Source organism: Campylobacter sp. FU_497, from assembly GCF_025772425.1.
GTDB classification, from domain to species: domain Bacteria; phylum Campylobacterota; class Campylobacteria; order Campylobacterales; family Campylobacteraceae; genus Campylobacter_D; species Campylobacter_D lari_C.
The window spans coordinates 1-57671 of record NZ_JAKMSC010000004.1 but is presented as its reverse complement, the minus strand read 5'-3'; the positions used below and the strand labels follow the sequence as shown (position 1 = coordinate 57671).

Annotated in this window: 61 protein-coding genes and 1 pseudogene (1 of these 62 running past the window's edge); 6 read left to right on the top strand and 56 right to left on the bottom strand. The window is 30.1% G+C overall.

Translation table 11 applies throughout. From position 1 onward, the window contains the following. The 9 genes from L8W68_RS03055 to L8W68_RS03015 all read right to left on the bottom strand — a co-directional run. Positions 1-759: the 5' portion of a catalase gene (locus L8W68_RS03055; RefSeq protein ID WP_263674967.1), read on the bottom strand. Its footprint begins 213 nt before the window's first position; 759 of the gene's 972 nt are visible here — the first part of the coding sequence; the start codon lies at positions 757-759; its stop codon lies off the left edge, out of view. A gap of 86 nt (positions 760-845) precedes the next feature. Next, entirely contained in the window at positions 846-1589 is a 744-nt protein-coding gene (mreC, locus tag L8W68_RS03050) for a rod shape-determining protein MreC (protein ID WP_263674966.1), read from the bottom strand. Then, on the bottom strand, positions 1579-2616 hold the full coding sequence (locus L8W68_RS03045; RefSeq protein WP_012662095.1) for a rod shape-determining protein: 1038 nt from the start codon (positions 2614-2616) through the stop codon (positions 1579-1581). Before L8W68_RS03045 ends, mreC begins: the two co-directional genes overlap by 11 nt. 2 nt (positions 2617-2618) lie before the next feature. Next, positions 2619-3848, bottom strand: a complete 1230-nt coding sequence (gene clpX / locus L8W68_RS03040) for an ATP-dependent Clp protease ATP-binding subunit ClpX (protein ID WP_263674965.1) — start codon at positions 3846-3848, stop codon at positions 2619-2621. Further along, the gene (gene lpxA / locus L8W68_RS03035; protein WP_263674988.1) at positions 3841-4632 is read right to left on the bottom strand and encodes an acyl-ACP--UDP-N-acetylglucosamine O-acyltransferase; all 792 of its coding nucleotides are present in this window, start codon (positions 4630-4632) and stop codon (positions 3841-3843) included. The genes clpX and lpxA overlap by 8 nt, the downstream gene beginning before the upstream one ends. Next, on the bottom strand, positions 4632-5072 hold the full coding sequence (fabZ, locus tag L8W68_RS03030; RefSeq protein ID WP_039619275.1) for a 3-hydroxyacyl-ACP dehydratase FabZ: 441 nt from the start codon (positions 5070-5072) through the stop codon (positions 4632-4634). Before fabZ ends, lpxA begins: the two co-directional genes overlap by 1 nt. A gap of 68 nt (positions 5073-5140) precedes the next feature. Next, a complete protein-coding gene (locus L8W68_RS03025) occupies positions 5141-6214 on the bottom strand; it encodes an epoxyqueuosine reductase QueH (protein ID WP_263674964.1) in 1074 nt (357 codons plus the stop codon). Further along, positions 6208-6669 carry a thioredoxin-dependent thiol peroxidase gene (gene bcp / locus L8W68_RS03020; protein ID WP_214118778.1) on the bottom strand — a complete coding sequence of 154 codons (462 nt, stop codon included), beginning with the start codon at positions 6667-6669 and terminating at the stop codon, positions 6208-6210. Before bcp ends, L8W68_RS03025 begins: the two co-directional genes overlap by 7 nt. Continuing rightward, the gene (locus L8W68_RS03015; RefSeq protein WP_039619281.1) at positions 6666-6872 is read right to left on the bottom strand and encodes a tautomerase family protein; all 207 of its coding nucleotides are present in this window, start codon (positions 6870-6872) and stop codon (positions 6666-6668) included. Before L8W68_RS03015 ends, bcp begins: the two co-directional genes overlap by 4 nt. A gap of 97 nt (positions 6873-6969) precedes the next feature. Here L8W68_RS03015 and ilvE point away from each other — a divergent pair, with 97 nt between their 5' ends. Genes ilvE through L8W68_RS02995 form a run of 4 tightly spaced genes read left to right on the top strand, consistent with a single transcriptional unit; the run spans position 6970 to position 10050 of the window. Beyond that, positions 6970-7884 (top strand): branched-chain-amino-acid transaminase, encoded by a 915-nt coding sequence (ilvE, locus tag L8W68_RS03010; RefSeq protein WP_263674963.1) that lies wholly within the window; start codon positions 6970-6972, stop codon positions 7882-7884. 12 nt (positions 7885-7896) lie between these two features. Continuing rightward, on the top strand, positions 7897-8967 hold the full coding sequence (locus L8W68_RS03005; protein ID WP_039619283.1) for a prohibitin family protein: 1071 nt from the start codon (positions 7897-7899) through the stop codon (positions 8965-8967). 15 nt (positions 8968-8982) lie between these two features. Then, positions 8983-9519: a DUF2393 domain-containing protein gene (locus L8W68_RS03000; RefSeq protein ID WP_263674962.1), complete on the top strand. Its 537-nt coding sequence runs from the start codon at positions 8983-8985 to the stop codon at positions 9517-9519. Continuing rightward, positions 9520-10050: a DUF2393 domain-containing protein gene (locus tag L8W68_RS02995; RefSeq protein WP_263674961.1), complete on the top strand. Its 531-nt coding sequence runs from the start codon at positions 9520-9522 to the stop codon at positions 10048-10050. 3 nt (positions 10051-10053) lie between these two features. Here the strand turns inward: L8W68_RS02995 and purF are convergent, their stop codons facing one another. The 22 genes from purF to mqnP form a co-directional block, all read right to left on the bottom strand. Further along, positions 10054-11394: an amidophosphoribosyltransferase gene (gene purF, locus L8W68_RS02990; RefSeq protein ID WP_263674960.1), complete on the bottom strand. Its 1341-nt coding sequence runs from the start codon at positions 11392-11394 to the stop codon at positions 10054-10056. Continuing rightward, a complete protein-coding gene (dapB, locus tag L8W68_RS02985) occupies positions 11395-12123 on the bottom strand; it encodes a 4-hydroxy-tetrahydrodipicolinate reductase (protein WP_263674959.1) in 729 nt (242 codons plus the stop codon). 71 nt (positions 12124-12194) lie between these two features. Then, the gene (locus tag L8W68_RS02980; RefSeq protein WP_263674958.1) at positions 12195-12494 is read right to left on the bottom strand and encodes a PepSY-like domain-containing protein; all 300 of its coding nucleotides are present in this window, start codon (positions 12492-12494) and stop codon (positions 12195-12197) included. Positions 12495-12557: 63 nt separating this feature from the next. Continuing rightward, complete coding sequence (trxB, locus tag L8W68_RS02975) at positions 12558-13496, bottom strand: thioredoxin-disulfide reductase (RefSeq protein WP_263674957.1); 939 nt, start codon at positions 13494-13496, stop codon at positions 12558-12560. Positions 13497-13613: 117 nt separating this feature from the next. Beyond that, positions 13614-13928, bottom strand: a complete 315-nt coding sequence (gene trxA, locus L8W68_RS02970; RefSeq protein WP_039619298.1) for a thioredoxin — start codon at positions 13926-13928, stop codon at positions 13614-13616. Between the two features lie 51 nt (positions 13929-13979). After that, the gene (locus L8W68_RS02965) at positions 13980-14318 is read right to left on the bottom strand and encodes a YraN family protein (protein ID WP_263674956.1); all 339 of its coding nucleotides are present in this window, start codon (positions 14316-14318) and stop codon (positions 13980-13982) included. Then, positions 14318-15571, bottom strand: coding sequence for a homoserine dehydrogenase (locus L8W68_RS02960; protein WP_263674955.1), 1254 nt, complete (start codon positions 15569-15571; stop codon positions 14318-14320). Before L8W68_RS02960 ends, L8W68_RS02965 begins: the two co-directional genes overlap by 1 nt. Position 15572: 1 nt before the next feature. Beyond that, positions 15573-16775 (bottom strand): LL-diaminopimelate aminotransferase, encoded by a 1203-nt coding sequence (locus tag L8W68_RS02955; protein WP_263674954.1) that lies wholly within the window; start codon positions 16773-16775, stop codon positions 15573-15575. Positions 16776-16786: 11 nt separating this feature from the next. Next, positions 16787-17593, bottom strand: a complete 807-nt coding sequence (locus L8W68_RS02950; protein ID WP_263674953.1) for a hypothetical protein — start codon at positions 17591-17593, stop codon at positions 16787-16789. After that, positions 17587-18462: a hypothetical protein gene (locus L8W68_RS02945; protein ID WP_263674952.1), complete on the bottom strand. Its 876-nt coding sequence runs from the start codon at positions 18460-18462 to the stop codon at positions 17587-17589. The genes L8W68_RS02950 and L8W68_RS02945 overlap by 7 nt, the downstream gene beginning before the upstream one ends. Further along, the gene (gene rlmB, locus L8W68_RS02940; protein WP_263674951.1) at positions 18455-19135 is read right to left on the bottom strand and encodes a 23S rRNA (guanosine(2251)-2'-O)-methyltransferase RlmB; all 681 of its coding nucleotides are present in this window, start codon (positions 19133-19135) and stop codon (positions 18455-18457) included. Before rlmB ends, L8W68_RS02945 begins: the two co-directional genes overlap by 8 nt. Positions 19136-19154: 19 nt before the next feature. Beyond that, complete coding sequence (gene rsmI / locus L8W68_RS02935) at positions 19155-19973, bottom strand: 16S rRNA (cytidine(1402)-2'-O)-methyltransferase (RefSeq protein ID WP_263674950.1); 819 nt, start codon at positions 19971-19973, stop codon at positions 19155-19157. Continuing rightward, a complete protein-coding gene (gene rpmE / locus L8W68_RS02930) occupies positions 19973-20173 on the bottom strand; it encodes a 50S ribosomal protein L31 (protein ID WP_012662118.1) in 201 nt (66 codons plus the stop codon). Before rpmE ends, rsmI begins: the two co-directional genes overlap by 1 nt. A gap of 77 nt (positions 20174-20250) precedes the next feature. After that, positions 20251-20913, bottom strand: coding sequence for a 16S rRNA (uracil(1498)-N(3))-methyltransferase (locus tag L8W68_RS02925; protein WP_263674949.1), 663 nt, complete (start codon positions 20911-20913; stop codon positions 20251-20253). Beyond that, positions 20913-21323, bottom strand: coding sequence for a hypothetical protein (locus L8W68_RS02920; protein WP_214099233.1), 411 nt, complete (start codon positions 21321-21323; stop codon positions 20913-20915). The genes L8W68_RS02925 and L8W68_RS02920 overlap by 1 nt, the downstream gene beginning before the upstream one ends. After that, complete coding sequence (locus L8W68_RS02915; RefSeq protein WP_263674948.1) at positions 21323-21523, bottom strand: hypothetical protein; 201 nt, start codon at positions 21521-21523, stop codon at positions 21323-21325. The genes L8W68_RS02920 and L8W68_RS02915 overlap by 1 nt, the downstream gene beginning before the upstream one ends. Beyond that, a complete protein-coding gene (locus tag L8W68_RS02910) occupies positions 21523-22107 on the bottom strand; it encodes a 6-pyruvoyl trahydropterin synthase family protein (protein ID WP_263674947.1) in 585 nt (194 codons plus the stop codon). Before L8W68_RS02910 ends, L8W68_RS02915 begins: the two co-directional genes overlap by 1 nt. Then, positions 22104-22853, bottom strand: a complete 750-nt coding sequence (locus L8W68_RS02905; RefSeq protein ID WP_263674946.1) for a 7-carboxy-7-deazaguanine synthase QueE — start codon at positions 22851-22853, stop codon at positions 22104-22106. The genes L8W68_RS02910 and L8W68_RS02905 overlap by 4 nt, the downstream gene beginning before the upstream one ends. After that, positions 22853-23821, bottom strand: coding sequence for a GTP 3',8-cyclase MoaA (gene moaA / locus L8W68_RS02900; protein ID WP_263674945.1), 969 nt, complete (start codon positions 23819-23821; stop codon positions 22853-22855). The genes L8W68_RS02905 and moaA overlap by 1 nt, the downstream gene beginning before the upstream one ends. Before the next feature lie 9 nt (positions 23822-23830). Continuing rightward, positions 23831-24352: a DUF6115 domain-containing protein gene (locus tag L8W68_RS02895; RefSeq protein WP_133319486.1), complete on the bottom strand. Its 522-nt coding sequence runs from the start codon at positions 24350-24352 to the stop codon at positions 23831-23833. Next, the gene (locus L8W68_RS02890) at positions 24345-24842 is read right to left on the bottom strand and encodes a hypothetical protein (RefSeq protein ID WP_263659526.1); all 498 of its coding nucleotides are present in this window, start codon (positions 24840-24842) and stop codon (positions 24345-24347) included. Before L8W68_RS02890 ends, L8W68_RS02895 begins: the two co-directional genes overlap by 8 nt. Beyond that, entirely contained in the window at positions 24839-25714 is an 876-nt protein-coding gene (gene mqnP, locus L8W68_RS02885; RefSeq protein ID WP_263674944.1) for a menaquinone biosynthesis prenyltransferase MqnP, read from the bottom strand. Before mqnP ends, L8W68_RS02890 begins: the two co-directional genes overlap by 4 nt. A gap of 69 nt (positions 25715-25783) precedes the next feature. On the opposite strand from mqnP, the gene miaA reads away from it, so the two are divergent. Further along, the gene (gene miaA / locus L8W68_RS02880; protein ID WP_263674943.1) at positions 25784-26659 is read left to right on the top strand and encodes a tRNA (adenosine(37)-N6)-dimethylallyltransferase MiaA; all 876 of its coding nucleotides are present in this window, start codon (positions 25784-25786) and stop codon (positions 26657-26659) included. Here miaA and L8W68_RS02875 read toward each other — a convergent pair. From L8W68_RS02875 to L8W68_RS02755, 25 genes and pseudogenes are all read right to left on the bottom strand, one after another. After that, positions 26650-29013, bottom strand: a complete 2364-nt coding sequence (locus tag L8W68_RS02875) for a tetratricopeptide repeat protein (protein WP_263674942.1) — start codon at positions 29011-29013, stop codon at positions 26650-26652. The genes miaA and L8W68_RS02875 overlap by 10 nt on opposite strands. A 24-nt stretch (positions 29014-29037) precedes the next feature. Beyond that, entirely contained in the window at positions 29038-30435 is a 1398-nt protein-coding gene (locus tag L8W68_RS02870) for an NADH-quinone oxidoreductase subunit N (protein ID WP_263674941.1), read from the bottom strand. Continuing rightward, positions 30435-31904, bottom strand: a complete 1470-nt coding sequence (locus L8W68_RS02865; protein WP_263674940.1) for a complex I subunit 4 family protein — start codon at positions 31902-31904, stop codon at positions 30435-30437. The genes L8W68_RS02870 and L8W68_RS02865 overlap by 1 nt, the downstream gene beginning before the upstream one ends. 1 nt (position 31905) lies before the next feature. After that, a complete protein-coding gene (gene nuoL, locus L8W68_RS02860) occupies positions 31906-33708 on the bottom strand; it encodes an NADH-quinone oxidoreductase subunit L (RefSeq protein ID WP_263674939.1) in 1803 nt (600 codons plus the stop codon). Further along, a complete protein-coding gene (gene nuoK / locus L8W68_RS02855) occupies positions 33696-34007 on the bottom strand; it encodes an NADH-quinone oxidoreductase subunit NuoK (RefSeq protein WP_039667768.1) in 312 nt (103 codons plus the stop codon). The genes nuoL and nuoK overlap by 13 nt, the downstream gene beginning before the upstream one ends. Further along, the gene (locus L8W68_RS02850) at positions 34007-34513 is read right to left on the bottom strand and encodes an NADH-quinone oxidoreductase subunit J (protein WP_263674938.1); all 507 of its coding nucleotides are present in this window, start codon (positions 34511-34513) and stop codon (positions 34007-34009) included. Before L8W68_RS02850 ends, nuoK begins: the two co-directional genes overlap by 1 nt. Beyond that, on the bottom strand, positions 34506-35138 hold the full coding sequence (gene nuoI, locus L8W68_RS02845) for an NADH-quinone oxidoreductase subunit NuoI (RefSeq protein ID WP_039629100.1): 633 nt from the start codon (positions 35136-35138) through the stop codon (positions 34506-34508). Before nuoI ends, L8W68_RS02850 begins: the two co-directional genes overlap by 8 nt. Before the next feature lie 8 nt (positions 35139-35146). Then, a complete protein-coding gene (gene nuoH, locus L8W68_RS02840; protein WP_263674937.1) occupies positions 35147-36145 on the bottom strand; it encodes an NADH-quinone oxidoreductase subunit NuoH in 999 nt (332 codons plus the stop codon). Then, the gene (locus L8W68_RS02835; protein ID WP_263674936.1) at positions 36142-38595 is read right to left on the bottom strand and encodes an NADH-quinone oxidoreductase subunit G; all 2454 of its coding nucleotides are present in this window, start codon (positions 38593-38595) and stop codon (positions 36142-36144) included. The genes nuoH and L8W68_RS02835 overlap by 4 nt, the downstream gene beginning before the upstream one ends. Beyond that, positions 38592-39308, bottom strand: coding sequence for a hypothetical protein (locus L8W68_RS02830; RefSeq protein ID WP_263674935.1), 717 nt, complete (start codon positions 39306-39308; stop codon positions 38592-38594). The genes L8W68_RS02835 and L8W68_RS02830 overlap by 4 nt, the downstream gene beginning before the upstream one ends. Then, positions 39305-39532: an NADH-ubiquinone oxidoreductase subunit E family protein gene (locus L8W68_RS02825; protein ID WP_263674934.1), complete on the bottom strand. Its 228-nt coding sequence runs from the start codon at positions 39530-39532 to the stop codon at positions 39305-39307. The genes L8W68_RS02830 and L8W68_RS02825 overlap by 4 nt, the downstream gene beginning before the upstream one ends. Next, complete coding sequence (gene nuoD, locus L8W68_RS02820) at positions 39529-40755, bottom strand: NADH dehydrogenase (quinone) subunit D (protein ID WP_263674933.1); 1227 nt, start codon at positions 40753-40755, stop codon at positions 39529-39531. Before nuoD ends, L8W68_RS02825 begins: the two co-directional genes overlap by 4 nt. 1 nt (position 40756) lies before the next feature. Further along, a complete protein-coding gene (locus tag L8W68_RS02815; RefSeq protein ID WP_263674932.1) occupies positions 40757-41548 on the bottom strand; it encodes an NADH-quinone oxidoreductase subunit C in 792 nt (263 codons plus the stop codon). Next, positions 41548-42045, bottom strand: a complete 498-nt coding sequence (locus L8W68_RS02810; protein WP_263674931.1) for a NuoB/complex I 20 kDa subunit family protein — start codon at positions 42043-42045, stop codon at positions 41548-41550. The genes L8W68_RS02815 and L8W68_RS02810 overlap by 1 nt, the downstream gene beginning before the upstream one ends. After that, positions 42024-42443: an NAD(P)H-quinone oxidoreductase subunit 3 gene (locus L8W68_RS02805; RefSeq protein WP_039627152.1), complete on the bottom strand. Its 420-nt coding sequence runs from the start codon at positions 42441-42443 to the stop codon at positions 42024-42026. Before L8W68_RS02805 ends, L8W68_RS02810 begins: the two co-directional genes overlap by 22 nt. 119 nt (positions 42444-42562) lie before the next feature. Beyond that, complete coding sequence (locus tag L8W68_RS02800) at positions 42563-43231, bottom strand: ATP-binding cassette domain-containing protein (RefSeq protein WP_263674930.1); 669 nt, start codon at positions 43229-43231, stop codon at positions 42563-42565. Next, positions 43215-43988 (bottom strand): ATP-binding cassette domain-containing protein, encoded by a 774-nt coding sequence (locus L8W68_RS02795; protein ID WP_263674929.1) that lies wholly within the window; start codon positions 43986-43988, stop codon positions 43215-43217. Before L8W68_RS02795 ends, L8W68_RS02800 begins: the two co-directional genes overlap by 17 nt. Beyond that, entirely contained in the window at positions 43985-44761 is a 777-nt protein-coding gene (locus tag L8W68_RS02790; protein WP_263674928.1) for an ABC transporter permease, read from the bottom strand. Before L8W68_RS02790 ends, L8W68_RS02795 begins: the two co-directional genes overlap by 4 nt. Continuing rightward, positions 44754-45692 carry an ABC transporter permease gene (locus L8W68_RS02785; protein ID WP_318529699.1) on the bottom strand — a complete coding sequence of 313 codons (939 nt, stop codon included), beginning with the start codon at positions 45690-45692 and terminating at the stop codon, positions 44754-44756. Before L8W68_RS02785 ends, L8W68_RS02790 begins: the two co-directional genes overlap by 8 nt. Before the next feature lie 11 nt (positions 45693-45703). Next, on the bottom strand, positions 45704-47239 hold the full coding sequence (locus L8W68_RS02780) for an ABC transporter substrate-binding protein (RefSeq protein WP_263674926.1): 1536 nt from the start codon (positions 47237-47239) through the stop codon (positions 45704-45706). Positions 47240-47281: 42 nt separating this feature from the next. Continuing rightward, entirely contained in the window at positions 47282-49225 is a 1944-nt protein-coding gene (locus L8W68_RS02775; protein WP_263674925.1) for a BCCT family transporter, read from the bottom strand. Between the two features lie 56 nt (positions 49226-49281). Then, on the bottom strand, positions 49282-49857 hold the full coding sequence (locus tag L8W68_RS02770; RefSeq protein ID WP_263674924.1) for a DUF3226 domain-containing protein: 576 nt from the start codon (positions 49855-49857) through the stop codon (positions 49282-49284). Then, positions 49847-50884 (bottom strand): AAA family ATPase, encoded by a 1038-nt coding sequence (locus L8W68_RS02765; RefSeq protein ID WP_263674923.1) that lies wholly within the window; start codon positions 50882-50884, stop codon positions 49847-49849. Before L8W68_RS02765 ends, L8W68_RS02770 begins: the two co-directional genes overlap by 11 nt. Positions 50885-50990: 106 nt before the next feature. Further along, a complete protein-coding gene (locus tag L8W68_RS02760) occupies positions 50991-52700 on the bottom strand; it encodes a pentapeptide repeat-containing protein (RefSeq protein WP_263674922.1) in 1710 nt (569 codons plus the stop codon). Next, positions 52700-56453: pseudogene (locus L8W68_RS02755) on the bottom strand (Eco57I restriction-modification methylase domain-containing protein). Before L8W68_RS02755 ends, L8W68_RS02760 begins: the two are co-directional and overlap by 1 nt. A 112-nt stretch (positions 56454-56565) precedes the next feature. Here L8W68_RS02755 and L8W68_RS02750 point away from each other — a divergent pair. Then, positions 56566-57666: a DUF262 domain-containing protein gene (locus tag L8W68_RS02750; protein ID WP_263674921.1), complete on the top strand. Its 1101-nt coding sequence runs from the start codon at positions 56566-56568 to the stop codon at positions 57664-57666. Positions 57667-57671 lie beyond the last annotated feature (5 nt).

Below are 57671 nucleotides of genomic sequence, written 5' to 3'. Positions count from 1 at the left end.
TTTATTTGCATATACTAAATACATTTTATACTCAACTGGCTTATTAGCCTTTACACGATTTTGAAAATCTTCTTTTAAAAAATCACTACTTGCACTTTTCATTTGTGCTTCATTTAAATATGCCACACCTTCGCTTGGAACTAATTTCCATCTTGCTGGTAGATAATTTTCTCCATCTGCTTGTTTAAAATAAAAAGTATGGATACTAAAAAATGGAGTATTTGCCACGCTTTTACTGATACCAATTTTATCCGTATATGCAGCAAAATTTCTATAAGAATCAACCTCTTTCATCATCTTGCTTATTTTTTCTTGATCGACTTTACCATTTACAGGAAGTCTCATTTCAAAAAACTGACCAAACTCTTTAGGATTTTTTGCGAAATTTATTTCTGTATTTAGCATAACCATAGTCCAAGAAGCAGAATCTTTAGGATCAATAATTCTAATAGCCATACCTCTTGTTTTGCTTTTATCATCTTTAAAAGCTCCACCCAAAGAATATCTTACTTGGATTGGCAAACTTTTTTGTGTTAACAAAGGCACATCAACTTCTTTATTGATAGACAAAGCTGGCTCAAAAGTTCCCATAGCACAAAAACCTTTTGCATGATTAACTTTTGCTTTTGGATTTTTAGGATCTGCGTTAAGTTGATAAAAAATATCTGCTATTTTTTGCGCATCATATTCTACTTCATTCGCATAAATAGCACTACTTAAACAACAAATAGCCAAACAACTGCTGATATATTTTTTCATTAAAGCTCCTAGTTTTAAACTTAGAAGCTATTGTAATATTTAATTCTAAATAATAATTTATATTAATTAAAATAAATAATTTTTTACTATAAATTTTCTACCATATAAAAATAGCTTGGTACTTTCATCTTAGCATAGGGTTTAATATAAGCATTTTGATAAGCACCTTCTTCTTCTATTTTAAAAATTTCTCCCACTGGAATTCCCGAAAAGAAAATCTCATCTAAGCCACTTGTATAAACCTTATCACCCATTTTAAGCTCAAGCCATTTAGGGATATATTTAACCAAAACATAATCATTTCTTCCATGAGCTATACCTGGTGCTTGTTCTTTGCCTATGTAAACAGAAAAAATGCATTCCTCATCACCTTGCAAAAGCCCCAAAGCTCTACCATTTTTTTCTATGACTATGCCTGCTGTATAGCCATTATAAATCAAGCCTTTGATTTTTCCTTTATAATCAACATCAAGCCAAACCTTATGATAATCACTAATTTGCGCATAAGAAGTTGCCTTAACTAAACTCACATTAGGATAATAAAAACTTGAGTTTTTATCGCTTAAAATATTATTTAGCTCATTAGCAAAGTTTTTCATGTAGATATTATTTTTTTCAAGCTCGGCATTTCTTTCTCTTAAAGTTCTAATTTCTTCAGCTTGATTAAAATGTTCGTTGAATTTGTTTTTTAAAAGATCAATACTTTGAGAAAATTGATTAACAATAGCAATATTTAAATCTAAAACATTTCGTTTTATTATATCTCCATAATAAAACGAAATAAATACTAAAAAAGATAATATTAAAACGCTAAGAATTTTACTCTTCATTCGTTAGCTGGTGTAATAATGAAATTTCTTCTAAAGCTTTACCTGTACCTTTTGCAACTGCTAAAAGCGGCTCATCAGCTACATATACTGGAAGTTTTACAATTTCAGATAAATATTTATCAAGCCCACGTATTAAAGCTCCGCCTCCTGTTAAAACAACACCATTTTCAACAATATCAGCTGCAAGATCAGGCGGCATCATTTCAAGAACGATTTTTAAAGCATCAGCGATTTCTTTTAAATGTTCGCGCATAGCTTCTCTTACATCTTCACTTGTTAGTTCGATTCTATTTAACAAGCCTGTTACTTGATCACGCCCTTTAACCACCATAGAAAGTTCTTTTGGAAGTTGAACTGCTGAACCAATAGCGATTTTAATTTCCTCGCCAGTTCTTTCACCTATGACAAGGTTGTATTTTTCTTTTACATAATTTACTATACTAGTATCAAGTTTATCGCCGGCTGTGCGAATTGATTTGGATATCACAAGTCCACCTAAAGAAGTAACACCAATTTCAGTTGTACCACCACCAATATCTACCACCAAGCTCCCTTGAGGCTCTCTAATAGGTAAATTTGCACCAATAGCTGCTGCCATAGGTTCTTCTATTAAAAATACTTCTCTAGCGCCCGCACTTAAAGCACTTTCTCTAACTGCTTTTCTTTCAACTTGAGTTAAACCATAAGGTACTGAAATGATAATTCTAGGTCTTAAAAAAGATTTTCTTCTATGAGTTTTTTCTATAAAATAACGGATCATTTTTTCAGTCATATCAAAATCAGCAATCACACCATCTTTCATAGGACGGATTGCTTCGATATTACCTGGGGTTTTTCCTACCATTTCCTTAGCTTCTTTTCCAACAGCTAAAATTTTAACCCTACCATATCTTTCACGCTCTACTGCAACAACCGAAGGTTCATCAATCACTATACCTTTATCTTTTACCAAAACTAAAGTATTTGCAGTACCTAAGTCGATCCCCATATCACTTGAAAAAAATCCAATTATTTGATCTAAAATCATTCTCAGCCTTTAACTTTTTTATTTTTTATAAATAAAGGTTTTGCACCTTCTTTGATCACTTCTTTAGTAATTACTATGCTATATCCATTATACTCTGGCAAATCAAACATCAAATCTACCATCATCTCTTCAATAATACTTCTTAAACCCCTAGCTCCCGTTTTACGCTCTAATGAAAGCTTAGCAATTTCTCTTAGTGCCTCATCTTCAAATTTTAATTCCACATTATCAATAGCAAAAAGTTTTTGATATTGTTTAATAATGGCATTTTTTGGCTCAGTTAAAATACGCACCATGCTTTCTTCATCAAGCTCTTCTAAAGAAGCAAGTACATGCAATCTTCCTATAAGTTCAGGGATAAGCCCAAAATGCACCAAATCATCAGGCTCTAATCTTTGAAGCAAGGCTTCTTTTTCATCTTTTTTATCATCAGCAAAAAAGCCCATGACATTATCGCCTAGTTTTCTTTTAATGATATCGCTAACACCATCAAAAGCCCCACCACATACAAATAAAATATTAGTCGTATCTATTTGTATAAAATCTTGATTTGGGTGTTTTCTACCACCTTTTGGTGGGATATTTACCAAGGAACCTTCAATGATTTTAAGTAAAGCTTGTTGCACACCCTCACCACTTACATCTCTTGTAATGGAGCGATTTTCACCCATTCTTGCGATTTTATCTATCTCATCAATAAATATAATCCCTTTTTGTGCTCTTTGCACATCTCCATCAGCAGCTTGTAAAAGACGAGTAAGAATATTTTCAACATCTTCTCCCACATAACCTGCTTCAGTTAAAGAAGTCGCATCACAAATTGCAATAGGCACATCTAAAAATCTTGCTAAAGTCTGCGCTAGTAAAGTTTTTCCACTTCCTGTTGGACCTACTAATAAAATATTTGATTTTGCTAATTCTGTATCATCATCTTCTAAGTCAGATCTAAAAAGTCTTTTGTAGTGATTATACACCCCTACGCTAAAGATTTTTTTAGCTCTATCTTGTCCGATGACATATTTATCTAAATATGCTTTTAATTCTTTAGGGGTTATGTCTTTAAAATTTTCTTTATCAACTTCTTTATTTTTTAGCTCTTTTTCCTCTCCAAAGAAAATATTGCAAGCACTTTCAGCACAATACTCACATATAAAGGCATTATTATAATCATTTACTAAAATTCTTCTTTCGCTTGTTTCTATTTCATTGCAAAAACTACATCTTTTAACCATGGTTTTTTTCCTTATATATAGGAATTCCTCTTTTTGTTTCTAAGATAAAATTACACATTTTTTTCACATTTTCACTAGAAGTATTTTCTAGCAAACTTAAAGCATTATCTTTTAAATTTCCTTGTCTGAATAAAAATTTAAAAGCCTTGCTTAAAACATCCACTTCTTCTTTGTCAAAACGTCTTCTAATGCCTACTAAATTCAAGCTCCTAATGCTTGCGCGATTTCCCTCAGCCAAGCAAAATGGTACCACATCTTGAGAAAGCGCACTAGCACCTGCTATCATACACCCTTCTCCTACTTTTACAAATTGATGTATTGGAGTAAGCCCACCTACTACGGTATAATCTCCAAGTTCTACATGACCTGCTAAAGTAGCATTATTTGCTAAGATGATGTGATCTCCTAAAGTACAATCATGCGCAATATGAGAATAAGCCATGATAAAAGCATTATCACCTATCCTTGTAAAGCCATCGCCTTTAGCTGTACCTGAATTAATAGTAACAAATTCTCTAATAACCGCGTTTTTTCCTATGATAACACCTGAATTTATCTCATCTTTATAAGATATATCTTGCGGGATATCTCCTACTATGGCATAAGAAAACACTTTTGAATTCTCACCTATAGTTACATTAGGTAAAATTCTTGCACCTTGTTTGATGATGGTATTTGCGCCTATGTTAGCATTTTTACCAACATAAGCATAAGCTTCTACTACAACATCATCTGCTATGATAGCTCCATCTTCTATAACTGCACTTGGATGAATTTTACTCATCATTTATCTACTATCATAGCTTTAAGTTCAGCTTCTGCAACTAATTGTCCATCTACAAAAGCTTTTCCTTGGAAAATCCACATATTTCCACGATTTTTCACTACACTCATTTCATAATCAAGTCTATCACCAGGACGCACTGGATTTCTAAATTTTGCATTATCAATACCCGTAAAATATACTACCTTGGTGCTTGGATCTACTTTATCATCCATACTTTCAAATGCTAAAACCCCTCCAGTTTGTGCCATACCTTCTAAAATTAACACACCTGGATAAATTGGATGATCTGGAAAATGCCCCATAAAAACATGATCGCTTATACTAATATTTTTATAACCTCTAACAACTTCTTTGTTTTTTAATTCTACGATTTTATCTACAAGTAAAAATGGATACCTATGCGGTAAAATTTTTTGAATTTGCATTACATCTATCATAAATTTAGCCTTAAAATATATTCAAAATTCAGATTTTACAAAAAAAATATTAATAAATTAATTAAGTTTTATAACTTCACAATCTTTTCTTTACTATCAAAATAAATTTCACTTTTTGCCATAAATTCATAAGCACCTTTAACGATATTTTCAACAATAATTACCGGAGAAAGATCATAAGCACTAAAATGTTTTTGCCTTATTTTGATTTCTTGCTCTATTTTTAAAGGATTTTGTAAAAAATCTTCATAATTTTTAAATCGCATTTTACATAAGCTATTAAAATAATCAAAACTCCATAAATTAATCTCATCCTTTGCACTTTTATAATGCTTTAAATCCTCATCTAAAATACTAAATTTAGTGTAAGAATTTTTAAAATGTGAGTAAAATAAAACATGAGTTTTTATAGCTTGTTTGTTTTGTTTTATCAAAGCCCTTAACAAGCGATAATTTAAAAATTTCTCTCTTTGAATTTCAAATTTAATGCCTTTTTTTTCTAAACTTTTTACTTGGTTGTAAAATTTAATTTTTTCTTCTATACTTGAAGGCAATATTTGTTTATTAATAGGACTCATAAGCTCATCTATAAAGGCTTTTTGGCTTTTTTGTTTAGAAAGCGCATAAATACATCCACAATAATTTTGATGATAAAGCATATCTTGCTTTGCTAGGGCAAATTGTCTTTGTGTGCCTCCATTTTTTCTAAAATCAGGCGCTAAAAACTCTATGCCAAATTTATCACATTCTTTTTGTAATGCTAATTTTAATTGCTCTAAATCTTTTTTAGGAGATGTTAAAAGAGTTGTTGTGAGTTTTTTTTCTCCTATCTTTTGGGCAAATTCAACACTTTTGTGCATTCTAAAATCAAAACAAATTTGACATCTTGCACCTTTTTCAGGCTCATCTTCATAACCCTTTACACTCTCAAGCCATTTTTCATACTCATATTCACCTTTATAAAGTTTAATGCCTAGTTTATCACAACTGCGTTTAACATCTAAAAATCTAAGCTCATGCTCACTATATGGATGAATATTTGGGTCATAAAAATACCCGATGATTTTCTCATCAGGATAAGCTTTGCTTAATTCTTGTATAAAATAATGACTATCCACGCTACAACAAATATGAACTAACATAATTCTTTTAACACCTTAAAAGCATGATCTTTAGCTTTCACATTTTTATAAATTTTTGTGATATTTCCTTCCTCATTAATTACGAAAGTAGATCTTATAAGCCCTTCATACTCTTTTCCATAATTTTTCTTTAAACCCCAAGCGCCATAAAGTTTGCAAATTTCTTTTTCATTATCACTTAATAAAGTGTGTTTTAAATCATATTTTTTTATAAAATTTTCATGTGATTTCACACTATCTGGGCTAATACCTATAATCACAGCATTTTGTCCTAAAAAATCTTCATAATTTTGACTAAATTCGCAAGCTTGTGTAGTACAACCTGGGGTATTATCTTTTGGATAAAAATACAAAATAATTTTTTTACCCAAAAAATCACTTAGAGAAATTTTAACTCCATCTTGATTTAAAAGTTCAAAAACTGGAGCTTTATCGCCAATTTGCAATTCTTTCATTTTTTACCTTTCAATCTTAATTTTTCTACACTTTCACCACCAAAAGCAATATTATAAGGTTCAATATCTTCTAGCATTATGACTATATTTTGCTTTGGTTTATTATATTTTGTATGTAAAAGTTCTGTAATATCTGCTATTAACTCTTCTTTTTGTGCTTTGCTAAATTCTGGTTTAGCAAGTTTGATATTAATAATAGGCATTGTTTTTCCTTGCTTTAAATAAAGAATTTTACTATATTCTAGCAATTATTAGTATATTTTTGATAAAATTAGTTTTATTTTCAATAAAGGCTTACTCATGATTAGGGCAAAAAAAATTTGGATGGATGGAAAAATCATTGATTTTGACGATGCAAAAATTCATGTTTTAACACATTCATTACATTATGCAAATGCAGTTTTTGAAGGAACAAGAGCTTATAAAACACAAAATGGTTTAGCAATTTTTAGATTAAAAGAACATACCAAAAGACTTTTAGAGTCTGCAAAAATCACTTTAATCAACTCACCTTTTTCTCAAGAAGAACTTGAAAATGCGCAAGTTGAACTTTTAAGGGCAAATGATTTTCAAAATAACACTTATTTGCGCCCATTGATCTTTTTGGGCGATGGAACTATGGGAGTTTATCATGCTAAAGCTCCTGTTAGAGTAGCTATTGCTGCTTGGGAATGGGGTGCTTATTTGGGCGAAGAAGGCTTAGAAAAAGGTATTAAGGTTAAAATTTCTTCTTTTGCTAGAAATAGCGTAAAATCTAGCCTAGGTAAAGCCAAAGCAAGTGCAAATTATTTAAATTCTCAAATGGCTAAACATGAAGCTATAGAAGCAGGATATGAAGAAGCTTTAATGCTTGATGAAGAAGGTTTTGTAGCAGAAGGAACAGGCGAGTGCTTTTTTATGGTTAAAGATGGGAAATTAATCACCCCGCCAAATGATTTTTCATTAAAAAGTATCACTCAAGATACTGTTTTAAAAATTGCACATGATTTGGGTATAAGCGTAGTGCGCCAAAGAATTTCAAGAGATGAAGCTTATGTGGCTGATGAAGCATTTTTCACAGGAACTGCAGCAGAAATAACTCCGATAAATAATATTGATGCAAGAATTATAGGAAATGGAAAAAGAGGTGAGCTAACAACAAAGCTCCAAAATGCGTATTTTGATATAGTTTATGGACGCAATGAAAAATACGCTTCTATGCTAACTTATATTTAACAAAGGAACTAAATGCCAGCTGATTTGAATGATTATTTTAACAAAAAAAACAATCAAAACAACAATAAGCAAAATTTAAATTTCAAAGCTCCTGAATTTAACTTCAAAGGTTTTGGAAAATTTTCTCCATTAATTTATAGCGCGATTGCAATTATTTTAGTTTTTGCACTTTTTAAACCTTTTGCAATAGTTAATTCAGGAGAAATGGGGATCAAGTCTACCACGGGTAAATACAGCCCTACTCCACTTGAACCAGGACTTCATTTTTTTATGCCAGTATTACAAAAAATCACTATAGTAGATACTAGAGTAAGACAAATTAATTATGCTTCTATTGAAGGTGTAAATGAAAATTTACAAATAGGCTCAGGAGTTGTAAATAAAAATAGTATCTCTGTGCTTGATTCAAGAGGTTTGCCTGTGTCTATTGATGTAACCGTTCAATATAGATTAAATCCTTTACAAGTTCCTCAAACTATCGCAACATGGGGACTTAATTGGGAAAATAAAATCATTGATCCGGTTGTAAGAGATGTAGTAAGAAATGTGGTAGGTCAATATACTGCAGAAGAGCTTCCAACAAATCGTAACACCATAGCAGTGCAAATTGATCAAGGTATTAGAAAAACTATAGAAAGCCAGCCAAATGAGCCTGCTGAGCTTCAAGCAGTTCAACTTAGAGAGATTATCTTACCTATAAAAGTAAAAGAGCAAATTGAAAGAGTACAAATTGCTAAACAAGAAGCTGAAAGAACAAAATATGAAGTAGAAAGAGCCAACCAAGAAGCACTTAAAAAAGCAGCTTTAGCTGAAGGGGAGGCAAATGCAACCATCATTAGCGCTAAAGGTAGAGCAAGTGCAGTTAAAATAGAAGCTGATGCGCAAGCATATTCAAATAGAGAAATAGCAAAAAGTTTAAATAATCCTTTGCTTGATTTAAAACAAATTGAAACTCAAAAACAGTTTAACGAAGCACTTAAGGTTAACAAAGATGCCAAAATTTTCTTAACACCTGGTGGAGCTGTGCCAAATATTTGGGTTGATAGTAAAGATAGCAAAAGAACAAGCTCGGTAGCAAACTAAAATTAAAGAGTGATAATGAACGCCCAGCACATTCGAGAGCAAATGATTTTTTATACCACTCATTTGCACTTGATTGATTTTTTACTAATGGCCTTGGTTATATTTTTTTTCATTATCACTTTATTTATTGCTTTAATTATTAGAAATAAACCTGCTTTTGCTTTTACAGTTATTTTTTTAGGAATTTTATGTTCAGCTAGTATTGCGTATTTGGGATATTTTTTAATTGACACTAAAGTTAGATCAAGAATAGCTAGTTTAGATAATGCTCAATTTTTTGTATATGACAGCTCACTCAGCGTTGATTATAGCTTAACAAACACTTCTAAAAAAAGTTTTAAATATTGTAAATTAAAAGTAGAAGTCTTTAAAAAAAGTGATGATAATAGTACTTTTAAAAATTTATTACACACTATAAAACCTTTAAGAAGCAAATCTACCATTATAGAAAAAACAATAAACCCCAACCAAACTATTAATTTAAAAACTAAATTTTCCGATTTTAAAGAAGGTCAAAAATTTGACATCGAAATTCATTCAAAGTGTTTTTAAATGGGATATTTTACTTTTTTTCATATTCTAATCATTTTCATTATGCTAGCTTCTACGGGTTTAACTTGGGTTTTACTTTACTTAAAAGTTCAAAATAAAAAATATATGATTATTTTTTGTATAGTAAGTTTTATACTTGCCTTGATTTTAACCATATCATTACTATTAACTATAGATCAATACACCAAAAAAGCAAGTTTGAGTAATTTTTCAACCTATAGACGTTTGGCAACAGAAAGCATTATTATAAAAGGTAGAATTACCAACGATACTAATTTTAAACTTTCAGAATGCTTTTTAGAGCTTAGAATAATTGATGATAATAAAAAACATGAAGTTAGTGGTGAAATTTTTAATCAACAAAATTTTGATAGTATCAAAAGAGCAAGCCAACAACAAAGAGATGCTTCATATAATATAAATATCGCAAAAAACCTGCCAGGGCATACTTATAAAGATTTTTCATTTGAAGTGGGATTGCCACCTCATTTTCAAAGCTATAAAATATTTAAACAATTAAAATGCAAATAAGGATTATTTAATAAAATAATCCCCATCAAAACTAATCAAAGAATACTTTCTTTCATCGCCTATACTTGAAACTAATTCATTGATATCCAAAAAAGTCAAGCTATCTGCACCTGTATATTCTCTAACCTCTTCAACACTTTTATTAGCTGAGATTAGCTCTTCAAAAGTAGGCGTATCTATACCATAAATGTCAGGGAATTTAATTTCTGGGCATGCTATAGCTAAATGGATTTTTCTTGCACCTGCTTGTTTTAAAAGTGCGATGATTTTTTTAGAAGTTGTTCCTCTTACCACACTATCATCAATCACCACTATATCTTTGCCTTCTAAAACTTTTTTCATAGGATTGAGTTTTAATTTTACTTTCAAATTTCTCATTTCTTGAGTTGGTTCTATAAAAGTTCTTCCAACATAATGATTTCTCACTATTGCCATTTCAAGTGGAATTTTTAAATACTGTGCAAAACCTATAGCAGCACTCACGCCACTATCTGGAACTGGCACTACAAAATCTACTTTTTCTTTAAATTTTTTAGCCAAGGCTTCGCCCATTTTTTTACGAACTTCATATACACTTTTACCTTCTATAATACTATCAGGTCTAGCAAAATAAATATATTCAAATGCACAAATTCTTGGATCTATCTTATCAAAAACTTGAATACTTTCAAACTCATCACTACCTTGAGTAAAAACTAGCATTTCACCGGGTTTTACATCGCGGATAAATTCAGCCTCTATCAAATCAAAAGCACAAGTTTCACTTGCTACAATATATCCACCATCTTTTAATCTACCCAAAGATAAAGGTCTAACCCCATAAGGATCTCTTACTACAAAAAGTTGATTTTTGCTAGCAAGCATAAAGCAATACGCTCCCTTGCTTTGAGTTAAACTTTCTATAAATCTATCTTTTAAAGTTTCTTTTTTACTTTTTGCTATTAAATGTACCACATTTTCTGTATCCATATTTGAGTGAAAAATAGCACCATTATCAATTAGCTCTTTTCTAACTTCTTCTTTATTAATCAAATTTCCATTATGCACCAAAGAAATATCTCCCAAAGAACAAGTAGCTGCAACAGGTTGGGCATCATGCAAAGAAGAATTTCCTGCAGTAGAATAACGATTATGTCCTATAGCTATCTCGCCTTTTAATCCTGCTAGAATTTGTGTATTAAAAATTTGTCCTACTTCACCTTTAGCTTTATGAGTTTTGATATTTAAACCATCGCTTACGCTAATCCCACTTGCTTCTTGTCCACGGTGCTGCATTGCAAATAAAGCATAATAAGCCACCGTGCTTGCATTTTTTGAATTAATTACTCCAACTACTGCACACATTTAAATTCCTAAACAATCATCTATATCATATAAGCCGTTTTCTTGAGAAACTAGCCATTTTGCACATTTTATTGCACCTTTTGCAAAAGTAGCTCGTGATGTTGCGGTATGATTTAATTCTATAAATTCACCTTCATTATAAAAACCAACTCTATGTGAACCCACTATATCACCACCTCTTAAACTCATCACTGCAATTTCATCTTTGCTTCTTTGCCCAATAATCCCATCTCTACCGCTTACTCTAACTTTTTCTAAGTCTAAATTTCTAGCCTTAGCAACATTTTGTGCTAAAGTCATCGCAGTACCACTTGGGGCATCTTTTTTCTTATTATGGTGCATTTCAAGTATTTCTATATCAAAATCTCTCAAAGCCTCACTAGCTAAATAAGAAAGTTTTTTTAAAATCGCCACACCCAAAGACATATTAGTTGCATAAAGAATAGGCATAGTAATACTTGCACTTTGCATTAATTCATCTTGCTTAGCATCTAAACCTGTAGTACCTATCACCAAAGGTTTGGGATTACTTCTTGCGTATAAAAGCAAATCCTCACAACCCTTTGGAGTAGAAAAATCAATAATCACATCACATTTATTAAAAAAATCTTCATAATTTGATCCTTGATCAAAAAACGCACTAGCCTTTGCCTGCTCATCATCTTCTAGGCAAAGTCTTATTTGAGTACCCATACGCCCATTACTTCCATGAATTCCAATATTAATCATTTTAAAATCTGCCTTTTTAGAATTTGGAAAATTGTAGCGTTTATTTATTTAAAAGCAAATAACGCTTTTAATTAATCATCCCATTTTTGCCCTAAAAAATTTCCATTTCTATCAAAAAACATTTCCATATTATTACTTAGTTTAATTTCATATCCAAATTCTTCCCAGTCTACATCCACAATAAAAGCTCCAGGAAAAGAACTTTGAATTTTATCCATAATAGGTTTAGAAAGTCCGTAATAATTTTGAGTATAAGGATTATGCTGAGGCATATGAGGCATATTTTGTTGATATGAATTAGTATTTTGCTGTGTAATATTTGCACTAGCCATTAGTACCAAAGTTGTGCTTAGAATTAGTATTTTTTTCATTTTAGATTCTCCTTAATTTTTATAGGAGAATCTTAATTAGTTTTTGTGAAATTTATGTGAAGATTAATGCAAACTTTCAATATAAGCTAAAGCACTAAGTGCTGCAACCGCTCCATCACCTGCTGCACATATTACTTGTTTTGGTGCATCTTTTCTTAAGTCACCTGCTGCAAACAACCCTGCTATATTAGTTTGCATTTTAAGATCCACACTAACTTGACCACCTTCTTCCATGGCACATAAAAACTCACCATTATCTTGTTTTAAGATTTCATTTCTTACATTTAATCCAACAAAGGTAAAGATTCCAGGCACATCAAGTTCTCTTTTAGAGCCGTCATTAAATGCTATTTTAATTTTATTAACACCCATATTATTGCCACAAACCTCATCAACCACTGCATTTGTGATTAATTCTATTTTTTCATTATTTTTTACTTTTTCTACTGTTGAAGGTGCTGCTCTAAACTCATCTCTTCTGTGGATTAAATATACTTTTGAGCAAATATTAGCTAGATACAACGCCTCTTCTAAAGCAGTATCTCCCCCACCTAAAACAGCTACTTCTTTATTTTTATAAAAAAATCCATCACAAGTTGCGCAAGTACTTACACCTTTACCAAAAAATTCATCTTCACCTTTAAAACCAGCACGACGCGGTGTAGAGCCTGTGCATACAATTACAGCTTTTGCTTGCTCGTTTTTACCACCTTCTAATTTTATATTAAAACTTCCATCAGTATTTTTACTAATTTGCTCAACACCTACCATTTCATGTTTTAAACCAAAACGCATACATTGTTCATTCCAAGGAGCCATAAAAGAAATTCCATCTAAAACTTGAGCAACACCAGGGTAATTTTCAATTTCTGAACTTGAAGTAATCTGCCCACCAGGCATACCTTTTTCAAACATTACAACATTTTTTAATCCACCTCTTGTAGCATATAAGCCAGCGCTTAAACCTGCGGGTCCACCACCTATAATAGCTAAATCTAACATAATATTTTCCTTGTAGTTTTATTTATAGGTATTATACAAATTTTTCTTTAATTATAAATAATAAAAATTATTAAATAGTAAAAAATATGAAGAAAAGCCACAAAAAGTGGCTTAAGATTATAAAAGTGAGTTTAGTTTATCTGCTAAAGCTTGTTTTGATTGAGCACCAACTAGTTGATCCACCACTTCACCATCTTTAAAGAAAATGATAGTTGGAATAGATCTTACACCAAATTGTGCAGCTAAATCGCCTTGCTCATCTGTATTTACTTTACAAATTTTAGCCTTACCATCAAAATCATTTGCAAGCTCATCAATAACTGGAGCTAACATTCTACAAGGTCCGCACCATGGAGCCCAAAAATCTACTAAAGCTACACCTTCTTTTGCTTGTGCAAAATTTTCTGTAGTTAAATCAATATATTTTCCCATTTTTTTCTCCTTTATTTTTTCACATTTTATTAAATTAGAATAAATATTCTCTTAATAGCCAATGTTCTCTAAAAGTTTTATATCATCTTTATATACACAAAGTAAATCTATTTGATAATTCTCATCACTTTTATGTTTCATAAAGTAATACTCTATAGCTTTGATGATTTTATTGTATTTTTTATTATCTAATCTATATGCTACTTCATAATCTCCTTGCGTACTTTTAACCTCAACAAAATGTAAAATTTTATCTTTTTTAGCAATGATATCGATTTCTCCAAATTTAGAATGAAAATTCCTTTTTAAAATTTCAAAACCTTGAGTTTTTAAATACTCGCATGCTAAATCCTCTCCTTTTTTACCAAAAAGATACTGCGATAAAGCCATTAATCTTCTATTCTCATCATAAAAACATCATCTTTTACAAATTCTTGTTCTCTAAGTTTTTGAATTAAAATTTGTATATTTTTTTCATAAGTTTGATGAGTGATAAAAAATAAAGTACTATAATCTTGCTTTTCTTTTTTTGGCTTTTGTAAAAAAGTATCGATTGAAATTTGATGTTCGCTCATTAATTGTGTAATTTTTGATAATACCCCTATTTTATCTAATACTTTTAATCTTAGATAATATCTTGTATAAATTTCATCTTTATTTAAAAGCTTATAAGAAGTATCATTTAAATATCCAAAAATAGCACTATTTTTTTCTTTTCTTGCTATATCGATTAAATCAGCTATAACAGCACTTGCGGTTGCCTTGCCACCTGCTCCTGGGCCATAATATAAACTTTCACCCAAAATATCTCCATCAACACTAATAGCATTCATCACTCCATCAACCTTTGCTAGTATTTTATCTTTACTAAGCATAGCAGGATGAACCCTTAGTTCTATTTTTTCATCTTTTATTTTAGCAATACCCAAATGCTTTATGGTGTATTCAAATTCCTTTGCAAAATAAATATCTTCATCGCTTACCTTACTAACACCCTCAATCAAGATATCTTCAGGTTTTACTCTTAATCCATAGGCAATATTTGCTAAAATTAAAAGCTTATGTGCAGCATCAAATCCTTCTATATCAAAAGTAGGATCAGCTTCGGCATATCCTAAATCTTGAGCTTTTTTTAATACTTCTTGAAATTTAGCATTATCTTCAGTCATTTTACTTAAAATATAATTGCTTGTGCCATTTAAAATGCCTTTAATAGAAACAATATTATTAGCACTCAAGCCCTCTTTTAAAATTTTAATAATAGGAATTCCACCTGCCACACTTGCTTCATAACCAAAAGCCGTATCTTGTGCTAATTTTTCAAGCTCATAACGATGATAAGCAAGCAAAGCTTTATTAGCAGTTACTACCGATTTTTTTCTTTTTAAAATCTTTGAAATTATCTCAAAAGGTAAATCAATACCACCCATTAACTCCACAAATACATCAATATCTTCACGCTCTAAAACTTCATCAATATCATTAATCACGGGAATCAATGCATTTGGTTTTGGATTTCTTGCTAAAGCAATCACTGGAATAATTTCTTCATCACATCTTGCTTTGATTAAATCTTGATTTTTTAACAAAGTTTCTACAACGGCACTTCCTACCGTGCCATAGCCTAAAATTGCTATTTTCATTTTATTCTCTTAAATATTTTTTTATATTTCTTGCTGCTTGACGAATACGGTTTTCATTTTCTATTAAAGCTATTCTAACATACTCATTGCCCGCTTCGCCAAAGCCAACTCCAGGGCTTACTGCTACATTTGCTTTTTGCAAAAGCTGTTTCGAAAATTCCATACTACCAAGATGAGCCTTACTTTGAGGGAGTTTTGCCCAAACAAACATACTTGCATTAGGTTTTTTTAGCTCCCATCCTGCTTGAAAAAACGAATCAAGCAAGACTTCTAATCTTCTTGCGTAAGTTGCTTTAATCTCTTCAACACAAGTTTGATCTCCATCTAAAGCTATAGTAGCAGCAACTTGTATAGGAGTATACATACCATAATCAAACCAAGATTTTATCTTTTTCAAAGCAACAATTAAGCGTTTATTGCCCACCACAAAACCCACACGCCAACCTGCCATGTTGTAAGACTTTGAAAGTGTATAAGTCTCTACAGCCACATCTTTAGCACCTTCAACTTCAAAAATAGAAGGAGTTTTATAAGAACCAAAAGTTAAATCTGCATAAGCAATATCAGAAATAATATAAAATCTTTCTTTTTTTGCTATAGTAACTAATCTCTCATAAAAACTTTTTTCCACTGTAACCGTTGTAGGATTATGCGGAAAATTTACTACTACATATTTTGGACGCGGAATGCTTTCATGTAATGTTTTTTGTAAATTTTCAAAAAAAGTATTTTCGTTTAATTCATAATTTTCATTAAAATCAAAATTCATAGTTGCTACATTACCACCTGCTATGATAAAAGCTTGAGTATGTATAGGATAAGCAGGTGTAGGCACAATAGCTACATCTCCTGGATTAATAACAGCTCTTGCTAAATTCACAAAGCCCTCTTTAGAGCCCATCGTTGCAACTACTTCACTTTCAGGATCTAAATCAACATCGTATTTTCTTTTATACCAATTACAAATTGCAAGTCTTAGTTTATAAATTCCACTCGAAGCAGAATACCCTGAAGTTTTGTCTTTGTTTGCACTTTCGCAAAGCTTGTCTATAATATGTTGAGGAGTTTTGCCATCAGGATTTCCCATAGAAAAATCTATTATATCCTCCCCTGCCCTTCTTGCTGCCATTTTAATCGCATTAACTTCAGCAAAAACATAATTTGGAAGTCTTTCTATGGTATTAAAATGAATTTCTTCAAACATCGTCCGTCCTTTTAGCGTCTTAAGTAAATTTTTAAACCCCTTTTTATATTATCAAGGCTAAACATATCCCCTATAATAGCATATTTTGCACCCAATGGTATATTTACATTTACTTCATTTTGCTTATGTGTATTTTCTACACCTTGTATAAAATTTAAATTTTTATCTAAAAACTGAATTTTACAAAACCAAGAATCAAGATTGTGCGCGCTAAGCTCCATACTTTTTGCACCTTGCAAATCAATAATATATTCCCTTAAAGGTTTATTTAATTGAGTAATAGTATTTAGCGGAATTTGAGTATTAACTTTGGGTTTTGCTTTTGAAAAATCTAGCTCATATTCATAATTTAGCTCTGAAATTTTAGAAATGTCTTTAATAAAAACAGAACTTCCTAATAAAGCCTTATAAAAAACTCCCGGATCAAGCATGTATTGAGAATCTACAGCTAATTTATAAGTGATATAATTTTCTCTTAAAATTAACTCAGTTGGTATAAAATACACATAGCCTAACTCGTTTAAAGTATCATTAATCGTTTTAAAAAATAAAACAGAATCAGCTTGAGCTTTAAAACTAAAAGTTAGGGTTTTTGGCTCACTTAGTATGAAATTTGCTAAAGAATTGGTTTTTAAAATTTGAGAAATAGTATAAATATCTACATTTCCGCGTTCATCTTTATAGTCATTCCTTGCAAATAAAAGCTCTAATTTTGCATCTTTAGAATTATCATTAACGATATGCTTAGCAACTTCTAAAGCACTTAGTGCAAAAGCATTAAGAGTAAAAAAAATGGAAAATATTAAAATTCTTACCATAATTTTCCTCTATTTTCTTTTATAAACTCAGCTTTTGTAATTTGTTTGATTTTACCATCTTTAACCATTAAAAACTTAGACACACCATTTTTAAACTCTAAAGTATTGTTATTTTCATCATTCAAACTAAAAGCAGCATGACCTGTAGTAATTAACATATCTTTATCCAAAGATAAAACATAATCGTTTTTAATAGTTAAAGAACTTTTTCTAAAAGTTTTTAAATCCACCATACCAAGCCAAAGCTCTGCGCTTGGTTTTATAATACTTTCTTTAAGCAAAACCATATTTTCTTCAGGCATATTTAAACTAGCATTATCCTCTAATGTTTCTTCTATAGTACTATTACTCTCATCTATTGGCTCTAAAATAGTTGTATTTGCTTCATTATTTTCTATAACATCATCAGCAAAAAAATTAACAACCGGAGTTTCGTTTTCATCAACTTTTTCTTCTAAAACAACCTGCTCTTGATTTAATACGTTAGTAGTATTCTCATCTAGTACAGAACTTTGGAAAAATCTTGAAACACCCCAAGCTAAAGCCACTATCAAAAGCACTACTACTATAATTACAATATACCATACACTCGAACTTTCTTTGGTATATGAGTTCATTCTAGGTGAAATATGCACATGATTTTTTTTCTCAATACCATTTTCCTCTAAATAAGCATGATATTCTTCTAAAAAATTAGAAAAATCAAGCTCATACTCTCTTTGTAAAATTTTAATAAAGCCATTTACATTAAAGCGAGATAAAGACTTAAAATCTTTTTTAATGATATATTCAAGACAAGCTATTTCTATTTGTGTTCTTTTTTGAACTTCTAACAAATTTAAATCTTCTAATTTTTTCCAACTATCCATTTTTCATCCTATCGCAAAGTATTGCAAATGCTGCACTTACATTTAAACTATCAAAATCATTATGCATTTTTATACCTACGCACTCATCGCATTTTTTAAGCACCTTTGGCGCTATGCCAAAACCTTCACTTCCCATAATCAAAACTTTTTTATCTTTGGCCTTGATAGTATGTATATCACTACCTCCGCTTGCACTAGCATAGATATAAAAACCTTTTTGTTTTAATTCATTTATCATGCTTAAAATATCATCATTTAAGACTATTTTCATATCTAAAGCTGCCCCACTGCTTGCACGGATTACTCCATCTATAGCTACACTTTTAGCTACCAAAATAACCCCATCAGCACCCAAAGCATAAGCACTACGCACGATAGCTCCGATATTTCCAACATCACTAATATTATATAAAATAACTATAAAATCTTTTTCTTTTAAACTTTCAAAAGAGCTAAATTCAAACTCATCAATTTCCATTAAAAAACCTTGATGATTTCCACCTCTTGCTAAGCTTTGTGCGGTTTTAAAATCAAGCTTTTTAATTTTTTTTGAAACTTTTGCTATTTTTGAAAAATCAGCTTTTTCACATTCTTTTGCTAAATAAATTTCTTTAATTTTTTCTTTGTGCTTTTCTAAAATATAAAAAAACACTTGCTTACCATAAACTATCATTTTTAAATAATAACCAAATTCAACTTAAAAGCAGTTTTTGATAATTTTCTTTTGGAGATTTTGCATTGATTTTTGAAAGAAGTTTTGCCTTTGTTTTTAAAGGCAAATCAAGTTCATAAATATCTTGTTCACACAAGGTATTTTGGTGAAATTGCTTTTCTTTAGCACTTATGACTACACACCATTCACCGCGCAAATCCATTGTTTTTAATTTTTCTAAAACCTCTAAGGCTCCTGCTCTAAATTTGGTTTCAAATTTCTTTGTTGCTTCTTTTATGATAAAAATTTCTCTTAAAGGATCAATTTTACTAATTTCTTCTACTAAATTAAGTATTCTAGTGGGTGCTTCATAAACTATACTAGGATAAGGATTAAGCATTAAATTTTCAATATCTTTTTGTCTTTGAGGATTTTTATTAGTCAAAAAACCCATAAAAATAAATTCTTTTTTACAAAATGCACTTGAAACTAATGCAAGTAAAGCAGCATTTGACCCTGCTAAGACTTCATAATCAATATTATTTTTAATGACATATTCAATTAAAAATTGCCCCGGATCGCTAATACCTGGCATACCCGCATCACTTAAATATGCAATATCTTGTTCAAAAAAATCACCATCTATTTTTGCTAAAAAATCTTTTTCGTTATGAGTATGCAAGGCTAGATATTTATCAGGTTTTATTTCTAAATTAAATTTTTCATTAAGAAGATGGACTAAAGATTTGCAAACTCTCGTATCTTCACATAAAAAGAGTTTGCATTTTTGTAAAATTTCTAAAGAATGAAAAGAAATATCGTTTAAATTTCCTATGGGTGTAGGAATAAAATATAACATTATTGCATTGCGTATTTTTTCTTAAATTTCTCTACACGACCCGCAGCATCTACGATTTTTTCACTACCTGTAAAAAACGGATGACAACTTGAGCAAATATCAACTTTAATTTCTGGTTTATTTGACTTAGTAGTAAAAGAATTTCCACAAGCACAACTAACTTTGCATTCTACATATTCTGGATGAATTTCTTTTTTCATTGTTTATCCTTTTTCAAAACATTAAGGCGTAATTATATAGATTTTTATATAAAAAATAGCTAAATTTAAGCGTGTTTTTAAATTATGAATTTTGAAGCAACCCCTATTAAAGCTGTTTGCGCTTTGAGTATGAAATTAGCTTGTAATTTTGCTTTTTTTACATTCTCTTCTCTTTCTTTTTGCGAAAATCCACCTTCAGCGCCTATTAAAAACACATGCTCACTAGGTTCAAAACTCGTCAAATCTTCACCTTCAAAATCTATTAAAACAATATTTTCATAAGCTTGTTGAATTTTTTTAAAATCATCAAAACTTTCAAGCTCCATTAAAGAAGCGCGACCGCATTGTTGGGATGATTCTATAAGAATTTTTTCCATTCTTTTAAAATCTAACTTAAAATTTTTTTGTGAGTAATCCATATACACAAAAGAAAGCTTTGCCACTCCAAGCTCGTTTAAAAAAGGCAAGGTTTTTTCTATAATCTTTGGATCAATCACCGCTAAAGCTAAATGCAAATGCATTTTTAATTCTTGTTTTTCTTCTTTTTTATCAAGTAAATTTAATACGCAAGAGCGTCTAGAAAACTCTATACATTCATAAGTATAAGCAAAAAAATCTTTTAAATTTTTTAATATGATTTTATCACCTACTTTAATTCTTCTAGCTTTTAAGTGTAAAAAAGCTTCATTTTCTAGCTCTAAATTTAAAGCACCGCTTTGTGGGTGATATAAAAATCGCATTAAAAATAAAACCTTTGAAGCAAATAAGGCACAAAAAGTAAAAATATTCCCAAACACAAAATAAAAAAGCTTAAAAATCTAAATTTAGCATAACGCTTAAACAATCTTGCTTTTTTAAATAAAACAAATTGATAAATAGCCAAAGCAAAAATCAAAATCCAACAAAACCACATAGAAAGTATATAGAGATTTAGCTCAAAATGCTTTAAAGCCCAAAGCAAACTTCCTGTAAAAAGTGTAATTGCTAAAAATAAATAATAAATTGGCAAAAATAGGCGAATTCTTTTTATAAAAATAAACTCTTGCGAAAAACTACTTTGAGTTAAATACAAATAAAACAACATTAAAAAGCCATTTGCATATAGGCTATACACATGCAATGCTAAAAAAAACTCATAACTTTGATCCATCACTGTCCTTGTGTGCTATTTTCATCTTTGATATCATCATCTACGGGTATAGGAAGCGTTTCATCATCTATAATAACATTAGAATCACTTTGCTCAATTTGAACTTGCTCAGTTTGCACTTCTTTTTTTGTGGTTGTATTTTCTTGGCTTGAACAAGCTATAAAAAGCAATAATGGCACAATCAATAAAACCTTTTTCATCATACCTCCTTTTGATTGACAAAAACAAAATTTGAATCTTGAAGTTTTTTAAAAAAATCTTTATCTTTCCATTCATCGCTTATAGCTTGTGAAAATTCAATATCTGCTAGATTAATCTTTGGTAAAAACTCACTATAAGCATCTTCTCTAAAACCTTGTGCGTAGCCTGTTCTTGTTTCATGCACAATAATACTTTTTAAACTTACACCTTGCTCACCATTGACCATCTTAGTCTTTAAAAGCAAGGTATCAATCAGCACAAAAAATATGCGTACAAAATTTTCTGCACTTACATTCACAGGCAAACTCACCCATCTTTGTGAATGTTTTTTCATATCTTCTAAATAAACTTTATCATCATCTTTAAAAAGTGTAATAGCATGATCAAAACTATCAATAATTTGTTTTATCTCATCTTTTAACAAGCCAAAATCATACACCATTCCAGCATTGTCAAGGTATTTACTCTCAAGTAAAATTTCTACCTTATAAGAATGGCCATGTATGCTTGTTTTACATCGCTTGGAGCTACAAAATCTAACAATATGAGCATTTTCAAATTCAAACATTTTTCTAATAATCATACGCCTTCTTTATCTCCCCAAATTCTAATATGCAATCTATCAGAGTAATTATATCCATTTTTTATACAAAATTCAGCAACACTTAAGGCATTTTTAGAAATTTCTTCTTCATTTGACCCCATAGGCATACAAAACACCTCATTTTCACAAATTTGTAAAATTTCATTGATTTCGCCTAAGGCTTTATTTTCTTGTAAAAAATCCTTATCTAGAACAAATTTGTAAAAGCTATCCTTAGCGTAGTATTTAAAAGCTTTTAAGGCTTTTTCATTAATCCTTTTTTCTTTTTTAACCCCACTATTGCTAAGCTTTACACCTAAAGCAAAATAGCATTTTTTATACAAAGGGTATTTTTCAAAGTCAATTTCAATACTTGCATTTGTTTCAAAATGCACTTTAAAGTCATTTTCTAAAAGTAAATTTATAAAACACAAAAAATCTTTATTTTGATAATTTAACAAAGGCTCACCACCTGTAATGACAACTATAGCTTTGCGTGAATTTGCTAGTTTTAAAACCTCATCAAAAAGCTTTGTTGAAGTATATGTTTTATAACAAGTTTTAAATTCTTTGGTAAAAACAGCTCTTATAGTATCACAGCCCAAAAGTATTTTAGAATCTTTTTCTTTTTTTACCCCAAAGCCTACGCAGTTAAAATTACACCCAGCAAACCTTACAAATATAGCTAAATTTCCGCTGTATTTTCCCTCACCTTGCAAGCTTAAAAAAGTTTCAACAACTTCCATTATCCACCTGTTTGATAAAAGGCTCTTGTAGAACTTTGATTAGCCTCATTTTCTGCCCATCTATTTTTTTCTGATTTGTTTTTTATCACGGTTTTTAAAACTTCACATGCTCCTACTATGTCTTTATTGCGTATAGCCTTTTTAATGCTTAAAGCCTCATCATAATACAAACAAGGTATTAAAAGCCCTTCAGCTGAAAGTCTTATACGGTTACAACTATCACAAAAATCATGGCTATGTGGATCAATAATACCAAACTCATACCCATCTTCAAGCTCATAAATAGTCGCAGGTGCATTTGGACTTTTTTGTCCTTGTTTAAAAGAATATTTTTGAGCAATAATATTTAAAATTTCTGCTGATTTTAAGCCTTTTAAATCTCCATAAGCATGGTAATTTTCCATAAATTCTATAAAGCGAATTTGGCTTTTGCGTGCTTTGGCAAATTCTAAAAGATCGATAAATTCACTATCATTAATCCCTTTAAGAGCTACGGTGTTAAATTTAATATTAAAACCTAATTCTAAAGCCTCATTAATACCATTTAACACATCTTTAAGTATATTTTTTTGGGCTAATTTAAAAGCCACTTCTTCTTTTAAGGTATCTAAAGAAATATTAATTCTTTTTAAGCCTGCTTGTTTTAAGTCTTTTGCTTGTTGTTTTAATAAAGAAGCATTAGTAGTAAGCGCTAAGTCTATATCTTGCTTATACTCACTAATCATAGCAATAAATTTATGCAAATCTTTTCTTACTAAAGGCTCACCACCTGTAATACGAATTTTTTTAACTCCTTCATCAATACAAACCTTAACAAACATAAAAAGTTCTTCAAATGACAAAAGATTTTCCTTAGCACTCCATTCAAATGGAGTTTTTGGCATACAATAAAGGCAACGAAAATTACATCTTTGTGTTACTGAAATTCTTAAATAATCAATCACTCTTCCATAGCTATCTACTAACATCAAAGGCCTTTATAATAATTTATTAAATTTTAAAATAAGCTCAACTCTGCCCATACCTATACGCAAATCTTTGGCAATTTGCTCAATAGATTTTTTTTGATTAAAAAGCTCTATTACCTTTTGCTCTTCATTATCATAACTTGGGCTTAATTTTGTAATACTTTGAGTTTTTTGTTCTAAATTTAATAAACGATTTTTTTGCTCACTTTGAAATTCTTCAATTACTTCTTCCACTTCTTTTAAAGCACTTAAAATAGGAATAATATTTTGATTGATTTTTTGTTCTAGCACCTGCAAAAGCTCTTCTTTTAATTCTTCTCTTATGGCTTCAGTGTCTATTTCTTCTTTTTCTTGCTCTTGCTCATCTAAACTTTCTTTTTTTAAATAATGATATTGTTTATTTAAATCTTCTATCATTTTACCAAGCTCATTAATCTTAACAATACTTTCTTTTTCTTTAATCATCATATAAGCAAACATAGCAAAAATTAATAAAGCTACAACTAGCCACAATAATAAATCACTATCCATTTTCTTGCTCCTTTAAAATTTTAATCATTGCTCTTTGCATATTTGCTACAAAATTATCATACACAAGCTCATCTTCTGCTTTTATTTGCGTGATTTTTGCTTCATTCTCATTTAATGCTTTAAAAAAAATACTAATTTTTTGACCATTTAAATTAAATCTAGCATAATAATCTTCATCTTGCATTAAACACCTATCTTTAAATTGAATATGTGTAAAATTTACCCCAATCACAAAAGATTTATATTTTAAATTAACAAATAATTTTGTTTTATTAATATCATTTTTTATCAAATACAATTCTTGCTTTAAATCCATAAGCAAATCAAAAATCAACTGCTCACCCTCGCTAAATTCTACCCTTGAAGCAAGCTTTTTCCATTTGCTTAAATTGACATAATTATTACTTGAAACATATTCTTGCAAAAACTCTTCATATCTTTCTTTGCTCTCTTCAAATTCTAATTCCAAAGAGCTTTTAAAAAATTTCATCTCCATAAAAGATCAACCCATATAAAAATAAAAAAGACTATACTTAAATACCCATTTAAAGTAAAAAATGCTTTGTCAATTTTTGCAAAATTCTTTCTAACAATGCGGTGCTCAAAAAATAAAATAACAGCACTAACAATCACACCTAAAAATGCAATATTTCCTGTTGGAGCTACCCAAACAAATAAAAACCAAAAAAGCACTGCTAAAACATGACAAAATGCTGAGATGAACAAGGTTGCTTCAAGCCCAAATTTAGCAGGTATAGAGTGCAAGCCTGTCTTTTTATCATACTCCATATCTTGCAAAGCATAAAGTAAATCAAAACCAGCTGTCCAAAAAGTAACACCCAAACACAAAATAACACTATAAATTTCAATACTTCCCAAAACTACAATGCTACCTGCAATAGGAGCAAGTCCTAAGCAAAATCCTAATACTAAATGCGCTAGGGATGAAAATCTTTTAAAGGCTGAATAAATAGCTAAAATAAACAATACCGGCAAAGAAAGAGCAAAGGCTAGTTTGTTGATAAAATAACTTGCCAAAACAAAAATAATAGCATTTAAAATAATAAAAAGTAAAATGCTAGTTTTACCTATACGACCATCGATATTAGGTCTATTTGCACATCTTGGATTGTTTTTATCAATGTCTTCATCCATCAAACGATTGATTGCCATTGCAAAATTTCTTGCACTCACTGCACAAATAATACCCAAAAATAAAGCCTTAAAGCCAAACCAAGTACTATCATTTAAAATAACAGAAGCTACAATCATTGAAGTAAATAAAAAAGGTAGAGCAAAAATAGAATGCTTAAAAACTATCAAATCTAAAATATCTTTTAATTTTTCTTTTAATATAGGCATTTTTTCTCTTTATAATATATTTTTGTTATGATTTTACTAAAATAATTTTAAATTTAGGATATTTTTACGATGTTTTTTGAATTTGCACTCATTGGAACTACTGCAAGTGGCAAAACAGAACTTGCTAATAAACTAGCTTATGAATTTAATGCAAGTATTTTAAGCCTTGATAGTCTTTGCGTGTATAAACAAATCAACATCGCTTCAGCAAAAACAGAGCAAAAAACCCTAGATGAGCTTGATTATTTTGGCATAAATTTATTAAATGTCAATGAGCATTTTAACATCGCTTTGTTTTTTGAAGAATACAAAAAAGCAAAAGCCTTTGCTCAAAAAAACAATCAAATACTTATCATCACAGGCGGAACTAGTTTTTATCTAAAAGCTTTAATGGATGGTTTGAGCGAAAATTTTAAAGAAAGCCAAAGCACGCTAAGCAATGATGAAATTTATCATTTAATGATAAAAATTGATCCACAAGCAAAAATAGAAAAAAATGATACTTATCGTTTGAAAAAATGGCTTGGAATTTATGAGCAAACTAATAAAATTCCAAGTGAAGTTTTAAAAGAAACAAAACAAGAAGCTTTGATTAAAAAACTTGATATTTTTGAAATTTCTTGGCAAAAAGATCTTTTAGAAAAACGCATTATTAAGCGCACTAAAAATATGCTAAATGAGGGCTTAATAGATGAAGCTAAAATGTTATTTGATAATTATGATCATCATTTAAAAGCACTAAATTCCATAGGTTTAAAAGAATGCAAAGAGTTTTTAGATAAAAAAATAAATTTAAATGAGCTTGAAGAGCTCATCATCATCCACACAAGACAACTTGCTAAAAGACAAAGAACTTTTAATAAAAAATTCAATAAAGAAATTTTAGTTTTTCAAAACGCTTATGAAAATCTAAAAGCTTATATTTTAAAAAAATATCAAGGCTGAGTATTTAAGACATTTAATTTATCTTTACATAAATTTTGCCAATTGCTTGTTGCATTAATATCTATACAATTTTGCAAACTTTGCTTTTGATTTTGTACATCTTTTAAATCTTCATAAATATTACTTTGCATATAAAAAGCTCTTGCGCGCTCATCATCTTTTAAAGGATTAGCAAGTAAGTCTTTAAACAAAGTTAAGGCTTGTTGGGCTTGATTGTTTTGTTTTAAGGCTTTGATATAGATAAATTCTAAATCAGGACTAAAAAGATTCACCCCTTTTAAATTTTGATAGTCAATAGCCTTTGGAGCATAAGTTAAAATGCTGGTTAGAAAATTATTTTTTTCACAATAACGCAAAAACTCATAATATAGCTCTACCATACGATAATTCATAGGAAATTGCTCTAATTTTTGTAAAGTTCTTATCATAGCATTATAATCTTGTAATCTAAGCTCAGCAAAAAATTTAATATAATTTGCTTCAAATTTTTCATTATCACTAATAATCGTTCTTGTGTTTAAAATATCGTTAATTGTTTTTATAACAAAGCTATAACGCTTATCTTTAAGAGCTAAATCAGCACTTTGAAGCTTATAAAAGATAATATCATCATTTTCATTTTCCACTATGTATTTTTTAGCTTCTTCTATGCGCGTTGTGCGTTTAAAACATTCAAGCATTTGCTTTTTATTTTGTATTTTACCCCCTACATTATAAGCTTTAAAATCATCATATATTTTCACAGCAGCTAAACATTCATCATTTTTTAATTTTTGCTCTAAAACTAAAACAGCAGCTTGCTCTAAAAGATTTTTAACTTCTTTATTAGAGTATTTTTCAATATCTTTTTGATAACTTACAACTTTTTCATAATTTTTTTCTTGAAAATACAATTTTACATTATCAAACAATGCCTTACTAGAAATTTCTCCAGCGTATTTTTTCATAATTTCTTCATATCTTTGATGTAAAAAACTTGCATTAGCATCTTTTAAATATAAAAAGTTTTTATCTTGCGCTTCTTTGATTAAACTTACATATTCACCCAAAGGAAAATCTTCTGCATAAAGATCTAAATATTTTTGAGCCTTGGTATGCTCATTTGCATTTAATAAGGCCAAAGCAAGATCTTTTAATACTTTTTCATATTCTTTATCTACCTTAGTTAAATGCGTAAAAATATACTCATAAATTTTAGAACTTAAATCATGAACCCTATTATTAGCAAAAGCTTTAGCTAAGGATAAAGAATTTTCTAAATCACTCATGAAAAATTCAGGATTTGATTCTAAAATTTTATTTGCTAATTCTTTGGCTTCTTTTGTATTTTGAGTTTCTAAATAATTTTTTGATAAAAATAAAGCAGCCCTACTGGCTAAATCTGCATTTGGAGTAGAATAATACACATCTTGATAAATATTATTTGCGGTATTTTTCTTACCTAAATGATATAAATAATCTGCATAATCAAGCAAAGCCATTATAGTGTATTTATCGCCTTTATGCTCAGTATTTAAAGTATCTATAATATATTCAACATTTGATCTTTGTGATAAACCCATATAAACTCTCATCATAATATACATCACTTCTGTATAATCTTTATCGTTAATATAAGTTCTTACCCATCTTTTAGCATCATCTAACATTTGTTCTAAAATTACTTGGTCTTTATCAAGTTCATAAGTATAAAGTTTATTTTGTGCTCTTAATTTATAAAGCTCAAATTCATTCATAAATACACTACCTTGATAACGCTTAATAGCATTAACAGTATCTCTTAATACTTGATCATATTTTTTTGCTTCATATTCTTGTTTTATACTAAAATAAGCGTTAAAATCTGCGCTTTTAGAAGTTTCCATAGGGTTAGAATTTAAATCTAAAGCTCCAATAAAGGGCATTAATCCATCATCAAAATAAATATCAAAATCGAGTCCATCGCTAGGTTTGTAATATCTTAAATCTTTAGTAAAAATAAATACAAAATGCTTAGAAGTATCTCCACTTTGACTTTGAATTTCTTTTGCATTAAAAATATCTTGGGAATAATTAAACATCTTAGCTAAAATTTTAGGATAGATTTTGATTGTCAAAAAGGTTTGGTGCTTTTCAAAATAAATTGTAAAATCATCAAACTCTTTATTTTGAAATTGCATATTGCTAACACCCAAAACATTACATTCAAAATGGGTCTTTTCAAATTCAAAAACATTTTTACAGGTAAAATCTTTATTATCTTTTAAATGCAAAAGTGTAAAGGGGCGCTTGTGTTCTTCCCCTTTATTAACAATAATTTCAAAAGAAAATGTATAAGTTATACTTAATAAAAATAAAAATAAAACCCTTATCATAAGCGTGATTATAGCAATATTATTTTACAAAAGCAAAAACACACAAGAAACACTTCCAATCAAACACAAGCATAAAATAATCTTTTGTTTTACATCTAAGTTTGCACTTTCTATAATTTGAGCTTTTTTGAAAAAAACATAAATTAAAATTTTCAAATAAGCATAAAGCATAATCATAGAACTTAAAGCTATGGCAAATACAAGCACATAATAGCCTGAGTTTAAAATAGAAGCTAAAATTAAAATTTTACCCCAAAAAATCCCAAAAGGTGGAATACCTGCTATACATAAAATAAATATAGCTAACATTATAGACAATACCGGTCTTTGATCAAACAAACCCGAAAAACTCTCAAATGAACTTTTTTGAAATAAACTCAATATCAAAAAAATTCCATAATTTGCAAAAGCAAAAGAAATCCAATACACAAACAAAGCAAAAATTGAAAGCAAATAAGAAGTCCCATCTCCTTGAGAACTTACACTCATGCTAGAAACAATAACTGCCAATATAAAAGAAGAATGAGTAATAGAACTATATGCAAGCATTTTTTTTACATCTTTTTGGATTAAAGCTACTATACTTACAGCAAGCATAGAAAAAATCGCTAGCAATGCTACTATATATTCAAATTTTACCCCACCACCCAAAGCAGAAAAAATTCTTAAAACTACTATTATCATAGCTATTTTTGGTACTATAGATATAAATGCTATAAAATTTGTATGCACCCCATAATACACATCTTTTAACCAAAAATGAAAAGGTGCGATAGAAAGCTTTACCCCAACAATAACTAAAAACATTACTCCTGCACAAAGCAAAATAGGATCTGAAATGTATTCAGAATGCAATAAATTATCTAAATCCAAAGACTTAGTTTTTAAATACACAAAAGCACAAGCAAAGACAAAAAACCCAGCCCCCACTGCAGCTAGAGTAAAATACTTTATACTAGAGCTAATAGCATTATGAGTTCCTCTTAAAGCAATAAGAGTATAAAGAGCTAAAGAAGAACCTTCTAATGCTAAGAAAATTACGATTAAATTAGTGCTTGATACCATTAATATCAAAGATGCAACCATAAATAAAAATAAAGAAAAAAACTCTGGCTTTTGCTCATCTTTGTCCATCAATAAATAAAGCATAGAAAAAACTAAAATAACTAATTGAGCAAAAATTGCATAATTATCGCTTACAAATAAACCAAAAAAAGCATGAGAATTATCTAAAACAAAGCCATTATAAAGCAATAAAAAACATAAGGTGCTAAGCAAAGCTATAACACTTGCTCCTATATAAAAATTTCTAGAAAGTTTTTTAAATGCACCCAATAAAAGTAAAGCAATAGCCCAAAAAAGCAATGACAACACAGGAAATAATAATACAAAATTCAATTTTTCTAAACTAAAGCCACTCATTAAAAACCTCTTATATCGTCTATGATTTTTTGATTTTCTATTGCAATATTTCTTGTTTGCATAACTTCAAGAATGCTATTTACATTCAAAGCAATTTGATCAAGCATAGCACTTGGAGCTATCCCTAAATAAATTACCAAAGCACTTAAAATACTCAACACAAAAATTTCGCCTTTTTTTAATACTAATTTCTCCATTTTTTCTGCGTTAGTGGCAAAAAACATATTTCTATAAATATTTAGCATATAAATAGCTCCTAAAATAATCACACCACCTGCAAATAATGCATACCATAAATTTACGCTTGCTATGCCTTGTAAAATTAAAAACTCACCTACAAAAGAAATGGTCAAAGGTAATGAAATAGATGAAAATAATAGTACTGCAAAGAAAAAACTAAATAATGGAGTTGTTTTAGCTAAATTTTTATAAAAGTCTAAATCAAAAGTATGATATCTTTTATAAAGCATATAAGCAGCCAAAAACAAACCACCTGTTACTATACCATGTGCAAACATGTAAAATACAGAACCACTTACCCCATTATAAGTAAAAGTCACAATACCTAAAATCACCACACCCAAATGCGAAATTGAACTATAAGCGATTAATTCTTTTAAATCCTTGGTTTTAAAGGCAATTAAAGCTGCATATAAAATTCCAACTATACATAAAATAGCAAGTAAAGAATAATAATGATTTAAAGTATCAGGTGTTAAAGGCAAGATAAATCTTAAAAATCCAAAAGGAGCCATTTTAAAACTAACAAGCATTACAGATACTAAAGTCGGACTTTTTGCATAAACTTTTGGCGCCCAAGTATGAAAAGGAAACAAAGGGCTTTTAATCGCAAAAGCGATAAAAAATCCTATAAAGATTAAATTTTGCACACTTTCAGGTATGAAAAATTCACTCTGATACCAAGCAAGTAAATCAAAACTCCAATACCCAAAACTTTGATAATACAAAAACCCTATATAAATAATCGCTAAAAGCATGAGCATAGAACCGCAAAATGCATAAATGAAAAATTTAATCCCTGCTTTATAATTATCCGAATATCTACCTATTAAATAAATAAGCGGTATAAGAGAAAACTCCCAAAATACATAAAATAATAAAGCATCTAATGAAGCAAAAAGCCCTATAATACAAAATTGCAATAAAAATATACTTACTACAACACTTTTATCTTGAATATCCAAACATATAAAAGATAAAAAAATCATAATAGAACAAAGCAACATCAAATAAAGCGCTATAGCATCTACACCGATATGAAAATTAACTATTAAAGAATTTAAACTAAACTCATAAGCTATGCCACCATGATAATTAAACAACAAAAAAACATTAAAAACTAAAATCAAAAAACTAACTAAAACAGCAAAAGACTTGCTATCTTCTTTTTGCAAAAACAAAGCTATAAAAGCTGCAAAAAATGGAAATAACATTAATAAACCAAGCATTCTACACCGCCAACGCTAAACAAAATAAACATACAAAAGCCAACACTGTAATTCTCAAAACCAAAGAGTAATCCTTACCTATGCTAAGAGTTCTAGCAAAAGTTTTAAGGAAAAATGCAATACTATCTACCAAAGTATCTAAAATTTCTTTATCAGCTTTTCTTAAAAATTCACAAAATAAAGCATATTTGCTAACAATAAATTGATGATAAAACCTTGGTATATAGTATTCATTAAACAAAAGCTTATAAATGCTTGTTTTAGAAAGTGATGGTTTAAACCAATTTTTCCAATAAGCTATGATAGCTAAAAGCACTCCAAGCACTGCAGCAGCACTTGCAAGCACCATAACTAAAGAATTTTGTCCATCAATAAAAGCTAAGTTTTGACTTACAAACTCCATAAAACTATGCTCAAAAAACCCTGCAATAATAGCAAGTAAAGCCAAAGGACTCATCGCAAGCAAGGCTATTTTACTAGCTTCATGAGGATGTTCTTCATGTCTTTTTGGAGTAAAAAATACAAGCATTAAAAGTCTAAAACTATAAAAAGCTGTCATAAAAGCTGCTATTAAAAGCACTAAGAAAATTCCATGATGATGACTTATAAAAGAAAATCCTAAAATTAAATCTTTAGAGAAAAATCCTGCAAAAGGATAAATTCCTGCTAAAGCTAAAGAACCTATAAGCATTAAAATAGCACTAAAACGCATACTTTTATAAAGTCCACCCATTTTACTAATGTCAAGCTTATCATTCATAGCATGCATAACATTACCTGCACCTAAGAATAATAAAGATTTAAAAAATGCATGAGTTGCTAGATGAAATAAAGCTATAGCATAAGCTCCAAGACCTGCTGCTACAAACATATACCCAAGTTGAGAAAGTGTTGAATAAGCAATAATTCTTTTTAAGTCTTTAGCTACCATAGCCATAGAAGCAGCAAAAAGCGCTACAAAAGCTCCAAGCATAGCGATAAAATACCCTACTTCAGGAACTTGCAAATAAAGCTCTCCTGCGCGAATTACTAAATAAACTCCCGCAGTAACCATAGTCGCAGCATGGATTAGCGCTGAAACTGGTGTAGGTCCTGCCATAGCATCAGCAAGCCAAGTATGGAAAGGAAATTGCGCTGATTTACCCATAGCACCCACAAAAAGTAAAAGCGCTATCAAAATCAAAATCATATCATTTTCATGCCCTAAAGATAAAAGGGTAAAAAACTCATCGTATTTTAAAGAATTGAACTCTATATAAATTAAGAAAATTCCTAAAAGCAAAGCCAAATCTGCAATTCTATTCATGATAAATGCTTCATTAGCAGCAAAGGTGTATTTTTCATTATGATACCAAAAACCTATCAAAAGCCATGAGCAAAGTCCAACGCCCTCCCAACCTATGAAAAGTCCTAAGAAATTATCACTCATAATCAAAAACATCATAGAAAAAACAAAAAGTCCTAAATAACTAAAATAGCGATTAAACCCTTCATCATGCTCCATATAAAATATACTATATAAATGCACAAAAGTAGCAACTATACTTACTACATTCATCATAATTAAAGTAATAGAGTCTATTTTGAAACCAAAACTAACATCTACTAAAGATATCCAAGTGCCAAGTTCAAAATTAAAATGCACCCCATTGCTTAATAAAATAATTGAAGCAAGTGCTGAAAAAGCTATAAATAAAGAAGCCAAATAACCTAAAATAATTTTCTTAGCACTAAAAGCAAAAATACCTAAAACAATAGCTGAAACTAAAGGAGAAAAAAGCGCAATTAAGGCTAAATTTTGCATTTTAATTCTCCTTTTTCAGCTAAAGAGCTAAGCTCTAATGTTCCTGTTTTTCTATACCATAAAACACAAAGTGCTATCCCAACAGCTACTTCACAAGCTGCAACCCCCATTACAAATAAAGCAAAAATTTGTCCTTCTATATCTTTATGGGAAGCCCCTGCTGTAACTAAGGCCAAATTAGCAGCATTTAATAAAATTTCACTTGAAATAAAAAGCATAATTAAATTTTGGCGTTTTATAATACCTATTAGACCAATGATAAACATCAAAATAGCCACAATGTAGTATTTTTCTAACATCATTGCTCATCCTTTTTTATATTTTTTTGAGTAAGTGCTATTGCACAAATTAAAGCTATTAAGAGCAAAATTGCCATAAATTCAAAAGCAAGCATGTATTTTGTAAATAGGGCAAAACCTATTTGCTGAGTTGAATCAAGATCATAAACCTCATTAGCTTCATTTAAGCCAAAGTTATAACCCATAATAATACTAATTAACAAAATAGCACTAAAAACCACAGCAAAAATAAATACTCTTTTACCTTTTAGACTTTCCTTTACTTTTATCGAAGCATCAAAAAACATCATAGCAAAACTATAAAGACCTAAAATAGCCCCACTATAAACGATAATTTGAATTGCTCCAATAAATTCAGCATTAAGTAAAAAATAAAATCCGCTTAAAAAAACCATAGCCGCAGCTAAAGAACTAATAGCATAAAGTACACTAGTACTTAAAACACTAATTAGAAAAAATCCCAATACCAAAACACTTAACAGACAAAAAGCTATCGTTTCAAACATTTTCTTCCTTTGGGGTATCTTGCTGTCTTTGCAAATCTATCTCATAATAATTTGGAGTTTTCTTTACTAAATCATCAGCATCTTTTCTTAAACTACCACTTCCTTCAAATACCACTTGATTTTTAAGCTCATCAATAGGGGTTAAAAAATCTTGCTTTTGACCAAAATAAGATCTTTGTTCTGCTGCATTTTCATACTCTTTACCATGTACAATAGCAAGTTCAGGACAAACATCAGCACAAAAGCCACAATAAATACAACGTCCTAAATTGATGCTATAATTTTCAACCTTTTTACGACCATCTTCGCTTAAACTTGTTTCCATTCTTATGCAATTACTAATACAAATTTTTTCGCACAAGCCACAACCAATACAACATTCATTTTCACTTTCAATAAAACGCATTAAGCGATGAACTGCACGGTAGCGATTATCTAAAGCAACTTTTTCCATAGGATATTTAATCGTTGCGCTATTGTTCTTTTTAAACATTTCTCTTAATACGACAAATAAACCTACAAAAAGTTCTGTATTTAAAGAACGCTTGATTACTTGTATGAATTTTTCATAAGCATTTTGAGGATTTTTACGCTCAAAATCTACTTTAAAATAACCTTTTTTCATTGTTTTTCCTATATCACAAGTACTAAAGCACTAATTAATAAATTTAAAACCGCTAAAGGAATTAAAATCAAATAACACATTCTCATTACTTGATCAGGACGCAGTTGCGGAAAAGCCCCTCTAGCCCAAAAATACCAAAAGAACACAAAAGACACTTTCAAAAGCATCATAATAGCCCCTGGTATAATCCAAAAATCATTAAATCCACCCAAAAATAAAAGCGATATCATAATCGCTCCGGTAATCATGGCTGTATATTCTCCGATAAAAAACATACCCCATCTAAGCCCACTATATTCAGTGCCATAACCTGAAACAAGTTCAGCTTCGTTTTCGCTTAAACAAAGTGGAGTTCTATTAGTTTCTATAAAAATGGCTATTACAAATAAAATAAAAGCTAAAGGCTGTTTAAAAATAAGCCAAGAAAGTATGCCTTCGCTTTGATAGTTATTAATATCTACTAAAGATAAAGAGCCAACAAGCATTACAACACACACCAAAGAAAGTCCTGCAACACTCTCATAAGAGATAATAGAAACAAGCCCTCTTGCCCCACCTAACAATGACCATTTATTATTACTAGCCAAGCCTCCTAAAAAAATCGCATAAAAGCTAACCCCACCCATACCTATAACAAATAACAAGGCCACATTAATATCAGCGATAATAGGACGAATCACTCTACCAAATAAAGTAAATTCAGGAAAAATAGGAATAGCTGCAATTGCTACAAAAGCACAAATTGCTGCAATCAATGGAGCGATTAAAAACACCACTTTTTGAGCATAAGTTGGCACTATATCTTCTTTAGTAAAAAGCTTAATCATATCAGCAACTACTTGAAGCAATCCAAAAGGACCTACCATATCAGGCCCTAAACGACGATGAAATAAAGCCAAAGCCTTTCTTTCAAGATAAGTTGCCAAGCCTGCTAAAGTAGCAAAAATAGCTATAACAAGCACGCATTTGATAATTGTTTCTATAATAAAAAAAGTAATATCGCTCATATTTTAGCTCCTGCTTTTTCAAGCCAAACTTTTGCATATCGAGTATTATTAAACAAAGATTTATAATCAATCTTACTATCATAATCCCCCAAATACGCTCCATTTTCTAAAGATACATCACATTTTACACTTATAGCAATTTGAGTTTTTTCATTTTTTAAAATAACACTATCATCTTGGTTTAAATCAAATTTTTGCATTAAATCAAGCGATAAAAATAAAGCTCCAACCTCATTAAAAGCTCTATTACTAAGCTTTGAAAACTGATGAATGCTATTTGCATAATATAAGGTTAAATTTCCTTCATTTTGCTCTTTGACTTCTTGAGTACTTAATATTTTTTCAAACTCAAAATGAGAAAAATCAAGCTCATAACCTCTATGATTTGCCCCACCATTATCATAATGATTTTCTAACTCATCAAAATCAATTGCCATAAAGCCTTTATTTTGTGGTAAAAATTTAGTATAGTTGATTGTAAATTCCTCATCAAAACCTAAAGCATTTGCTAAATCATTTAAAAAATAACCTTTAAATTCTAAAGCTGCATTTGTAGGAACTAATCTTTTGTCATAATTTACAAAGCTACCTTCTTGTTGATTTAAACTAGAACTTGCAAGATCAAAATGCCCATCATAAGAAAAAGTAAAATCGCCTTTTTCGTTATAACCTAGTGTTTTTCCCGCTTGAAAATCTTGACTTAAATCACAAATCAAACTCACGCCTAAAGTATTGGTGCAAGTTGGATTTAAAAAGACTTTAAAATCAGTATATTTTTGCACCAAAGCACAAAGTTTTGCTAGCTTTGCACTTTGCTCATCATAGTAAAAATCATTTCCTATAATAAGTGTAAATTTTTGCTTTTTAGCTAATAAAGTTTCTAAAATATCCTCATCTATACCAAGATTTTTCGCATAATTTGATCTTTGCACTTCTATGCTTTTTTTAATTTTTTTAGGCACAAGTTTTTTAACTTCTTCTATAATAGTTTCACCATTTTCATTTTGCTTTTCTATCTTTTCAATAACTTCTTCATTAATAGTTTCTTCTATTTCTTTAGTGCCTTGATAATACGCATTTTCTAATGTGTTTTTAAAATCCTGTGGAAACTCTTTAGCAAATTTTTGCAAGATAAACAATAAAATATTTTCATTATCTTTAATATCATGATTAATCTGCAAGAAATTTTTAGAATATTTATCCACACCTTTATCTTTTATAGGATGAAAATATAGTCCCGCACCTTTATTCATCACCAAAGCATTATTAACTTTATATCCTAACGTTGGTGCATCATAGCGTAAAAATGAACCTACGATGATTAAAAAATCACTTTGAGCAATATCGTCTGTATTTGCATTATACATTGCATTTGCATTTTGATAAAAACAAGCTAGGAAATCTTGGAATTTTTTAGCTTCATGGTTTATAAGATTAAGATTAAATTTTTTACTTAAATTTTGTAAGATTAAGGCTTCTTCATTAGTAATAAAACTATTAAATAAAATATTTTTTATTTCATCATTTTTTATCATATTTACTAGTTTTTCAAAAGCTTTTTCATCTTTACCTTGAACTTCATTTTGGATATTAAAACCATATCTTGCAGCTTTATTTAGCGTAGCAAAAGCAAAGTCATTGCTCACTCTATAAATTTTTTCTTTTTGATTATTAATACTAGTTTGTTTAATATCATAATACATCAACTCACAATCACTAGAATGTGGATTACTAGCTGGAATTTTCTTTAATTCCCAAGCATTAGATGTATATTGAAAAGCCGAACCCACCAAGGCTCCTGTTGGGCATACACTTGTACATTCTCCACAAAAAGAACAATCAAGCATATTACCGCTACTTGGCGCAATTAAACTCTTTTGAAATTTAGTCCAAATCGCTAGCGCATCTTTACTCATACTTTCTTTAAAACTTGCATCAGGTGCATTTGCTCCTCTTGGAGTAGTTTTTAAAGCACTTTCACCTATTTTATCTTTACAAACTGTGATACATCTTTCACACACTATACATAAAGCTGGATCATAATTAATCTCGCCCCATTTTTTATGCTCTTTATGGGTATCTTTAATCCAATAATTTTGCATATTTACTCTTGCCTTGTGTGTAAAGTTTTGAAGCTCACATTCGCCAGATTTATCACATACCCCACATTGTAAAGGGTGGTTGATACAATATGCTTGCATGATAGCATTGCGCTCATCCCATAAATTTGGCAAATCACTCTCTACTACCATACCTTCTTTAACTTTAGTATTGCAAGAATAAACCTTTTTACCATCAGCTTCTACCATACACATACGACATGCAAGTGTTGGAGAACAACCATTTAAATAACAAATTGCAGGAATGAAAATATCATTTTTTCTTGCGACATTTAAGATATACTCACCCTCATTTGCCTCACATTCTATACCATTAATGATAACTTTCATTTTATAACCTTAACTTGAGCTTTTGAAAAAGCAAAATCAGCGCTTTCATAATCAAACAAAGCCACCGTGCCTTTTAAATCATGATTGATTTTTACTATAGTTGTAAATTCTTGAGTGTTTATTTTTAAATTAATTTTATCCTCATCCTTAACCTTAGCAATCAAAGCAAAAGATGAAGAACAATGCAAATTTTTATCCCCTAAAGGTGCTTGCATGATGATAGTTCCATCAAAATTATCAAGTTCTAAAAGTTCACTAAAAGAATTTTGTATTGACAAATTTTCTTCATTTTCATTAGAGCAAATTAGCAAAAGATTAAATTTATGACAAAGTTTTTCTAAAAAATACTTAATATTTTCAAAGTCTTTATGTTGGTATAAATTTTCATCAAAAATAATACATTTTGCTTCTTTTAAAAACTCTAAAATCTCTAAAGCCTCTTCTTCGCCAAAGCAAGATTCAGCACTTAAATAACCCTCATCAAGCTCGTTAAATTCAGTATCCAAACTCATCTTACAAAGCAATGCAAGCACGAAAGGTACACTTGCAATCTCACATTTATAAAAACTTGCTTTTAAATTTTTATCTTCTATACAGGAAATATTGTAATTTTTACTTTTGTTAAGCTTAGCACAAAGTGAAGGATTTTTTAAAGAAAGTAAATCCACAAAACACAAAGCATTTAAACCTTCTTGATATTTTGCTAATTTCATTGTCCTACCTTTTTAAAAACTATAGTCCAATCAACTTGATTAAATTTTAAAGAATTTAAAAGTTCACAATTTTGCTCTTTTATGAAAGCAAAACTTTTTTCTACATTAGAAAAATCTCCTATTTCAAACAAAATCACTAAAACTTCACCCATATAAGCATTTTGAATGATTTGCTCTAAATCCTTAAACAAATCTTGACTTTTTCTTAAATCCACGCGTCTCATCGGTCTATCTCACCTAAAACTATATTAATACTTCCTAAAATTGCCACCGCATCGGCCAAATATGATCCAACAAGCATTTCTTCTAAAAATGCACAATGGAAAAAGCTTGGGGTTCTAGCTCTTAATCTATATGGCCTACCGCTACCATCTGAGTGGATAAAAAATCCAAGTTCGCCTTTTGGGCTTTCAGTTGGCACATACACCTCTCCTTTTGGTGGTTTTAGACCTTGGGTTACTAGGACAAAATGTTGCATAAGGGAATAATTTTGCGTCATGATTTGCTCTTTTGAAGCGCTTACATACTCAGGATGATTGCATAAAATTTCAGGCGGAGTGTCTTGATAAAGCTTAGCACATTGAACTAAAATTTTTAAACTTTCTCTAAATTCTTGCATATAAACCTTATATCTTGCATAAGAATCACCCATTTTAGCCACAGGCACGCCAAAATCTACCTCATCATAAAGCAAATAAGGCTCTTCTTTTCTAACATCATAAGCAATCCCGCTTCCTCTTAACATAACCCCACTACAACCCCAACTTAGCGCTTGTTCTTTGCTTACAACTCCTACATTTTCAGTTCTTGCACGCCAAATTCTATTATCATCAAGCAAGGCTTCATAATCTTTTATATCATTTGGAAATTTATTGCAAAATGTTAAAAGTTCTTCTAAAAAACCTTCAGGTAAATCAAGCATTACCCCGCCTATTCTCATAGATGAATGTGTAAGCCTTGCCCCGCAATATTTTTCTATTAGATCAAGCACATATTCACGCTCTCTAAAGCAGTATAAAAATACTGTCATCGCACCAATATCAAGAGCATGTGTAGCAAGCCATAATAAATGCGAAGCAATGCGGTTTAACTCAAGCAAAATCATCCTTATCACACTTGCTCTGCGTGGAATTTCTAAGCCACAAAGTTTTTCCACAGCAGCTACATAGGCATAATTATTTGCACTAGCTGCGATATAATCCATTCTATCAGTAGTTGGGATAAACTCTTGATAAATCATATTTTCAGCCATTTTTTCCATACCGCGATGCATATAGCCTATACAAGGAGCAGCCTTGGTGATTTCTTCTCCATCAAGTTCTAAAATAAGGCGTAAATTTCCATGAGCACTTGGATGCTGGGGACCAAGATTTACTATCATAGTACCATCTTCACGCTCAAAGCTTATATTTTCATAATAAGGTTTTAATTTAGTAGAAATTTGCATTTTATCTTCTCTTATCTAAAATTTTTACTTGCGTTCTTTTGGCTTTTTTCACAAAAGGCACACCACCTTCTTCTTGATATTCTTGTAGATATTTATCTTCTCTTGGGGCTTCGCCTTTACCAACCTCATGATAAATTCTGCTAAAGTTTAGCGTGTCTTTTTCATCTACAAAACCTGGATCTCTATTTTCCCCACCTACTACCTCGCGGTATTCTTTTCCAAAAATTTTATCTATCTCATACCATTTAGCAAATTCATCACCATGTAAAGGATAGCTTTTTAAAAAAGGATGTCCATACCAATCATCAGGCATTAAAAGTCTTTTTAAATTCGGATGATTGATAATGAAAATTCCAAACATATCATATATTTCTCTCTCACACCAATTAGCACCCTTAAAAACACTCATAACACTTTGAAGTCTTTCTTTTAAACCAACGAAAGTTTTTACCCTCACTCTTAAATTTTTCTCCATATTTAAAAGCTGATAATATACTTCAAAACCTTGTTTTTGAGCGACAAAATCAATCGCACTTGCGTCAGTAAAACAACTATAACCTAAATTTTTAAGCTTGTTAAGAATAGCAACATTATCATCTTTATTTATTTCAATTACCCAAAAATCAAGCTCTATAAAAGAATTTTTTAACTCAAATTCTTGGCTTAAAATTTGATGATCACTCTCAAAAGCACTACTCTCTGTGCTTAGTTTTTTAGTTGCAGGTGCATGGTAAAATCTATCTTCATAATAATTTTTTAGCTGAGCATTTTTCTTATTGCTATATTTTCTCATCATATAAGCCTTTTTGGAGCTATTTTTCTGCTTGCTTCTTCTTTACGAATTCTTTTTTGCAAAATCATCAAAGCAAATTGAAAAGTTTCAGGGCGTGGGGCGCAACCTGGTACATAAATATCAACAGGAATGATTCTATCTACCCCTTGAACAGTAGAATAAGTATTAAACATACCACCGGTATTTGCACAAGAACCCATAGAAATAACCCATTTAGGATCAGGCATTTGATCATAAAGTCTTCTTGTAAATTCAGCATGTTTTTTGCTTAAAGTACCCGCTATAATCATTACTTCAGATTGTCTTGGACTTGCTCTAAAAATAGTTCCAAATCTATCAAAATCATATCTTGCACCACCTGCTGCCATCATTTCAATAGCACAACAGGCAAGCCCATAAGATAGCGCCCATAAAGAATTACTCCTACCCCATTGCACTAACTTATCAACCGTAGTTAAAACAACTGGTGCATTGCTCATTTTTTGATACTCTGCCATGCGAATGCTCCTTTTTTATAAGCGTATAAAAAACCTATTGCAAGCAATAAAATAAAAACAAATACTTCCACTAAGGCAAACAAAGATAAGCCATATTTTGAAAGCTCTGCGGTTAAATCTTTAAAAATCACCGCCCAAGGAAACAAAAACACCACTTCAATATCAAGCAAAATAAAAATCAAAGCAAAAACAAAAAATTGAGAATTGATTTTGTTTGCTTGCTTAGAAGCCATAGGCCCACACTCATAAATTCCTAGTCCGAGTTTTTTTCTATTGCAAGAGGCGAGTTTGGATCCTATTTTAGAAGAAATATACACCAAAGTAAAAAATATAACACTTGCAATAACAAGCATTGCAAAGATGCCAAAGTATTGATGCTCTATAGTTGCGTGCGTCATAATAAACCTTTTATTCAAGCATAATTAAAATTTATTTTACTTTAACTTAGCTATATAAAAACTTATTATCAAAAAAATAAATTTTATGATATTTCAAAATGAAACAATTTTTATCTTTATTATAAAAACACTTTTTTATGGCATATATCTTGCAATATTTTTTCTTGATGAGAAATAAATATATAAGTAATATCGTGTATTTTTTGAAAAGTGTGTAAGTGGTTTAAAATTTTATAAGCAGTCACTATATCAAGCGCTGCTGTGATTTCATCTAAAATAAGCAATTTTGGCCTTAAAAGCAAAGCTCTAATCAAACCTAGTCTTTGACTTTGACCACCACTTAGCTTAGAAGGTTTTAAATTTAAAATATCTTTTTCAAGTTCAAAAGCATCAAAAAGTTTAAAAAGCTCTTCAAAATCAGGCTTAATTTTAAAATTTTCATACACATCAAGCAAAAGTCTTTTAGTGCTTTTGTAAGGATTTAAGGCTAGCTTTTGATCTTGGAAAACATATTGAATTTTTTGGCGTAATTTTCTTTGAGTATTAAAATCTAAATTTAATATATTTTCATTTTCAAACAAAATTTCTCCAGTATTTGCGCGTTCAAGCATACAAAGAATTTTAGCTAGAGTGCTTTTGCCACTGCCACTTTCCCCACAAAGCAATAAATTCTCATTTTGATTTAGAGAAAAACTCACATCTTTAAAAACAAAAATTTCTTCTTCTTTTAAATACCAGTGTTTTTTAATTTTATAAGATTTACTTAAATTTTTAACTTCTAAAAACATTTTCATTCTCAAAATAATTCAACAATTCTTTAGCAAAAACACCTTTTGGATTGCTTAAAAACTCTTTTACAGACATTTGATAAAGCAAAGTTTTATCTTCTATGATAGCTACCTCATCACAAAGTTCTTTGGCTAAATTTATATCATGCGTGATGAAAATAAGATTTTTAAATTGTGCTTTTAACTCTTTTAAAATAGCGATGATTTTTTCTTCATTAGTCTTATCAAGTGAGCTTGTAATCTCATCACACAATAAATACTTAGCCTCGCTTAACAAAGCTAGCGCTATTTGAACACGTCTTGCCATACCACCACTTAGCTGATATATAAAAGAATGCCACAAAAGATCATGATTTTTAAGCCCTAAACACTCAAAATAATAAAAGGCCTTTTCTTTAATCTCTTTTGTGCTTAAACTCGTATGAGTTTTTAAAACTATATTAAAATAACTCCCTATATCAACAAGAGGATAAAAACTCCCATAAACATCTTGAAAAAGTAAATTTACCTTAGCTCTTAAGGCATTTAGCTCATTTGCTTTTAAATTTAAAATATCTTTTTGATCTATCTGAAATTTTTGTGCATTAAGCTTATAGTGTTTATCAAAAAGCTTAATCATGCTTTTTAAAAGCAAGCTTTTTCCTGCTCCACTTTTACCCATGATAGCCAAAGCTTTACCATCTTCTAAATTAAGATTTACATCCTTTAGCAAGATTTTATCTTTAAAGTTAAGGTTAAGATTTGCAATTTCTATCATGTTTTAATTTCTTCTTGCAAATCATTACCCAAAGCAAGCAAAGGCAAAATAAGCATAAGTATAAAGGCTACTGGAAAAACTATCATCCACCAAAATCCTAAAAACACAGCCTTGCTTGCTTCATTTAGCATATTTCCTAAACTTGGAGTCCAAAGCTCTACACCCAAGCCAAAAAAACTCAAAGTGGCTTCACTTGTAATAGCATGAGCAATATTTAAAACAAAAAGCACAAAAAGCAAATTCCAACAAGCAGGCAAAAGCTCACTAAATAAAGCTTTCATCTTGCTAGAACCTAAAATGATAGCATTTTGATAAAACTCAAGTTTTTGAAATTTATTAAGCTGAGTATCAAGCACCTTTGCCACAAAAGCAAAATGCCCCAAAGCGATAATAAAAATCATACTCCACAAAGATCCTGCCAAAAAGCTTTGAAAAAACATAATCACAAGCAAAGAAGGTAGTGCCAAAAGCATATCAAGCACTCTAGCGAAAAAAGCATAAGCAAAAAATCTTGTTAAAAACACATAAACACAAGCAAAAAGCACGCTAAAAAATGCTGCCATTACCCCTACAAACAAGGAAACACGCAAGGCATATAAAATACGCGTAAAAACATCTCTGCCAAGTAAATCTGTACCAAAAATATGACTTAAATTTGGGGCTATTTTAGCCTTACTTAAATCCACTAAATTAGGATCATAAGAACTTATTAAAGGTGCAAAAAGTGCTAAAATAAAACTTAACAAAATCATCATCACACAAAACTTACGCATTAGCAAACCTTGGATTAATCATCTTGCAAATTATTTCTACGATCAAATTTACAAGTACCACCACTAAAATGCTAAAAATCACCACAGCTAGCACCACAGGATAGTCTTTAAACAATATGCTTTTAATCACCAAATTTCCCACACCCTCATAAGAAAACACACTTTCTACTATATAAGTTCCCATTAAAAAACTCACAAAAGAAGCACCAAAATACGCAAGTATAGAACCAAAAGCATCTTTTAACACAAAGTGCAAATAAATTCTTGTTTTGCTAAGCCCTCTTGCAAAAGCACTTTCTATAAAGCTTTGATTGAAACTATCAATCAAACTTGTCCTTATAAAACGCACAAAAACAGCTAAATGCGAAAGCACCAAAGCACATACTGGTAAAAACAAATGCCACAAACGATTAAACACATCATCTTCAAAACCAATATCAGCAATAGCCGAACTTGGAAAAAGCTTAAAAAATACAGCAAAAACTAAAATAAGCATTAGCGATAAAGAAAAAGCAGGCAAAGCAAAAAAACTCATCGTTAAAAAGGTGATAAATTTATCTAAAAAACTATCTTTATAAAGAACACAAAAAAGTGCCAAAACCAAAGATAACACAAAAAGTATAAAAAAAGCCAAACTCCCTAGTATGATGGTATAAGGAAGTTTTTCTTTTAAAATTTCACTAACCTTTTCTCCGCTGATTAAAGAGTAGGAAAAGTCGCCTTTTAAGGCATTAAAAAGCCAATTTTCATACTGCTCTAACAAGGGCTTGTCTAAATTTAAATTATGCTCGATTTGCTCTTTTATTTTAATACTAGTTCCTTGAGGCACACTAGCAAAGACCACGCTTCCTTTAGCATGATAAATCATCACAAAGCATAAAAAACTTGCAAAAATCATCAAAAAAAACGCCCATAAAAGGCGTTTAAAAATGAGTTTTAACACTAATTTTTGCTCCACTCATAAGCATTCCAAGTAAAACCTACCCCATGATGACCTAAAATATGAGGTTTTATACCTTGGATATTTTTAGCAAAAACTAAAGGATAATCAATATAAGCTATAAATAAAAACGCAGGATCTTTATATAAAGCATCAATAAATTCTTTATAGTGTTTTTTTCTTTCATTTACATCAAGTGAATTTCTAGCTTTTATCAGAGCTTCATCAACTTTAGCATTTTGATAATGACAAAAATTCCATCCACTTGAGTTTAAAGCACTATCTTGAGAGCTTGCAAAAACTCTAAAAGTGTGAAAATCAGGATCATAAGGACTACCCCAACCCACCAAAAAGCTGTCAATTTTCGTATAATCAAAACTTCCACTTGGCTTAGCTACCGCTTTAGCTTTTATGCCAAGCTTTAAAAACTCACTTTGTAAGATATTTACCAAAGCCACTCTTAGCGGATCTTCACTCATAGCATACATTTCAAAGCTAAATTCTTTGCCATTTTTTTCTAAAATGCCATTTTTGTTTTTCACAAAGCCCGCCTTTGCTAAAAGCTCATTTGCTTTTTTTACATCATAAGCATAGCTTGCAAATTCTTTAGGATTTGCCCATGATTTTTCTAAAGGATGATTTGCTACTTTTCCAAAAGAATGCAAAAGTGAATTTATAATAGCTTGTTTATCGATAGCATAATTTAGCGCTAAACGCACATTTTGATCTTTTAAAAACTCATGATTAAAATTAAACATCAAAGCACGGTAATCAGCCGAAGGTTCTATAAGCATTTTAAAGTTTTTATCATTTGCAAAATTTGAAGCTAGAGCAAAATCAACCAAAGCCACATCAATAGAACCATTTTTAAGCTCAATTGCGCTAATACTTGGATCTTTAATGTGTTTTAGTATGAGTTTTGGTGTTTTTACCTTAGCTAAATGATAATTTTCATTTGCCTCTAAGATCATGTATTGACCTTTTTTCCATTGCTTTAGCTTATATGATCCTGTTCCTATAGGCATTTGATTAAATTTAGTGGTGTTTAAATTTTCTTTTTCAAGTAAATGTTTTGGTAAAATCCCTACACTCAAAGCGTCTAAAAATGCAGGAAAAGGCTTTGAGAGTGTGATAGACAAATGATAATCATCGATGATTTTTACTTCTTTAACTGCGTCAAAATTTACCTTTGAGGGTGAATTTAATTTCTCATCTTTTAAAGCATTTATACTAAATTCCACATCTTTAGCGCTAAATTTAGCCCCATCATGCCACAACACATCATCTCTTAAAGTAAATTCATAAACAAGCCCATCTTTGCTAACTTTCCAAGAGCTAGCAAGATCAGGCGCTAATTTCATATTCTCATCAAAGCGTGTAAGTCCTGAAAACACAAGAGCAATTGCCACATCATGATCTTCACTAAAAAGCGGATTTACACGCTCTGGTTCATTTTCCACTGCTATAACAATCGTATCTTTTGGCGTGATAGCAAAAAGATTTAAAGCACAAAAAAGCATGATAAAAAATCTCAACATAAAAGGCCTTTCTTATAAAATAAAGTGAAATTATAACGCTTTTTAATCATAAGCTTTGGTAAAAATTTCATTTTTATCATCAAATAAAAGTTGCAAATACCTCTCATACTGCTTTAATATATCTACGATGATTTCTTGCTCGTTTAAATACTCTATATTATAACCATTACGCGAATCAGCAAAGAAAGTTTGTGGCTCAAAAATAAATTCTTTAGAATAAGTTGGCATAAATTTATCATCGATTATGCTTTGGCTTGCTTGTTTTTTTACTACTTGCACTCCATAGATAAAATCTTTTGCAAATTCTTTTTTTATAATCAAACTTATACTTGATTTTTCTTGAACAATTTGTGTTTTTAAGCCGTAATTTTTTAGACTTTGGCTGAGTGATTCCATAGCATTTTTGACTTTGGTGTTTAAGAAATTTTGTATGTCTTGTTCTTTGCTTTGTTTTAAAATTCTAGCTAGTCTTTCTTGCCAAAATTCCCCTGAAAAATACACACTACTTTGACTAAGCTTAGTTAAAGAGTAATTCACATCTACGATTAAACCTTTAAGCAGTGAAAAACACATCAAACAAAGCAAAAAGGCAAAAGGTAAAGCCACTATCATAGTGATACTTAAAATCGCTCCCAAACCACCTGAATACAGCAAAGAAGTGGCCAAAAGTGCAAGTACAAAACCCCAAAGGATATTTTGCCATTTATATGGCTCATGAGTCCCACCACCACTTAAAGAATTTAACACAAATATCCCACTATCTGCTGAAGTGATAAAAAACAAAGCTAAAACCAAAAGTGCAAGCAAAGAGCTAAAATAAGAAAAAGAAAAATTTTGTAAAAAATAAAAAAGCAAACTTTCAGGTGCTGAAGTAAAAGGACTTAAAATATCATTGAAATTTAAAGCACTATTGCCAAAAATGCTAAACCAAAGTATATTAAAACTAGTAGGCACCACAAGCACACCAAAGATAAATTCTCTTATCGTTCTACCACGAGAAATTTTAGCAATGAAAAAGCCCACAAAAGGCGCCCAACTAAGCCACCAAGCCCAATAATAAATAGTCCAGTTATTAAACCACTCTATATGTTCTTTTTCATAATAATAAGTCTTAAAACTCAAAGAAATTAAATTTTGCAAATAATTGCCAATATTAGAGCTAAATTGCGAAAGAATTTGAATGGTGTTGGTTGAAAAAAGCACAAAAAGCATTAAACACACTGCAAAAACCAAATTTGCCTCGCTTAAAATTTTTAAGCCCTTTGTCAAGCCACTAATCGATGAAAGCGTAGCTAAAGAAATGATGATGATTATAATCACGCTTTGTTCTAAAAAGCTTTGTTCGTTTAAAATGCCTAAATTTAAAAAGCCAGCATTAAGCTGAGAAGCACTATAACCAAGCGTAGTGCTAATACCAAAAACCGTGACAATCAAAGCTAGCATATCAACTAAATTTCCCCAAAAACCATAAATTTTATCTTTAAGCAAAGGGTAAAAAGCACTACGCAAGCTAAGAGGCATTTTATATCTAAAACCAAAATACGCCATAGCCAAAGCACACACCCCATAAATAGCCCATGGGTGAATTCCCCAGTGAAAGATAGTATGCAGCATAGCTTCTTCATCGCTTGTTTGCAAGGCTTTTTTATGTATGAGAGGTTCAGCCACACCAAAATACATAAGCCCCACACCCATACCCGTAGCAAAAAGCATAGCAAGCCAAGAAGTGAATTTAAAATGAGGTTTTTCATCATCATCGCCGAGCTTGATATCGCCAAATTTTGAAAGAGCGAGTGCTAGCATAAAACACACAAAAAAACTCACGCTTAATATATAAAACCATGAAAAATTTGCAAAAATTCCACTTTTGATACGATTGATAAAATCATTTGTAAGCTTAGGTAAGAAAATACAACTAAGACTTAAGATGATTATAATGCTAATACTTGGGATAAAAACTGATTTTTTAAAACTTGTCTTTAGCATGGTACTCCTTTTTGGATGATTTTCATTATACCATAAGCTAAAAACGAGCAAAAAACCTATTTACAATAACTATTATAATGCTTTATGAGAAAATCTTTCAGAGACTTAAGTGCTATGTGATTAAAATCAAAAATTTCAGCATAAGAATTTTTTCTTGCTTTTTTAGCTTTTTCATCATTTGATGGAGAAAAACCTAATGCTTCAAAATAAGCAAATCTAGCTGATTTTTTATGGATATTTTTACTATATTGTGGATTAAGCTTTTCTATGCATTTTTTATAATTTTCAAAGCACTGACAAATTTGTGCTTCTTTGGCTATGGCAAATAAAAGGGTTTCTAGTTCTCCATTTTCAAAATTATTTGGAAAAAGAAAGATATTTTCATCTTGTAATAAATCTTTACTTTCTTTTTTAATCCTTTCTAATGTTGAGTTAAAATTTTTATCTGTATCAAAAATAAGTAAAATTTTTTCATTATTATCTTTTGCTTCTTCCATTTTAGATATAGCATCTTCATCAAGATGATTTTTTCCACATGGTATTATATTTGCATTTGGAAGTTTTAAAAAATTTAAATATTGTTCTAAAAATTCTTTATCATGCTTTCCTTCTACAAAAATATTAATTTTCATTATTTTCTCCTCTAGGATCTATCCTATCAAGAGTGAAATAAGCTTCGCCATTTTGAGAATACGAATAAGTCTTAATGCCTTTTTCTGTTAAAGCTACTTTAAATATTTTACTCTCATCATTTAAAATTTTTCTTGCTATATCTAAAAATTCAAGACTATGAGTAGTAAAAAAGAATTGAAAATCTAATTTTTTTGATAATTTTAAAATACTTTTTAAAAGTTTTTGCGTGCTAGAAAAATGCAGACCATTTTCAATCTCATCTATACAAACGCAAAAACGCGTATGCCATTGATTTGCTGCTAGCATTAAAGCAAGTATGCAAGTGTATTTTTTAAACCCTTCACCTAAAAAATTAATATCAATCAACTTTTCTATGTTTTTAAGATTAACCAAAACGCTATTTGCTTGTGTTTCTATATCGATAATTCTCTCATCAAAAAGTCTTAAATAACCCAAAAGCTCATCTCTTTTTTTCTCTTTTCTTACAATATCAATAAAATACTTCAAACCCCACTGCTCTATATCACTTGGAAGGTATAAAGCTAAAAGTGGAAGTTGCTCGTCGCTTTTGGTGGAATCTTGTATATCGCCATTAAATTGAACACTAAAATGAGAGTTAAATTCTTTTTTTTCGTGTATTCTTGTAAAATTTAAACCATTGATATTTTTCTCTAGCATAGAACTTTGTTTAAATTTTTCTTGAGAAATGCTTTCACTTTCAGTTTTTGGCTGAATTTGAACTTGGATGTTTTTTTCATCATAGTTTGAGTGTATTTTAACTGGTGTTAAAAAATCAAAATTATAAAAAATACTAGAAAGATTAGTAGGTATTACCATAGTGCGACGAAAATTTTGAATTCTTATCAAAGAATTTGCCTCTTCTTGACTATAACACATAAAAATAGCTTCTAAGATACTCGTTTTACCACAACTATTTTCTCCGACAAAGACATTAAAGCGTTTAAAGTCTTTGATTTCTAAATCTTTCAAGCCTCTAAAATTTGTAATTTTTATAGTTTTAATCATTTAAATTCCTAATAAAATTTGATTTAATACTAGATTATTTTTGATTTTTATTATATATCTTTCAAGCTAAATTTTTACAATAACACAAAATAAAAAAAGCCAAGCTTTAGCTTGGCACTACGGAGTTTTTGCGTGCGGTTTTTTGGAGTGAGAATATCACTAAAGCCACAAGTATAAAATATACCACCGATAAACTAAGTAGTAAAGGATAAGTAGCGTTGCTGTCTTTTTCTAAAAAGCTTCCAAACACAGGAAGCATTAAACTAGGTTTTGCAAGTAGCGTAAAAATACAAACTATATAAGAAACACTTACAAAAAGAAATCTTTCAGGCTTACTATCAAAAACCATTATAAATACAAAAGTACATGCAAATAGCATTATAATCATAAAATGAGCAATAATCGACATAGGAAATTCTACACAATAAACCACCCCTACAAACAAAGGCAAAAGCAAGAACCATAAGTATTGTTTATTCAACAAAGCAACAAAAGTCACTAGCAATACAAAACCGAGAGAAAAATAAATCTCAGTTTTAGATAATAAATTATCCAAGTTTTTAAATTCTTGCTCTATATTCAAGGATAAAAAATTATAAGTCGTTTTATTATGCTCTTTAAAGATATAGCTTTCATTAGTATCTACTTGAACAATGTGGTATTTTGCATGATTTTCTATGCTAGGTTGTTTAAATTTATCAAGTACAAAAGAAAAAACACTAAAAAGCTTGACGATGATAAGTAGATTATGAAACACTTTTAGCAAGTCTGTATGATGATCACAAAGTTTACGATAAAAAACAAGTTGCCATTTGTCTATCCATTCTTTAGAAAATATCTTGGACTTTTTCTCTTCTAGTTCTATCTCTTTACAATAAAGCTCGTATTTATGAAACTTTGAAGCATCTAAAAGATTATTATCTTTTATTAGTATATTTTTAAAAATCCTAAAATAGTCTCTAAAGTCATTCGCTGCTTCATCCTTTAACTTGTTTATATTCTTTATAGCAATATTTAAATTTCTAAAATCAAAATTAGCTTTTATATTTACTAAGTTAACACTCTCTTTAAAAACCACTTGAGAAAAATTTGGTATTTCATCAAATTGCACCCCATAAAAACAAGCTGTCTTTTCAAACTCACACTCGTGAAAATCAACATAATCTTTAAAATGAGAGTTATTAAATAAAGCATTTTCGTTAAAAGCACCTGAAAAATAAACTTTATTGTGAAAATAGCAATTTTCCATAATTAAAAGTTTAAATTTTTTTTGAAATCCAAAATAAACTTCTTTATAAAAATTACAATTTTCAAAACTTAAATTTTCACATTCTAAATAATTCCAAAAAGTATTTTTTATTTCACACTGAAAATCACACCGAATAAAATGCAAAGGAAACTGTGAAAATAATCGTATATCTGCTTTTTTTATAACTAATCTTTCATCTGATTGTTTTTTTATAAGATTTTCTGTATCTTCATCATAGGGGAAGGATTCTTGATGAGAGATTATTATAATATCTGTTCCGACAAAAATATAATTTTCATCGATTTCAAGTTCTTTTGATAGTATTTTTTTGGATGTTATTTCATATGATATTTTTTTTGCTTTTTCTTTTAATATATCTTTATTGATATCTTTTTTCATTCCATATCGTTGATAGCCTTCAAATGCATTCACAACCCTATCATAAATATCTTTTTTTAATATTTCTTTGTTTACTTGAGTGTCTAAAAATATTTCTAATGGTATTTCTTTTTCAATTTGTTGTAATAAAAAATCTTGCATATTTTTATCTAAAACTATCTTACACATCACTTACCTTCAATGATTTTTATTTCTTCTTCGTTTAGGTTGTAAAGTTTATAAACGATAGAGTTTATTTTATCTTCTTGGGTTTTGGTGTTTGCTTTTTTGTCTTGTTCTTTAGCTTTTAAAATCTCATCGACTAAGCTTATAAGCTCGTTTGCTAGTTTTTCATTTTTAGAATTTATTTTTGGTATAGGAAGTTTTTCTAAATTATTTGTTTTCAGTTCACCCTCTATACCACCACCCATATAAAATTTTCTAAGCATTAAGTATATAAAATCAGAATTTAAAAAGGCAATTAAATATTTTAAAATATTTGGCTCAGAAGTTATCGTGTTAGCAGGTGCCATAGCTATAGAATGATTTTTTTCATAAGAGAAACAAGGCTCTTTTGACATTATACACGGATACACTATCTTTTCTTTTTCAAATTCCTCCAAATAAGCACAATTTCTAAGGTTATAAGGTGTTTTTCCTTTGTCAGTTCTTTTTTCTAAAGTTTTATAATACGGCTTTAAATGCTGTTTTAAGCTAGGATATTCATCTATGTTTATCGCTTCTACCTTTTCTCCGCTTTTGCTTTTATAGCCATTATGAGTGTTGATCACCCAAAGCCCTGCCCACTCATAACTATATCTTTTTATATCTCTACCGCGTAGCATTTTGCGTATGAGTTTGGCGGTGCGTTCTTTTTCGGCTTCATCTTTGCATTTAGCTAGAATTTCATCTCTTTTTTCAGTAGTGATGATAAAGGCTTCATTAAGCCCTGTTAAAATTCCACGATATATATTAAGCCCATGCCAGTCTTTAAGCGGTGTGCCGTGCTTTTCTATCTTTGCTTTTAGTGCATTTGTGCTTTCATCATTAAAAGTAAAGCTTTCTTTGCTTAAAGAATTTTGTGCGATTTTATTAAAATTTAAAATGCTTTCTATGTTAAAGTCGTTTTCTTTTAAAAGCTCGGTGTTTGGGGCTAGGTATTTGAAGCTACTATCTTTAGTTTTTGCTTTTTCAAAGCTTAGTATGGAAGTATCTACCGTAGCACTATCAAAGACTTTTATGCCATTTAGATCGATGTATTCTAAAAGTGTGGTATTTTTGAGTAAAAGCTCTCTTAAAGCTTCTCCATAACCTGCCCTTGTGTATTTGTTTGAAGTGATGAAAGACAAAACACCATTTTGCTTTAGCACATTAAACCCAAGCTCATAAAAGTAAGTATAAATGTCGCTTGTGCCTTTATATACCTTATAGTTTTTAGCTAAATTTGGCTTTAGCTCTTTGATATCTTCTTGTCTGATGTAAGGTGGGTTACCGATGATGAGATCAAACCCTTGAAAACTCCCGCCCTCATCAAGCACTTCGCTAAATTCAAAACGCCATTCAAAAGGATTTGCACTTTCTAAGTCAAATATACTCTCATAAAGCTTTTTAAGCTTTTTAAATTCTTTCTTAGCAGCACTTTCATCAAAGTCAAATTCAAACATATTTTTAGAGAAAAATGCTCTAAAATTCTCATCTTTTTCATCTTGTGCTAAAAAATCGCCGTATTTTTTAGAGTATTCATTAGCGCCGTTGGTAAGTTGCTTGATCTCTTTAGCAAATTTGTCTTTTAAGCAGAAATTTTTAAAAGACTCTTTGAGGTTTTTGATCTCTTTTGCGATGAGAGTTTTATCGGTGTAAAAGCCTTCTTTGTAGTCTTTGACTATGCGTTTGTATTTATCCATGCGTTCTTTGATGTTTGGGTAGTGAGAAAGGCTTTTGTGAATTTCAAAATAACTTATAAGCGAATTCCCGCATTTTATGTTGATATCGATGTTTGGTAGGGTTTTAAGATCATGATAGTTTGTATCATCAAAGCTTTCATAAAAGCTGTGTTTTAAAAGCTCTATCCAAAGCCTTAGTTTAGTGATCTCACATGAGTTTGGGTTGATATCTACTCCAAAAAGGTTGTTTTCTATGATGTCTTTTTTACGCTCAAAAAGTTCTTTTTGACAAAGGTGGGTTTTGTCTTTGTCAAAATCAGGGCGTTTATACTCTAAAAACTGACCTTTGTGATTTTGCACTAAAATTTCATCATTTTGCACGCTTAAGTAAAAGTCCTCTTCAAACAAACCAAGCTCATAATGCACCATAAGCATGGCATTTAAAGCTGAAACTAAAAAATGCCCGCTTCCCACCGCAGGATCGCAAATGCGTATGGAATTTAGCAAGGCTAGTTTTTGTTCTTGAGGGATTTTTTCTTGGCGTAGCTGGGTTCTTAGCTCGTTTAGCTTGGTGGCATTTAACTTAAAAGTATGGTTAAACTTATCTAGCACGACTTTTTCTATACTTGCTTTACACATATATGAAGTGATAAAACTTGGGGTATAAAAACTACCTTCTTTGTAGCCATTTAGCTTTTCAAAGACATTTCCCAAAACGCTTGAGTTGATGAGTTCTTTTTGTTTGATGAGTTCTTCGCTTTGCTCATCAGCCCCAAAGTCAAAGCTGTCTAAAAACTCAAACAAATACTCAAGCAAACCTACTTTGCCTTTTTTACTTTTGCCTTTGTCATCTTTTAGTTGTGTGTGCGGGTAGTACTCTAGCAAAGCATCATTTTCTAAAGTGGCGATTTCTAGTGTGGTTTTTTCGATGGCTTGTTTTTCAAAAAGCGATGAATTTAAATAAGGCAAATAGCTAAATTTACTCTGCGCTCTTGTGTGCTTTTCTTTAGCTAAGATATCAAAGAAAAGGTGTGAAAGGGTAGTAAAATTTGGAATTTTTTCATAGTTTAAGAATTTTAGGGTTTTATCATCGTTAAATCTAACCAAATTAGACTCAATAAGCTTTAAAAATAAAATGCGATTTAGCCAAAGTATGATGAATTTTAGCACCTCTTCAAAGTCATGCTTTGAGAGTTTGCTCGCTATGAGATGATAAAGCGTGCCTTGGGCTTGTTTGCTTTGCTCACTTTGTGTGATGATGAATTTAGAAAGCTGTTTGTTCTCGCTTAAACCTAAGATGTATAAAAGCTCTTTGTAAAATGCGTTGTTTAGTGAGTTTGCGTCATTTGGACTAAATTCATTTAACAAAAAGTCTCTATGAAAGGTTTTAAAAATGCTTGCTAGGTTTTTGAAATTTGACTTTTGCTTGTCTTTTAAAAATGCCAAGTCAATAAAAAAGCCTTTTAAGCTTTCTTTGGAATTTTCTATGAGTTTGCTTGCTTCTTTGTAAAATTCATCAGAGTTGCCTTTAAAAAGTGAATTTGGGCTTTGAAATTCTTCAAAAAGCTTTTTAAAGCTTGTGTTTTTATAAAAAAGCTCTTCAAACTCACTAGCTTTGAAAATGCAGAATTTATAAAAGTCTGTGATGATGATAAATTTCAAACTAAAGCTATGTTCTCTATTTCTAAAATAATACAAAATAGCTTCATGCAAGGCTTTGGAATTTGGCTTTGTGTGTGATGAATTCTTTTGAGTTAGGCTTTTTAGCTTCGATGAGAACTTCTAAGTCTTTGCTAAGCTCATCTTTAGCGATGGCTAAATCGATCTCGCTTTTGCCTTTTTGTTTGGTTTTGATGTGGGTTTTGAAATTTAACGTGGTTAAAAATGGACTAAGTGCGTTGGCTACAAGATAGTCTTCATTTTCACTTTGTGAGCTTTCAAGCCTTTTTATATACTGCGTTAAAGCTTTGCAAAAAGTGTCAAATTCATTTTGCGTAATTTGCTTTTTGCGGTAGTAGGGGTTGAAAAAATCTTTTTCATTTAGCAAAGTAAAGTGCATTTTTAACCTTTATAAAGAATATTTTGTATTTTACTAAAATTTACTTTAAAGGATTGAAAAATCAAATATTTATTGTTATAATTTATCTCATATATAATCAAAGGAATACAATATGAAAAACATGCATTCAAATGCTATATTTGAAGAAAACTTATATAATGAATTTGATGAGAAACACGATAAAGAGAATGAAATCTACCCTATAAAAGATATAAAAATTTATAAAAAAAGCTACAGTGTTTATGAAGCAAATCGCAGAATAATCAAAAAAGATTTTATCTTAGCACCTGATTTTCAAAGAGATCAAAGATGGAATAATAAACAAAAATCAGAACTTATAGAATCTATATTGATGGGAATCCCTATTCCTGTGATATATGCCTACCAAGCAGAAGATGGAAGATTAGAAATAGTAGATGGAAGACAAAGACTCGGTTGTTTAAATGAATTTTTAGAAGGTGAATTAACCTTGAAAGACTTAAAAATACTAACAGAATGCAATGATAAAAAATTTGAGCAATTGCAAGCACAGGAAAAAACAAGAATAGAAGACTATCAATTGGATATGTATATAATATCCTCTCAAACGCCTGAAAAAATCAAATATGATATTTTTGATAGGGTTAATCGTGGTGGAACAAAAATCAACAATCAAGAAATGCGTAATGCTTTATATAATGGAACTTGCACAAAAATAATAAATAAAATGAGCGAATACGACTCATTCAAAGAAGCAACAGGGTATCCAAATAGCAAAAATATGAAAGACCGATATTTGAATTTAAGATTTTTTTCTTTATATTTTTGCTTAACAAAAAAAATAAATTTAGAATTGTTTACCCCTATGGATGATTTTTTAGCAAAATTTATGAAAACTGTAAATACAACCTGCAAAGAAGAAAATTTTCAAACTTTTCTAAAAAACTATGAGGAAGTGATGGAATTTATTGCAAATAATTACAAAGATAATTTATTTAGATTTGAAACTAAAGATATTCACAAAACAAATAAAAGAAAATTAAGTATGGCACTATTTGAAGCTTTAACTTCTGTATTTATGTATGCAAAAGAAAATCAAAAACCTTTTCCTTCAAAAGATCAAATAAATCAATTTAAACAAGAACTTGATAGACCTGAAAAAATAACTTATGGTATTGATAGTAAAGAAAATATAGAATTTAGAATCAATAAAGCATTGGAGCTTATTAAATGATATAT

What these genes read in the sequence shown, in the direction of transcription:
- mreC (WP_263674966.1), bottom strand. Translation starts at nt 1,589, where the DNA reads ATGAAGAGTAAAATTCTTAGCGTTTTAATATTATCTTTTTTAGTATTT.
- L8W68_RS03045 (WP_012662095.1), bottom strand. Translation starts at nt 2,616, where the DNA reads ATGATTTTAGATCAAATAATTGGATTTTTTTCAAGTGATATGGGGATC.
- clpX (WP_263674965.1), bottom strand. Translation starts at nt 3,848, where the DNA reads ATGGTTAAAAGATGTAGTTTTTGCAATGAAATAGAAACAAGCGAAAGA.
- lpxA (WP_263674988.1), bottom strand. Translation starts at nt 4,632, where the DNA reads ATGAGTAAAATTCATCCAAGTGCAGTTATAGAAGATGGAGCTATCATA.
- fabZ (WP_039619275.1), bottom strand. Translation starts at nt 5,072, where the DNA reads ATGATAGATGTAATGCAAATTCAAAAAATTTTACCGCATAGGTATCCA.
- L8W68_RS03025 (WP_263674964.1), bottom strand. Translation starts at nt 6,214, where the DNA reads ATGTTAGTTCATATTTGTTGTAGCGTGGATAGTCATTATTTTATACAA.
- bcp (WP_214118778.1), bottom strand. Translation starts at nt 6,669, where the DNA reads ATGAAAGAATTGCAAATTGGCGATAAAGCTCCAGTTTTTGAACTTTTA.
- L8W68_RS03015 (WP_039619281.1), bottom strand. Translation starts at nt 6,872, where the DNA reads ATGCCTATTATTAATATCAAACTTGCTAAACCAGAATTTAGCAAAGCA.
- ilvE (WP_263674963.1), top strand. Translation starts at nt 6,970, where the DNA reads ATGATTAGGGCAAAAAAAATTTGGATGGATGGAAAAATCATTGATTTT.
- L8W68_RS03005 (WP_039619283.1), top strand. Translation starts at nt 7,897, where the DNA reads ATGCCAGCTGATTTGAATGATTATTTTAACAAAAAAAACAATCAAAAC.
- L8W68_RS03000 (WP_263674962.1), top strand. Translation starts at nt 8,983, where the DNA reads ATGAACGCCCAGCACATTCGAGAGCAAATGATTTTTTATACCACTCAT.
- L8W68_RS02995 (WP_263674961.1), top strand. Translation starts at nt 9,520, where the DNA reads ATGGGATATTTTACTTTTTTTCATATTCTAATCATTTTCATTATGCTA.
- purF (WP_263674960.1), bottom strand. Translation starts at nt 11,394, where the DNA reads ATGTGTGCAGTAGTTGGAGTAATTAATTCAAAAAATGCAAGCACGGTG.
- dapB (WP_263674959.1), bottom strand. Translation starts at nt 12,123, where the DNA reads ATGATTAATATTGGAATTCATGGAAGTAATGGGCGTATGGGTACTCAA.
- L8W68_RS02980 (WP_263674958.1), bottom strand. Translation starts at nt 12,494, where the DNA reads ATGAAAAAAATACTAATTCTAAGCACAACTTTGGTACTAATGGCTAGT.
- trxB (WP_263674957.1), bottom strand. Translation starts at nt 13,496, where the DNA reads ATGTTAGATTTAGCTATTATAGGTGGTGGACCCGCAGGTTTAAGCGCT.
- trxA (WP_039619298.1), bottom strand. Translation starts at nt 13,928, where the DNA reads ATGGGAAAATATATTGATTTAACTACAGAAAATTTTGCACAAGCAAAA.
- L8W68_RS02965 (WP_263674956.1), bottom strand. Translation starts at nt 14,318, where the DNA reads ATGGCTTTATCGCAGTATCTTTTTGGTAAAAAAGGAGAGGATTTAGCA.
- L8W68_RS02960 (WP_263674955.1), bottom strand. Translation starts at nt 15,571, where the DNA reads ATGAAAATAGCAATTTTAGGCTATGGCACGGTAGGAAGTGCCGTTGTA.
- L8W68_RS02955 (WP_263674954.1), bottom strand. Translation starts at nt 16,775, where the DNA reads ATGTTTGAAGAAATTCATTTTAATACCATAGAAAGACTTCCAAATTAT.
- L8W68_RS02950 (WP_263674953.1), bottom strand. Translation starts at nt 17,593, where the DNA reads ATGGTAAGAATTTTAATATTTTCCATTTTTTTTACTCTTAATGCTTTT.
- L8W68_RS02945 (WP_263674952.1), bottom strand. Translation starts at nt 18,462, where the DNA reads ATGGATAGTTGGAAAAAATTAGAAGATTTAAATTTGTTAGAAGTTCAA.
- rlmB (WP_263674951.1), bottom strand. Translation starts at nt 19,135, where the DNA reads ATGATAGTTTATGGTAAGCAAGTGTTTTTTTATATTTTAGAAAAGCAC.
- rsmI (WP_263674950.1), bottom strand. Translation starts at nt 19,973, where the DNA reads ATGTTATATTTTATTCCTACACCCATAGGAAATTTAAACGATATTTCT.
- rpmE (WP_012662118.1), bottom strand. Translation starts at nt 20,173, where the DNA reads ATGAAAAAAGAAATTCATCCAGAATATGTAGAATGCAAAGTTAGTTGT.
- L8W68_RS02925 (WP_263674949.1), bottom strand. Translation starts at nt 20,913, where the DNA reads ATGCGATTTTTATATCACCCACAAAGCGGTGCTTTAAATTTAGAGCTA.
- L8W68_RS02920 (WP_214099233.1), bottom strand. Translation starts at nt 21,323, where the DNA reads ATGGATCAAAGTTATGAGTTTTTTTTAGCATTGCATGTGTATAGCCTA.
- L8W68_RS02915 (WP_263674948.1), bottom strand. Translation starts at nt 21,523, where the DNA reads ATGAAAAAGGTTTTATTGATTGTGCCATTATTGCTTTTTATAGCTTGT.
- L8W68_RS02910 (WP_263674947.1), bottom strand. Translation starts at nt 22,107, where the DNA reads ATGATTATTAGAAAAATGTTTGAATTTGAAAATGCTCATATTGTTAGA.
- L8W68_RS02905 (WP_263674946.1), bottom strand. Translation starts at nt 22,853, where the DNA reads ATGGAAGTTGTTGAAACTTTTTTAAGCTTGCAAGGTGAGGGAAAATAC.
- moaA (WP_263674945.1), bottom strand. Translation starts at nt 23,821, where the DNA reads ATGTTAGTAGATAGCTATGGAAGAGTGATTGATTATTTAAGAATTTCA.
- L8W68_RS02895 (WP_133319486.1), bottom strand. Translation starts at nt 24,352, where the DNA reads ATGGATAGTGATTTATTATTGTGGCTAGTTGTAGCTTTATTAATTTTT.
- L8W68_RS02890 (WP_263659526.1), bottom strand. Translation starts at nt 24,842, where the DNA reads ATGAAATTTTTTAAAAGCTCTTTGGAATTAGAATTTGAAGAGAGCAAA.
- mqnP (WP_263674944.1), bottom strand. Translation starts at nt 25,714, where the DNA reads ATGCCTATATTAAAAGAAAAATTAAAAGATATTTTAGATTTGATAGTT.
- miaA (WP_263674943.1), top strand. Translation starts at nt 25,784, where the DNA reads ATGTTTTTTGAATTTGCACTCATTGGAACTACTGCAAGTGGCAAAACA.
- L8W68_RS02875 (WP_263674942.1), bottom strand. Translation starts at nt 29,013, where the DNA reads ATGATAAGGGTTTTATTTTTATTTTTATTAAGTATAACTTATACATTT.
- L8W68_RS02870 (WP_263674941.1), bottom strand. Translation starts at nt 30,435, where the DNA reads ATGAGTGGCTTTAGTTTAGAAAAATTGAATTTTGTATTATTATTTCCT.
- L8W68_RS02865 (WP_263674940.1), bottom strand. Translation starts at nt 31,904, where the DNA reads ATGCTTGGTTTATTAATGTTATTTCCATTTTTTGCAGCTTTTATAGCT.
- nuoL (WP_263674939.1), bottom strand. Translation starts at nt 33,708, where the DNA reads ATGCAAAATTTAGCCTTAATTGCGCTTTTTTCTCCTTTAGTTTCAGCT.
- nuoK (WP_039667768.1), bottom strand. Translation starts at nt 34,007, where the DNA reads ATGTTAGAAAAATACTACATTGTGGCTATTTTGATGTTTATCATTGGT.
- L8W68_RS02850 (WP_263674938.1), bottom strand. Translation starts at nt 34,513, where the DNA reads ATGTTTGAAACGATAGCTTTTTGTCTGTTAAGTGTTTTGGTATTGGGA.
- nuoI (WP_039629100.1), bottom strand. Translation starts at nt 35,138, where the DNA reads ATGAAAAAAGGTTATTTTAAAGTAGATTTTGAGCGTAAAAATCCTCAA.
- nuoH (WP_263674937.1), bottom strand. Translation starts at nt 36,145, where the DNA reads ATGAGCGATATTACTTTTTTTATTATAGAAACAATTATCAAATGCGTG.
- L8W68_RS02835 (WP_263674936.1), bottom strand. Translation starts at nt 38,595, where the DNA reads ATGAAAGTTATCATTAATGGTATAGAATGTGAGGCAAATGAGGGTGAG.
- L8W68_RS02830 (WP_263674935.1), bottom strand. Translation starts at nt 39,308, where the DNA reads ATGAAATTAGCAAAATATCAAGAAGGTTTAAATGCTTTGTGTTTTGTG.
- L8W68_RS02825 (WP_263674934.1), bottom strand. Translation starts at nt 39,532, where the DNA reads ATGAGACGCGTGGATTTAAGAAAAAGTCAAGATTTGTTTAAGGATTTA.
- nuoD (WP_263674933.1), bottom strand. Translation starts at nt 40,755, where the DNA reads ATGCAAATTTCTACTAAATTAAAACCTTATTATGAAAATATAAGCTTT.
- L8W68_RS02815 (WP_263674932.1), bottom strand. Translation starts at nt 41,548, where the DNA reads ATGAGAAAATATAGCAATAAGAAAAATGCTCAGCTAAAAAATTATTAT.
- L8W68_RS02810 (WP_263674931.1), bottom strand. Translation starts at nt 42,045, where the DNA reads ATGGCAGAGTATCAAAAAATGAGCAATGCACCAGTTGTTTTAACTACG.
- L8W68_RS02805 (WP_039627152.1), bottom strand. Translation starts at nt 42,443, where the DNA reads ATGACGCACGCAACTATAGAGCATCAATACTTTGGCATCTTTGCAATG.
- L8W68_RS02800 (WP_263674930.1), bottom strand. Translation starts at nt 43,231, where the DNA reads ATGTTTTTAGAAGTTAAAAATTTAAGTAAATCTTATAAAATTAAAAAA.
- L8W68_RS02795 (WP_263674929.1), bottom strand. Translation starts at nt 43,988, where the DNA reads ATGATAGAAATTGCAAATCTTAACCTTAACTTTAAAGATAAAATCTTG.
- L8W68_RS02790 (WP_263674928.1), bottom strand. Translation starts at nt 44,761, where the DNA reads ATGCGTAAGTTTTGTGTGATGATGATTTTGTTAAGTTTTATTTTAGCA.
- L8W68_RS02780 (WP_263674926.1), bottom strand. Translation starts at nt 47,239, where the DNA reads ATGTTGAGATTTTTTATCATGCTTTTTTGTGCTTTAAATCTTTTTGCT.
- L8W68_RS02775 (WP_263674925.1), bottom strand. Translation starts at nt 49,225, where the DNA reads ATGCTAAAGACAAGTTTTAAAAAATCAGTTTTTATCCCAAGTATTAGC.
- L8W68_RS02770 (WP_263674924.1), bottom strand. Translation starts at nt 49,857, where the DNA reads ATGAAAATTAATATTTTTGTAGAAGGAAAGCATGATAAAGAATTTTTA.
- L8W68_RS02765 (WP_263674923.1), bottom strand. Translation starts at nt 50,884, where the DNA reads ATGATTAAAACTATAAAAATTACAAATTTTAGAGGCTTGAAAGATTTA.
- L8W68_RS02760 (WP_263674922.1), bottom strand. Translation starts at nt 52,700, where the DNA reads ATGTGTAAGATAGTTTTAGATAAAAATATGCAAGATTTTTTATTACAA.
- L8W68_RS02750 (WP_263674921.1), top strand. Translation starts at nt 56,566, where the DNA reads ATGAAAAACATGCATTCAAATGCTATATTTGAAGAAAACTTATATAAT.